59 protein-coding genes (1 of these 59 running past the window's edge) are annotated in these 54481 nt (G+C 67.6%); 27 read left to right on the top strand and 32 right to left on the bottom strand.

The window, feature by feature from the left end:
- Nucleotides 1-21 precede the first annotated feature (21 nt).
- The 8 genes from gspL (at nt 22) to AC1DYS_RS24500 (ending at nt 9482) form a co-directional block, all read left to right on the top strand.
- Nucleotides 22-1278, top strand: a complete 1257-nt coding sequence (gspL, locus tag AC1DYS_RS24535; RefSeq protein ID WP_477904025.1) for a type II secretion system protein GspL — start codon at nt 22-24, stop codon at nt 1276-1278.
- Nucleotides 1275-1790 carry a type II secretion system protein M gene (locus tag AC1DYS_RS24530; RefSeq protein ID WP_477904023.1) on the top strand — a complete coding sequence of 172 codons (516 nt, stop codon included), beginning with the start codon at nt 1275-1277 and terminating at the stop codon, nt 1788-1790. The genes gspL and AC1DYS_RS24530 overlap by 4 nt, the downstream gene beginning before the upstream one ends.
- On the top strand, nt 1790-2686 hold the full coding sequence (gspN, locus tag AC1DYS_RS24525) for a type II secretion system protein N (protein WP_477904021.1): 897 nt from the start codon (nt 1790-1792) through the stop codon (nt 2684-2686). The genes AC1DYS_RS24530 and gspN overlap by 1 nt, the downstream gene beginning before the upstream one ends.
- 2 nt (nt 2687-2688) lie before the next feature.
- Nucleotides 2689-4947, top strand: a complete 2259-nt coding sequence (gene gspD / locus AC1DYS_RS24520) for a type II secretion system secretin GspD (protein WP_477904019.1) — start codon at nt 2689-2691, stop codon at nt 4945-4947.
- Nucleotides 4948-4949: 2 nt separating this feature from the next.
- A complete protein-coding gene (gspE, locus tag AC1DYS_RS24515; RefSeq protein ID WP_047490951.1) occupies nt 4950-6371 on the top strand; it encodes a type II secretion system ATPase GspE in 1422 nt (473 codons plus the stop codon).
- A 117-nt stretch (nt 6372-6488) separates the two neighbouring features.
- Complete coding sequence (gspF, locus tag AC1DYS_RS24510) at nt 6489-7706, top strand: type II secretion system inner membrane protein GspF (protein WP_477904017.1); 1218 nt, start codon at nt 6489-6491, stop codon at nt 7704-7706.
- A 233-nt stretch (nt 7707-7939) separates the two neighbouring features.
- Complete coding sequence (locus AC1DYS_RS24505) at nt 7940-8947, top strand: AAA family ATPase (protein WP_047490957.1); 1008 nt, start codon at nt 7940-7942, stop codon at nt 8945-8947.
- Between the two features lie 106 nt (nt 8948-9053).
- Nucleotides 9054-9482 carry a globin family protein gene (locus AC1DYS_RS24500; RefSeq protein ID WP_477904016.1) on the top strand — a complete coding sequence of 143 codons (429 nt, stop codon included), beginning with the start codon at nt 9054-9056 and terminating at the stop codon, nt 9480-9482.
- A 21-nt stretch (nt 9483-9503) separates the two neighbouring features.
- Here AC1DYS_RS24500 and AC1DYS_RS24495 read toward each other — a convergent pair whose 3' ends face one another.
- The 3 genes from AC1DYS_RS24495 to AC1DYS_RS24485 all read right to left on the bottom strand — a co-directional run bounded on the left by AC1DYS_RS24495 (nt 9504) and on the right by AC1DYS_RS24485 (nt 12646).
- Nucleotides 9504-11495 (bottom strand): hybrid sensor histidine kinase/response regulator, encoded by a 1992-nt coding sequence (locus AC1DYS_RS24495; RefSeq protein ID WP_477904014.1) that lies wholly within the window; start codon nt 11493-11495, stop codon nt 9504-9506.
- 10 nt (nt 11496-11505) lie between these two features.
- On the bottom strand, nt 11506-12252 hold the full coding sequence (locus AC1DYS_RS24490; protein ID WP_477904012.1) for a response regulator: 747 nt from the start codon (nt 12250-12252) through the stop codon (nt 11506-11508).
- A gap of 187 nt (nt 12253-12439) precedes the next feature.
- On the bottom strand, nt 12440-12646 hold the full coding sequence (locus AC1DYS_RS24485) for a hypothetical protein (protein ID WP_477904010.1): 207 nt from the start codon (nt 12644-12646) through the stop codon (nt 12440-12442).
- 136 nt (nt 12647-12782) lie between these two features.
- Here AC1DYS_RS24485 and AC1DYS_RS24480 point away from each other — a divergent pair, with 136 nt between their 5' ends.
- Nucleotides 12783-13676, top strand: a complete 894-nt coding sequence (locus AC1DYS_RS24480; RefSeq protein ID WP_477904008.1) for a 5'-nucleotidase — start codon at nt 12783-12785, stop codon at nt 13674-13676.
- On the opposite strand, the gene otnI is transcribed toward AC1DYS_RS24480, so the two are convergent.
- Complete coding sequence (gene otnI / locus AC1DYS_RS24475) at nt 13666-14451, bottom strand: 2-oxo-tetronate isomerase (RefSeq protein ID WP_477904006.1); 786 nt, start codon at nt 14449-14451, stop codon at nt 13666-13668. The two genes, AC1DYS_RS24480 and otnI, sit on opposite strands and share 11 nt — an antisense overlap.
- A gap of 114 nt (nt 14452-14565) precedes the next feature.
- On the opposite strand from otnI, the gene AC1DYS_RS24470 reads away from it, so the two are divergent.
- Complete coding sequence (locus tag AC1DYS_RS24470; RefSeq protein WP_477904004.1) at nt 14566-15459, top strand: Tim44 domain-containing protein; 894 nt, start codon at nt 14566-14568, stop codon at nt 15457-15459.
- 4 nt (nt 15460-15463) lie between these two features.
- On the opposite strand, the gene AC1DYS_RS24465 is transcribed toward AC1DYS_RS24470, so the two are convergent.
- Nucleotides 15464-15787, bottom strand: a complete 324-nt coding sequence (locus AC1DYS_RS24465; RefSeq protein ID WP_477904002.1) for an ATPase with chaperone activity — start codon at nt 15785-15787, stop codon at nt 15464-15466.
- A 128-nt stretch (nt 15788-15915) separates the two neighbouring features.
- On the opposite strand from AC1DYS_RS24465, the gene AC1DYS_RS24460 reads away from it, so the two are divergent.
- The 4 genes from AC1DYS_RS24460 (at nt 15916) to AC1DYS_RS24445 (ending at nt 19625) form a co-directional block, all read left to right on the top strand.
- The gene (locus AC1DYS_RS24460) at nt 15916-17274 is read left to right on the top strand and encodes a TIGR03118 family protein (RefSeq protein ID WP_477904000.1); all 1359 of its coding nucleotides are present in this window, start codon (nt 15916-15918) and stop codon (nt 17272-17274) included.
- Between the two features lie 63 nt (nt 17275-17337).
- The gene (locus AC1DYS_RS24455) at nt 17338-17904 is read left to right on the top strand and encodes a hypothetical protein (RefSeq protein WP_477903998.1); all 567 of its coding nucleotides are present in this window, start codon (nt 17338-17340) and stop codon (nt 17902-17904) included.
- Nucleotides 17905-18011: 107 nt separating this feature from the next.
- Nucleotides 18012-18620, top strand: a complete 609-nt coding sequence (gene gstA, locus AC1DYS_RS24450) for a glutathione transferase GstA (RefSeq protein ID WP_477903996.1) — start codon at nt 18012-18014, stop codon at nt 18618-18620.
- A gap of 156 nt (nt 18621-18776) precedes the next feature.
- Nucleotides 18777-19625, top strand: a complete 849-nt coding sequence (locus AC1DYS_RS24445) for an alpha/beta fold hydrolase (RefSeq protein ID WP_477903994.1) — start codon at nt 18777-18779, stop codon at nt 19623-19625.
- Between the two features lie 8 nt (nt 19626-19633).
- Here the strand turns inward: AC1DYS_RS24445 and AC1DYS_RS24440 are convergent, their stop codons facing one another.
- Nucleotides 19634-20221 carry an alpha-ketoglutarate-dependent dioxygenase AlkB gene (locus AC1DYS_RS24440; protein WP_477903992.1) on the bottom strand — a complete coding sequence of 196 codons (588 nt, stop codon included), beginning with the start codon at nt 20219-20221 and terminating at the stop codon, nt 19634-19636.
- A 417-nt stretch (nt 20222-20638) separates the two neighbouring features.
- On the opposite strand from AC1DYS_RS24440, the gene AC1DYS_RS24435 reads away from it, so the two are divergent.
- From AC1DYS_RS24435 to AC1DYS_RS24405, 7 genes are all read left to right on the top strand, one after another.
- Nucleotides 20639-21103, top strand: a complete 465-nt coding sequence (locus AC1DYS_RS24435; protein ID WP_477903990.1) for a RidA family protein — start codon at nt 20639-20641, stop codon at nt 21101-21103.
- A 60-nt stretch (nt 21104-21163) separates the two neighbouring features.
- The gene (locus tag AC1DYS_RS24430) at nt 21164-21553 is read left to right on the top strand and encodes a GFA family protein (protein WP_477903988.1); all 390 of its coding nucleotides are present in this window, start codon (nt 21164-21166) and stop codon (nt 21551-21553) included.
- A gap of 89 nt (nt 21554-21642) precedes the next feature.
- Nucleotides 21643-21858, top strand: a complete 216-nt coding sequence (locus AC1DYS_RS24425; protein ID WP_477903986.1) for a DUF3565 domain-containing protein — start codon at nt 21643-21645, stop codon at nt 21856-21858.
- A gap of 50 nt (nt 21859-21908) precedes the next feature.
- Entirely contained in the window at nt 21909-22289 is a 381-nt protein-coding gene (locus AC1DYS_RS24420; protein ID WP_477903984.1) for a RidA family protein, read from the top strand.
- 42 nt (nt 22290-22331) lie between these two features.
- Nucleotides 22332-22955, top strand: a complete 624-nt coding sequence (locus tag AC1DYS_RS24415; protein ID WP_477903982.1) for a hypothetical protein — start codon at nt 22332-22334, stop codon at nt 22953-22955.
- A gap of 3 nt (nt 22956-22958) precedes the next feature.
- Nucleotides 22959-23363 (top strand): GFA family protein, encoded by a 405-nt coding sequence (locus AC1DYS_RS24410; RefSeq protein WP_477903980.1) that lies wholly within the window; start codon nt 22959-22961, stop codon nt 23361-23363.
- On the top strand, nt 23360-23836 hold the full coding sequence (locus tag AC1DYS_RS24405; protein WP_477903979.1) for a GNAT family N-acetyltransferase: 477 nt from the start codon (nt 23360-23362) through the stop codon (nt 23834-23836). Before AC1DYS_RS24410 ends, AC1DYS_RS24405 begins: the two co-directional genes overlap by 4 nt.
- On the opposite strand, the gene AC1DYS_RS24400 is transcribed toward AC1DYS_RS24405, so the two are convergent.
- The 26 genes from AC1DYS_RS24400 to AC1DYS_RS24275 all read right to left on the bottom strand — a co-directional run bounded on the left by AC1DYS_RS24400 (nt 23806) and on the right by AC1DYS_RS24275 (nt 49789).
- Nucleotides 23806-25899, bottom strand: a complete 2094-nt coding sequence (locus tag AC1DYS_RS24400) for a secretin GspD/PilQ domain-containing protein (protein WP_477903977.1) — start codon at nt 25897-25899, stop codon at nt 23806-23808. The genes AC1DYS_RS24405 and AC1DYS_RS24400 overlap by 31 nt on opposite strands.
- A 172-nt stretch (nt 25900-26071) precedes the next feature.
- On the bottom strand, nt 26072-27451 hold the full coding sequence (locus tag AC1DYS_RS24395; RefSeq protein WP_477903975.1) for a sensor histidine kinase: 1380 nt from the start codon (nt 27449-27451) through the stop codon (nt 26072-26074).
- 7 nt (nt 27452-27458) lie between these two features.
- Complete coding sequence (locus tag AC1DYS_RS24390; protein ID WP_477903973.1) at nt 27459-28916, bottom strand: nickel-dependent hydrogenase large subunit; 1458 nt, start codon at nt 28914-28916, stop codon at nt 27459-27461.
- A gap of 3 nt (nt 28917-28919) precedes the next feature.
- Nucleotides 28920-29918, bottom strand: a complete 999-nt coding sequence (locus tag AC1DYS_RS24385) for an NADH-quinone oxidoreductase subunit B family protein (protein ID WP_477903971.1) — start codon at nt 29916-29918, stop codon at nt 28920-28922.
- Nucleotides 29919-29920: 2 nt separating this feature from the next.
- Nucleotides 29921-31369 (bottom strand): sigma-54-dependent transcriptional regulator, encoded by a 1449-nt coding sequence (locus tag AC1DYS_RS24380; RefSeq protein WP_477903969.1) that lies wholly within the window; start codon nt 31367-31369, stop codon nt 29921-29923.
- On the bottom strand, nt 31366-33138 hold the full coding sequence (locus AC1DYS_RS24375; protein WP_477903968.1) for an enoyl-CoA hydratase-related protein: 1773 nt from the start codon (nt 33136-33138) through the stop codon (nt 31366-31368). Before AC1DYS_RS24375 ends, AC1DYS_RS24380 begins: the two co-directional genes overlap by 4 nt.
- A 1-nt stretch (nt 33139) precedes the next feature.
- Nucleotides 33140-33598, bottom strand: a complete 459-nt coding sequence (locus AC1DYS_RS24370; RefSeq protein WP_477903967.1) for a hypothetical protein — start codon at nt 33596-33598, stop codon at nt 33140-33142.
- A 27-nt stretch (nt 33599-33625) separates the two neighbouring features.
- Nucleotides 33626-34672 (bottom strand): hydrogenase expression/formation protein HypE, encoded by a 1047-nt coding sequence (hypE, locus tag AC1DYS_RS24365; RefSeq protein WP_477903966.1) that lies wholly within the window; start codon nt 34670-34672, stop codon nt 33626-33628.
- Complete coding sequence (hypD, locus tag AC1DYS_RS24360) at nt 34669-35829, bottom strand: hydrogenase formation protein HypD (protein ID WP_477903964.1); 1161 nt, start codon at nt 35827-35829, stop codon at nt 34669-34671. Before hypD ends, hypE begins: the two co-directional genes overlap by 4 nt.
- Nucleotide 35830: 1 nt before the next feature.
- Nucleotides 35831-36073, bottom strand: a complete 243-nt coding sequence (locus AC1DYS_RS24355) for a HypC/HybG/HupF family hydrogenase formation chaperone (protein WP_477903962.1) — start codon at nt 36071-36073, stop codon at nt 35831-35833.
- Nucleotides 36046-37212: a Kae1-like domain-containing protein gene (locus AC1DYS_RS24350; protein WP_477903960.1), complete on the bottom strand. Its 1167-nt coding sequence runs from the start codon at nt 37210-37212 to the stop codon at nt 36046-36048. Before AC1DYS_RS24350 ends, AC1DYS_RS24355 begins: the two co-directional genes overlap by 28 nt.
- A gap of 3 nt (nt 37213-37215) precedes the next feature.
- On the bottom strand, nt 37216-38178 hold the full coding sequence (gene hypB / locus AC1DYS_RS24345; protein WP_477903958.1) for a hydrogenase nickel incorporation protein HypB: 963 nt from the start codon (nt 38176-38178) through the stop codon (nt 37216-37218).
- Nucleotides 38179-38211: 33 nt separating this feature from the next.
- Nucleotides 38212-38559, bottom strand: a complete 348-nt coding sequence (locus tag AC1DYS_RS24340; protein WP_477903956.1) for a hydrogenase maturation nickel metallochaperone HypA/HybF — start codon at nt 38557-38559, stop codon at nt 38212-38214.
- Nucleotides 38552-39682 carry a hydrogenase maturation factor HoxV/HupK gene (locus AC1DYS_RS24335; protein ID WP_477903954.1) on the bottom strand — a complete coding sequence of 377 codons (1131 nt, stop codon included), beginning with the start codon at nt 39680-39682 and terminating at the stop codon, nt 38552-38554. The genes AC1DYS_RS24340 and AC1DYS_RS24335 overlap by 8 nt, the downstream gene beginning before the upstream one ends.
- Nucleotides 39679-40167 carry a [NiFe]-hydrogenase assembly chaperone HybE gene (gene hybE / locus AC1DYS_RS24330; protein WP_477903952.1) on the bottom strand — a complete coding sequence of 163 codons (489 nt, stop codon included), beginning with the start codon at nt 40165-40167 and terminating at the stop codon, nt 39679-39681. The genes AC1DYS_RS24335 and hybE overlap by 4 nt, the downstream gene beginning before the upstream one ends.
- The gene (locus AC1DYS_RS24325) at nt 40164-40406 is read right to left on the bottom strand and encodes a rubredoxin (RefSeq protein ID WP_477903950.1); all 243 of its coding nucleotides are present in this window, start codon (nt 40404-40406) and stop codon (nt 40164-40166) included. The genes hybE and AC1DYS_RS24325 overlap by 4 nt, the downstream gene beginning before the upstream one ends.
- Nucleotides 40403-41269: a hydrogenase expression/formation protein gene (locus tag AC1DYS_RS24320; RefSeq protein WP_477903948.1), complete on the bottom strand. Its 867-nt coding sequence runs from the start codon at nt 41267-41269 to the stop codon at nt 40403-40405. Before AC1DYS_RS24320 ends, AC1DYS_RS24325 begins: the two co-directional genes overlap by 4 nt.
- Before the next feature lie 19 nt (nt 41270-41288).
- Nucleotides 41289-41795 carry a thioredoxin domain-containing protein gene (locus AC1DYS_RS24315; RefSeq protein WP_477903946.1) on the bottom strand — a complete coding sequence of 169 codons (507 nt, stop codon included), beginning with the start codon at nt 41793-41795 and terminating at the stop codon, nt 41289-41291.
- The gene (locus tag AC1DYS_RS24310; RefSeq protein WP_477903944.1) at nt 41792-42124 is read right to left on the bottom strand and encodes a HypC/HybG/HupF family hydrogenase formation chaperone; all 333 of its coding nucleotides are present in this window, start codon (nt 42122-42124) and stop codon (nt 41792-41794) included. The genes AC1DYS_RS24315 and AC1DYS_RS24310 overlap by 4 nt, the downstream gene beginning before the upstream one ends.
- Nucleotides 42125-42126: 2 nt before the next feature.
- Nucleotides 42127-42738, bottom strand: coding sequence for a HyaD/HybD family hydrogenase maturation endopeptidase (locus AC1DYS_RS24305; RefSeq protein ID WP_477904177.1), 612 nt, complete (start codon nt 42736-42738; stop codon nt 42127-42129).
- A gap of 113 nt (nt 42739-42851) precedes the next feature.
- Complete coding sequence (gene cybH, locus AC1DYS_RS24300; protein WP_477903942.1) at nt 42852-43586, bottom strand: Ni/Fe-hydrogenase, b-type cytochrome subunit; 735 nt, start codon at nt 43584-43586, stop codon at nt 42852-42854.
- Between the two features lie 25 nt (nt 43587-43611).
- Entirely contained in the window at nt 43612-44205 is a 594-nt protein-coding gene (locus AC1DYS_RS24295; RefSeq protein WP_477903940.1) for a HupE/UreJ family protein, read from the bottom strand.
- Nucleotides 44206-44231: 26 nt separating this feature from the next.
- On the bottom strand, nt 44232-46088 hold the full coding sequence (locus AC1DYS_RS24290; RefSeq protein WP_477903938.1) for a nickel-dependent hydrogenase large subunit: 1857 nt from the start codon (nt 46086-46088) through the stop codon (nt 44232-44234).
- Nucleotides 46089-46100: 12 nt separating this feature from the next.
- Nucleotides 46101-47189: a hydrogenase small subunit gene (locus AC1DYS_RS24285; protein ID WP_477903936.1), complete on the bottom strand. Its 1089-nt coding sequence runs from the start codon at nt 47187-47189 to the stop codon at nt 46101-46103.
- A gap of 297 nt (nt 47190-47486) precedes the next feature.
- The gene (locus AC1DYS_RS24280; protein WP_477903934.1) at nt 47487-48788 is read right to left on the bottom strand and encodes a DUF3422 family protein; all 1302 of its coding nucleotides are present in this window, start codon (nt 48786-48788) and stop codon (nt 47487-47489) included.
- On the bottom strand, nt 48785-49789 hold the full coding sequence (locus AC1DYS_RS24275) for a LysR family transcriptional regulator (RefSeq protein ID WP_477903932.1): 1005 nt from the start codon (nt 49787-49789) through the stop codon (nt 48785-48787). Before AC1DYS_RS24275 ends, AC1DYS_RS24280 begins: the two co-directional genes overlap by 4 nt.
- Before the next feature lie 165 nt (nt 49790-49954).
- On the opposite strand from AC1DYS_RS24275, the gene AC1DYS_RS24270 reads away from it, so the two are divergent.
- From AC1DYS_RS24270 to AC1DYS_RS24245, 6 genes are all read left to right on the top strand, one after another.
- Complete coding sequence (locus AC1DYS_RS24270) at nt 49955-51412, top strand: form I ribulose bisphosphate carboxylase large subunit (protein ID WP_477904175.1); 1458 nt, start codon at nt 49955-49957, stop codon at nt 51410-51412.
- Nucleotides 51413-51499: 87 nt separating this feature from the next.
- Nucleotides 51500-51919, top strand: a complete 420-nt coding sequence (locus tag AC1DYS_RS24265; RefSeq protein WP_047491754.1) for a ribulose bisphosphate carboxylase small subunit — start codon at nt 51500-51502, stop codon at nt 51917-51919.
- A gap of 105 nt (nt 51920-52024) precedes the next feature.
- Complete coding sequence (gene cbbX, locus AC1DYS_RS24260) at nt 52025-52879, top strand: CbbX protein (protein WP_477904174.1); 855 nt, start codon at nt 52025-52027, stop codon at nt 52877-52879.
- A 1-nt stretch (nt 52880) separates the two neighbouring features.
- Nucleotides 52881-53687: an HAD-IA family hydrolase gene (locus AC1DYS_RS24255; protein WP_477903930.1), complete on the top strand. Its 807-nt coding sequence runs from the start codon at nt 52881-52883 to the stop codon at nt 53685-53687.
- Nucleotides 53684-54400: a ribulose-phosphate 3-epimerase gene (rpe, locus tag AC1DYS_RS24250; RefSeq protein ID WP_477903928.1), complete on the top strand. Its 717-nt coding sequence runs from the start codon at nt 53684-53686 to the stop codon at nt 54398-54400. Before AC1DYS_RS24255 ends, rpe begins: the two co-directional genes overlap by 4 nt.
- A protein-coding gene (locus AC1DYS_RS24245; RefSeq protein ID WP_477903926.1) for an HAD-IA family hydrolase crosses the window boundary here: on the top strand, nt 54400-54481 show its 5' portion. It continues 599 nt past the right edge of the window; 82 of the gene's 681 nt are visible here — the first part of the coding sequence; the start codon lies at nt 54400-54402; the stop codon falls past the right edge of the window. Before rpe ends, AC1DYS_RS24245 begins: the two co-directional genes overlap by 1 nt.

Below are 54481 nucleotides of genomic sequence, written 5' to 3'. Positions count from 1 at the left end.
TCCGCTACCCTCGCATCCTGTATGAGCACGCTCGTCGTCCAAATCCCATCACGCGCCAGGTTGCAGGCCCGCAACCCGGGCCAAGTTGCGTCCGAAAGCGGCCTCAGCACCGAGTACCCGTATGCCCTGAGCCCCGACGGCTTGGCACTCTCGTCGCAGGGCCGCTGTTCCATTGCCTTGCTGCCCAAGGCCGCCGGTGCGGTGGCCGTGCTGGCAGATTCCGATGTGAGCTGGCACCGCATCACCCTCCCCAAGGCGCCAGCAGCGCGCCTGCCGGCCGCGCTCATCGGCGTGCTGGAAGAAGCCTTGCTGGAAGAAGCCGCGAGCGTGCACATCGCCGTCGCCCCCGACGCCACGGCTGGCGAGCCGACCTGGGTGGCCGTGGTCGACCGCGCCTGGTTGACCAGCGAACTCGCCATGCTCGAGAAGGCCCATGTGTTCATCGACCGCGTGGTGCCGATGTCGTGGCCCGACGAGCCGCCGACCGGCCACTTCGCAGAACTCGGTGACGCCTCGCAAGGCGCCACGCTGACCTGGGCTCATCCCGACGGCGTGGCCCAGATCAGCCTGCAGGGCACCCTGGCCCGCTCGCTGCTGCCCAACCCTTTGCCCGAAGGGGTGCGCTGGAGCGCGACACCAGCGACGGCCGCGGCGGCCGAGCGCTGGCTTGGCGTGCCGGTCACGGTGATGGACTGGCCGCAGCGCGCGCTGCAGGCCTCGCGCTCGCTGTGGAACCTGCGCCAATTCGGGCTGGCCCGGAAGAACCGCGGCACGCGGGCGCTGCGCGACGTGTGGCGGCAGTTCTTGAACCCCGCCTGGAAGCCCATGCGCTACGGGCTGGTGGCGCTGGTGGTGGTGCAGGTGCTGGGGCTCAACCTGTGGGCCGCCCATCAGCACCGCACCATCGAAACCAAGCGTGAAGCCATGGTCAAGCTGCTGCAAAGCGCGCACCCCCAGGTGCGCGGCGTGCTCGACGCGCCGCTGCAGATGCAGCGCGAGACCGACACCCTGCGCGCTGCCGCCGGCAAGCCCGGTGAAGCCGACCTCGAGCCCATGCTGCAGGCAGCTGCGTCGGCCTGGCCCGGCGACCGGCCCGCCGTCGACGGGTTGAGCTACGAGCCCGGCAAGCTGACGCTCTCAGCCGCCGGCTGGGACCCATCGCAGATCGATCAATTCCGCAATCAGCTGCAGCCTCGCGGCTGGCAGATCGAAGCCGTCAACGGAAATGTCGTCATGAGCCGCTCTACTTCCAACTCCAACGCGGGGCGCACACCATGATCGGCCGCAAGGTCAACCTGCCGACGCCGGTCAAGGCGTTGAGCACCGAAGCATCCGAGCGCTGGCGTGCCCTGCCCCCGCGCGAGCGCCTGGGCCTCACGCTGGCGGGCATCGCGATCGGCATCGCGGTACTGTGGATGATCGCCGTGGGACCGGCCCTGCGCACTCTGCGTGAAACGCCCGCCCAGATCGACGCGCTCGATGCACAGCTGCAATCCATGCAGCGCCTGGCCGCCGAAGCGCGCGACCTGCGCGGGGCGGCGCCGGTGGCGGCCACACAGGCCGCACTGGCGCTGAAGTCAGCCACCGACCGCCTTGGCGACAAAGGCCGCATCAACATGCAAGGCGATCGCGCCACGCTCACACTCAACGGCGTCACCGGCGACGGACTGCGCGCCTGGCTGACGGAAGCACGCAGCGGCGCCCGCGCCCGCCCGATCGAGGCGCGGCTCACGCGCGGCCCGCAAGGCTACGCCGGCACGCTGGTGGTCAGCATCGGCGGAGGTCAGTGATGGCACGTGCCCTGCCACGCCGCGGCCTCAAGCGCCGTTTTGCCTCCAGCGCCGTCTCCACGCAGTGGCAGGAGTCGTCATTCGCCGAATTGGCCTGGGAGAAATCTCGCAATGCGGCATCGCGCTGGGCTCTTACGGGCGCCTTGCTGGGTCTCCTGATCGGCCTCATCGTCTTTGCGCCGGCCACCTGGTTGGCCGGTGCGGTGTCGAGCGCCACCGGCCAGCGTGTGCAGCTTGCCGACGCGCGCGGAACCATCTGGTCCGGCAGTGCCGTGGCCGTGCTCACCGGCGGGCCGGGCAGCCGGGACGCGAGCGCGCTGCCGGGCCGGATTGAATGGTCGCTCGGGTTCAAGGGCCTGGGCTTCGAGTTGCGCCTGCGGCAGGCTTGCTGCCTCAACAGCTCGGTGAACCTGCTGGTGAAGCCCGGCCTGGGTCGTTTCTCGATCACGCTGGCGCCCAAGCCTGACTGGATCGGCCAGTGGCCAGGCTCCTTCCTCGGCGGCATGGGCACGCCCTGGAACACGCTGCAATTGGGCGGCTCGCTGCGTCTCGTCTCCACCACCGGCTTGAAGATGGAATGGGTGCAAGGCCGCTGGATCATCGACGGCCAGGCCGATATCGAGATGATCGGCGCCTCGTCCCGCGTGTCCACCCTCGAGCCGCTGGGCAGCTACCGCTTCAGCGTCTCGGGCAGCCCGGCGGCGCCGACCCAGCTGCGCCTGAGCACGCTCGATGGCGCCCTGCAGTTGACAGGTGAGGGCACTGCCGGCCCCAATGGAGTGCGGTTCCGCGGCGAAGCCCGCGCCGCCACCGAAGCCGATGAGGCCGCCCTGAACAACCTGCTCAACATCATCGGGCGGCGCAACGGCGCCGTGTCTGTTATTTCGATCGGATAAGCATGAACAAAAGTTCCACCCTTCGAACACCGCGACGGCCGCTCACCGCCGCGTTCGCCGCCGCGATGCTGGTCACCTCGCTCGCCCCGACCCCGATGGCTTTCGCGCAGCAACCGAAGGAATCACGCTTCAAAGGCGAGCCCGTCACACTGAACTTCGTCAACGCCGAGATCGAGGGCGTGACCCGCGCCATGGGCGCCATCCTGAACCAGCAGTTCGTCGTCGACCCGCGCGTCAAGGGCAACATCACGCTCTTCAGCGAACAGCCGCTGTCACCGCGCGAGGCCTACCTCAACTTCCTCGCGGCGCTGCGCGGCCTGGGTTTCACCGTCGTCGAATCGGGTGGTCTGTTCAAGGTGGTGCCTGAGGCAGACGCCAAGCTGCAGTCGAGCACGGTGACGGTGGGTTCATCGGTCACGCGCCAGGGCGACCAGGTGCTGACGCAGATCTTCAAGCTCAGCCACGAGAACGCCAACAACCTGGTGCCGGTGCTGCGCCCGCTGATCAGCCCCAATAACACCATCAACGCCAACACTGGCAACAACACGCTGGTCGTCACCGACTACGCCGACAACCTCGCGCGCATCGGCAAGATCATCGCGGCGATGGACACGCCGAGTTCGGGCGACGTCGAGATCATTCCGCTCAAGTACGCCGTGGCCACCGATCTGGCCACGATGGTGCAGCGCCTGAGCGATGGCGGTTCCACAGCAGCGCCGGTACCAGGCGTCGGTGCCACCTCGTCGATCCTGGTCGACGCGCGCAGCAACGCGCTCATCGTGCGCGCCTCGACACCGGCCCGCATGGCGAGCATCAAGGCCATCGTCGAGAAGCTGGACCAGCCGACCCAGGGCAGCAACCCGATGGGCAACATCTACGTCGTCTATCTGAAGAACGCCGACGCAGCCAAGCTCGCCACGGTGCTGCGTGCCGCCTATGGCGCCGGCTCGGGTTCGAGCGGAGGCAGCGGTGGCGGTGGAACGAGCAGCACGCCAACGGCATCACCCACGGCGCAGACCAATACGTCGAACAGCGGCGGTGCCTCGGCCCAGGCCACGGCACCGCTCAGCGCCTCTGCCTCGCCATCGACGGGCGGCTTCGTGCAAGCCGACCCGGCGACCAATTCGCTGATCATCACGGCCCCGGAGCCGATGTACCGCCAGCTGCGCGCCGTGATTGACCAGCTCGACTCGCGCCGTGCGCAGGTATATGTGGAGTCGCTGATCGTCGAGGTCGATCCCAGCACGACGGCGAGCTTTGGCATCCAGTGGCAAGGCATCCTGGGCAAGAACGGCGACACCAATGTCGTCGGCGTAGGCACAAATTACGGCAGCGGGCTCAACAACATCCTGAACGGGTCGGTCGCGGTTGCCCAGGGCACCAAGGCCGTCGGCACTGCACTGGCGGCTGGCCTACCGAGCGCCGGCTTCAACATCGGTTTGGCCCACAAGATCGGCAACATCTACACGCTCGGTGCACTGGCCCAGGCGCTGAGTTCGACCTCGGGTACCAACATCCTGTCGACACCGAATCTCGTCACGCTCGACAACGAAGAGGCCAAGATCGTCGTCGGCCAGAACGTTCCCTTCATCACCGGTTCGTTCACCAGCACGGGCACCGGCACCACCAATCCGTTCCAGACCATCGAGCGCAAGGACGTCGGCATCACGCTGCGCATCAAACCGCAGATCGGCGAGAACGGCACCGTGCGCATGACGATCTTCCAGGAGTCGTCATCCGTCGCCACCACCACGGCGGCAGGCACCGACAACGCCGGCCCGACGACCAACAAGCGCTCGATCGACTCGACCATCGTCGTCGATGACGGCCAGATCGTCGTGCTCGGCGGCCTGATCGAAGACACCTACAACACGACGCGTTCCAAGGTCCCCCTGCTCGGCGACATCCCGTTCCTTGGCGCGCTGTTCCGCAGCGAAACCCGCGAGCGCAAGAAGACCAACCTGATGGTGTTCCTGCGCCCGGTGGTCATGCGCGACCAGGCCGCGGCCAACCGCGTGTCGCTCGATCGCTACGACTACATCCGCGGCGAGCAGCAGGCAGCCCAGCCACCGTACAACGGCGTGCTCGGGATCAACCAGTCGCCGCAATTGCCTCCCATCCGCCCTGACGTCGCCACCCCCACGGGCGTGCCGCGCCCGCTGGGTGATAGCCCGCCGCAACCACCGGTGGCCGTGCCGTCGGTGCCGCCGCCCGCATCCGCACCTGCCAGCGGCGCCACGCCAGCCCCAGTGAGCAACTGACCATGGGCGCACGACATCCCCTGCCCTACGCCTACGCCAAGGCGCACAACCTGCTGCTCGAGGACGATGGCGAGCGCCTGGTGCTGTGGGCGCCCGAGACGGTGTCGCTGCCGGCGCTGAGCGAGGTGCTGCGCTTGTACCAGATCGACTCGCTGGAGCGCGAGGCGGCGTCGACGCTCGGCAACCGCATTGCGGCCGCCTATGCGGGCGGTGAGTCGAGCGCCGCCACGGTGATCGGCGAGGTCGAAAGCAAGGTCGACCTGAGCCGCATGATGCAAGACCTGCCGGCCGTCGAAGACCTGCTGGAAGCCGCGAACGACGCGCCCATCATCCGCATGCTCAACGCCCTGCTCACGCAGGCGGCCAAAGACGGCGCGAGCGACATCCACATCGAGCCCTACGAGCGTTCGAGCTCCGTGCGCTTCCGTGTCGACGGCACGCTGCGCGAGGTGGTGCAGCCCAACAAGGCGCTGCACGCCGCGCTGATCTCGCGCCTGAAGATCATGGCCGAGCTCGACATCTCCGAGAAGCGCCTGCCGCAAGACGGCCGCATCTCGCTGCGCATCGGCGGCCGCGCGGTCGACGTGCGGGTGTCGACGCTGGCCTCCTCGCACGGCGAGCGTGCCGTGCTGCGTCTGCTCGACAAGGGCGAGTCCAAGTTCACGCTCGAAGGCCTGGGCATGGGTGGCGACACGCTGAAGAACTTCGACAAGCTGGTGCAGCAGCCGCACGGCATCGTGCTCGTCACAGGCCCGACCGGCTCCGGCAAGACCACCACGCTGTACGCATCGCTCGGCCGCATCGACACCGGCACGACCAATGTGCTGACGGTGGAAGACCCGGTCGAATACGAACTCGGTGGCATCGGCCAGACCCAGGTCAATTCGAAGATTGACCTCACCTTCGCCAAGGCACTGCGCGCCATCCTCCGGCAAGACCCGGACGTCATCATGATCGGCGAAATCCGCGACTACGAAACCGCGCAGATCGCGGTGCAGGCGTCGCTCACGGGCCACCTGGTGCTCGCCACGCTGCACACCAACGACGCGCCCAGCGCTGTCACCCGACTCACCGACATGGGCATCGAGCCCTTCCTGCTCAGCTCCAGCCTCTTGGGCGTGCTGGCCCAGCGCTTGGTGCGCAAGCTATGCCCGCATTGCAAGAAGCAAGACGCGAAAGGCCGCTGGCACCCCGTGGGCTGCAGCGAATGCGGCCAGAGCGGCTACAAGGGCCGCACGGGCGTCTACGAGCTGATGGTGGCCGACGACAAGGTGCGCGGCCTGATCCACGCACGTGCTGCCGAGTCGCAGATCTTCGTCGCAGCCGAAGCCAACGGCATGCGCTCCATGCGCGAAGACGGCGAACGGCTCGTCGCCGAAGGCATCACATCGCCTGAAGAAGTGATGCGGGTCACGAGGGAATGATGAAGGCTCTGCCACGGCCCAATACTCGCCGCGCGGGCATCGAGCCCGCAGGACTCGCCGGCCGTTGCGCTGGTCGATCCCCGTAAACGGGGCCTCTCGCCCTTCGCTTCACGTCCTATGCCCGCCTACAAATTCGAAGCGCTGAACGCCGCCGGCAAGACCAGCACCGGCCTGCTCGAAGCCGACAACATGAAGGCCGCTCGCGCGCAGCTGCGCGCGCAAGCCCTTGTGCCGCTGGACGTAACCCAGGTTGCGTCGGCCGGCACCCAGGCCACCGGCGGATTGCGCCTCACGCGCCGCGTCTTCAATTCCACCGGCCTGGCGGTGTGGACACGCCAGCTTGCCGGCCTGGTCGGCTCCGGCTTGCCGTTGGAACGCGCCCTCACTGCCCTGAGCGAAGAGGCCGAAGACCAGCGCCAGCGCGAACTGGTGGCGCATCTGCGCAGCGAGGTGAATGCCGGTTCGCCATTTGCGCGCGCCCTCGCGAGCGCCCCGCGGGAGTTCGACGACGTCTACCGCGCCGTGGTCGCCGCCGGCGAGCAGAGCGGTGCGCTCGGCACGGTGCTCGAACGCCTGGCAGACGACCTGGAAGAGCGCCAGGCCCTGCAGGCGAAGCTGATCGGCGCCACGCTCTACCCCGCCATCGTCTCGTTGATCGCGGTGGTGATCGTGATCTTTCTCGTCACCTATGTGGTGCCGCAGGTGGCCTCGGTGTTCACCAACTCCAAGCGCGCCCTGCCCGGCCTCACCGTGGCCATGCTGGCGCTCAGCGCCTTCATCCGCAGCTACGGCTGGCTGCTGCTGCTGGGGATCATTGCAGCGGTGGTGGCACTCAGGCTGATGCTTCGCAACGAGGTCTTCCGCGAGCAGTTCGACGCCAGCTGGCTCACGCTGCCACTGATTGGCAAACTGGCCCGCGGCTACAACGCAGCGCGCTTCTCCGGCACGCTGGCCATGCTGGCCGGCGCCGGCGTGCCCATCCTGAAAGCGCTGCAGGCGGCGGCGGAAACGCTCTCCAACCGCGCGATGCGCGCCGACGCCATGGACGCGCTGGTGCAGGTGCGCGAAGGCGCGCCGCTTGCCTCGGCCTTGGCCGGCAAGAAGCGCTTCCCCGGGCTGTTGTCCATGTTCGCCCGCCTGGGCGAACAAACCGGCCAGCTGCCGCAGATGCTCGACCGCGCCGCCCGCCAGACCGGCATGGAAGTGCAGCGCCGCGCCATGGCCATCGCCACCATCCTCGAGCCCTTGCTCATCGTCGCCATGGGTGGCATCGTGATGTTGATCGTGCTGGCGGTGCTGTTGCCGATCATTCAGCTCAATACCTGGGTGAAGTAGGCCCCCCAGTCGCTTTGCTCCTGCCCCCGAGGGGCGCCGCCTGGCGGACCGGCGAAGCCGGCTCCGCTGGCGTTGCTTGATCGATGCCTGCGTTGCTCGACATTGTCGTGATTGGCATGGGTCGTGCATGCCCTTCGATTGCAAAGTGGGTGGCATTTCGGGTTGTTATCGATGGCTGCGCAGCCGCGTTGTTTGCTTCAATGAATCCGCGGTCTGCGTTTTCTGGAGGTCACATGAGCGCATCCAAGGGCTTGGTCACCGTGTCTTCGGGCACACATCGCGGCAGCATTCCAATTGCTCGCATGCGCAGCCTCTACCGCGTCGACGATGTCGGCCGCAAGCTCGACAAGCTTCCCGACAAGGAGCACGAAGGCCTGCGCTCCACCTACGAGCGCATGATCGAGAAGGGCCCCGAGCGCTTCCAGGTCAAGCCTTCCGGCCTGCCGGCCATGGACCACCTCTACGACGACCTGCCCAACTTCTCGGACGTGCTCGACGACGTGAAGCGCCAGATCGCGCTCTGTGAAGACAGCCGCGACGCACTCGAGATCACGCCCCTGCTGCTGCTCGGCCCGCCGGGCGTCGGCAAGACGCATTTCGCCCGCGAGCTCTCGATGCTGCTGGGCACCGGCATGGGCTTCATCTCGATGAGTTCGCTGACGGCCGGCTGGGTGCTCTCCGGCGCCTCGAGCCAGTGGAAAGGCGCGCGCCCCGGCAAAGTCTTCGAGACCCTGGTCGACGGCCAGTACGCCAACCCGGTGATGGTGGTCGACGAGATCGACAAGGCCGGTGGCGAGCACGCCTATGACCCGCTCGGCGCGCTGTACAGCCTGCTGGAACACGACACCGCAGGCAGTTTTACCGACGAATTTGCCGAAGTGCCCATCGACGCGAGCCAGGTGATCTGGGTCGCCACCGCCAACGACGGCCGCAGCATCCCCGAACCCATCCTCAACCGGATGAACGTGTATGAGGTGCTGGCACCCGACCGCGACGCCGCACGGCACATCGCCGCCAAGCTCTACCGCAGCATCCGCGCCGACCACGACTGGGGCAGCCGCTTCGCGCCAGAGCCCGGCAACGACGTGCTTGACTGCATGAGCGAGATGGCCCCGCGCGAGATGCGCCGCGCCTGGATGACGGCCTTCGGCAATGCCAAGCTGGCTCGCCGCGACCGCATCGAACCTTGCGACCTCCCCGAGGCCGGGTTCAAGAAGTCGAGCATCGGCTTCGTGCAGTAAACCGCCGCCAACGCAACCAACGAAACGAAGTGCCCGCACCGGCGAAACACCGGTGAATCGGGCCGGCGCGATGCTGTGGGCTCCTGATACCCGGAGCCTTTTCACCATGACCCCTGTCCAGATCGGACACGTGCGCCGCAGCTTCGCGCTGATCGAACCGATTGCGCCCCAAGCCGCAGCCTTGTTCTACGAGAACCTTTTCACCGCCGACCCGAGCCTGCGCAAGCTGTTCGAAGGCAACATGCATCAGCAGGGCGACCGCCTGATGACGATGATCGGCGCCGCCGTCGACCTGCTCGACCAGCCCGACAACCTGATCCCGGTGCTGCGCAAGCTGGGTGCGCGCCACGTGAACTACGGCGTGCGCGACGAGCACTACACCACCGTCGGTGGTGCGCTGCTGAAGACGCTGGGGCAAGGCCTGGGTGCCGCCTACACCGACGACGTGCACGCCGCGTGGGTAGCGCTCTACCGCGTGGTCAGCCACACGATGATGGATGCGGCGCAAGGCGTCTCGTCGGCCCGCGCAGCCTGAGGCGACTGCGGCCGTGCAAGCTCAGACGACGAGCTTTGCCACGGCCGCCAGCAGGTCGCTCTTGGAGAAGGGCTTGTCGAGCCCGATGCAATGCGCTTTGCGCAAGAACTCGCTCGCACCCGGAGACAAGGTGTCGCCGGTGACGAACAGCATGCGCCGCGCGAGGGTCGGGTACTTCTGCGAGACTTCGCGCCACAGCGTGGCGCCGTCCATGTCGGGCATGCGCAGGTCGGAAACGATGGCATCGAAGCGCGCCGTCTCCAGCAACGCGAGTGCCACGGCGCCCGATTCGGCCGTCGCCACTTCGTAGCCCGCGCCTTCCAGCATGTCGCGCATCAGGCCGGCGATCTCGAGTTCGTCGTCGACGACCAGCACGCGCGATTGCGGCAAGGCCTCGGCACCGTGCAGCGGCATCGGCTCCGAATCCTGCACACGTTCACCGCTGATCGGCAGGTTGAGCCGGAAGGTCGCGCCGCCTTCGTAGGCCGTGGGCTCCAGCGTCAGGTCGCCGCCGTGGTCGCGCGCCAGCGAGCGTGACACAGCCAGGCCCAGGCCGGTGCCGATGCCTTCGGGCTTGGTGGTGAAGAAAGGCTCGAACAGCTTGTCGCGCAACTCGGGCAACACGCCCGGCCCGTTGTCGGACACACGCAGCCACACGCGCGGCTCACGGTTCTCGCGCCGCACCTCGACACCGGTTTCGATGTGCACGCGGCGCTCACCCGTGGTGGCGGACAGCGCCTGCTGCGCATTCACCAGCAGGTTGAGCACGATCTGGCCGATCTGGTCGCCGTCGGCCTTCACGCTCGGCAGGCCGTCGATCAACTGCAGCCGCATCTCGACTCCGTGGCTGCGGTAGCTGTAGCTCAGCATCTCGGCCGCGGCGCGCGTCAGGTCGTTGAGCGACACGCTTTCGCGCGTGGCGGGCTTGCTGCGCGCCATGTTGAGGAAGGTGCGCACGATGCGCCCGCAGCGCTCGGCCGCTTCGCGGATGCGCTGCACATCGCCGCGCAGGTCGGGGTCGTTGCACTTCTCTTCGAGCAGGCTGGCGCGGCCCATCACGATCGCCAGCGGGTTGTTCAACTCGTGCGCCACGCCGGCCAGCAGGCTGCCCATGGCCGAGAGCTTTTCGCTCTGGCGCAGCGCGTCGCGCTGGCGCTCGATCTGCTGTGTGGCGTTGGAGCGCTCGGTCACGTCGACGAGCGACGCGGTGTAGTAGGCCGTGCCACCGACGTTCGTGCGCCACAGCACCATCTCGATCGGGAATTCGGTGCCGTCGGCCCGCAGCGCATGCAGCTCCATGCGCTTGCCGAGCACGCGGCCCTCGCCGCCGGTTTCCAGGCGGCGAATGCCGGCTTCATGCGGTGCGCGGTAACGCTCGGGCATGATGACTTCGCTCACCGGCCGGCCCACCACCTCGGCGCGCTTGCGGCCGAACATGGCCTCCGCCGCCGGGTTGAATTCGACGATCACGCCGTGGCCATCGGTCGAGATGAGCGCTGCCAAAGCGTGGTCGACGATCGCCGCCTTCAACGCCTCGCTCGCCTGCAATTGGCCCAGCTGTTCGGCGAGCTGCTCCTCGCGCATCTTGAGCTCGGTGTGGTCGCGGCCGAACACCACGATGCCTTGCACCTCGGCACCGGCGGGCGCAAACGGCACCATGGTTTCCTGCAGGAAGCGGCGCCCGCGGTGCGGGTACTCGACCCAGCCCTGCCAGCGCAGCGTGTCGCCGGCGAACAGGCGCTCTGCCCACGGCAGGTAACCGGCATACGTGGCCTCGCCGAGCACGGTCGACAGGTGCTTGCCGATCACCTGCTCGGCTGGGCGGCCGTAGAACTCAAGCGCCTCGCGGTTCGCGTAGATGAAGCAGTGGTCGCGCCCCACCACCGCCACGCGGGCGGTGATGTTGTCGAGCAGCGCGCTCATCAACTCGGGCGCAAGCGCCGGCAGAGGCGATTTGTCTTTGCCCCACTGCGCAGGGCCGGTCCAGACGAATTCGCGCTCCAGACTTTTCATCGGGTGCCCGTCACGTCGCTACAGGCGTGGCGGGCACGAACACATAACCCACGTTGCGCACGGTCTTCAGCACCTCGGGCTTGTCGGGGTTGGTTTCTATCTTGCGGCGCAGCCGCATCACGCGCAGGTCGATGGAGCGGTCGAACACGTCCCAGCCGCGGTTGTGCGCCTGCTCCATGATCTGGTCGCGGTTGAGTGGGCGGTTGGGGTTGCGGGCGAAGAGCGCCAGCAGGTCGAACTCGGCGGCGCTGATCTCGATCTCGTTGCTGTCGACACCGAACAGGCGGCGTTCGTCCAAGTCGAGCTGGCAGACGCCGAACTGCACGCGCCGGGATTCGACCGCCTGCGCCGCCGCGGCAGGTTGCGACGCCTTCAGCCGCCGCAGCACGGCGCGCGCTCGCGCCAGCAGCTCGCGCATCTCGAAGGGCTTGGGGATGTAGTCGTCGGCACCCAGCTCGAGGCCGACCACACGGTCGACCGACTCGCCGGCGGTGGTGAGCATCATCAGGCCGACGCGCGGGTGGGCGTCGCGCAGCCAGCGCGCGAGCGACAAGCCGTTTTCGCCGGGCATGTTGATGTCGAGGATGGCCAGGTCAGGCAGGGATTCGGCGATGGCTGCGCGCGCCGCCAGCGCGTCGGGCGCGGTGCGGACTGCAAAACCGTGGCGGCCGAAGTACTCGCTCAGCAGTGAGCGCAGCTCGGGTTCATCGTCCACCACCAGAACGGTGATGCCGGTGCTGGCGTCGCCCTGTGGCATGGCTTGCGCTCCCGTGTGCAGTGTTGGCTGGAGCGGATCATATCGGTCTGCCGACGGAGCGCAGCGTGCCCGGTCCGCGCGGCTCAGCACGGCGCTGAGCCAATCGCGCGAAGGCGAGCCGGACTGCGGATGCGAAGCGACGGCGTTCACAGCCACACCCGCCACATCGTCGACAACCGTCCCACGATCAAGCGGCACCGTGGGTCAGCGCCAGGTCTTCGGCGAAGGCTTCGCTGCGAAACACCAGCGGGCGGGTCTCGGCGAAGTCGGGGCGGTGCTGGCGCACGTCACGCGAGCCCGCTGCGGCTCGACGGCCAGAGCGGGCCGATCGGCCAGACGTCGATGCCTGGCGGGCGAAGATGCGTTGCAGCGTGAGGGTGACAAGCTCGGTCATGAAAGGCTCCGGGATCGGGCAGCGCGGGGTTGCTTCTGCCTATCTCGCCACTGTCGCGCTGCCCGGTATCGGTGCCGTTTCGAGTCCAGCCTCGGCGTGTTTCGTTTGTTTCACAGCGGCTCTTATCATCTGCCGCATGCCTGTCACCCTTGCCGGCCAACTGGTCGTGGCCATCTCCTCGCGTGCCTTGTTCGACTTCGAAGAAGAGAACCGCCTCTTCGAGGCCGGCGACGACCGCGCCTACATGCAGCTGCAGCTGCAGCGTGTGGCCGAGCCCGCCAAGCCGGGCGTGGCCTTTTCGCTGGTCAACAAGCTGCTGGCCTTCAACGCCAAATCGCCTGCCGTCGAGGTGGTGATCCTGTCGCGCAACGACCCGGTCTCCGGCATGCGGGTGTTCCGCTCGGCCAAGCACTACGGCCTGCCGATCCAGCGCGGTGTGTTCACACGCGGCGAGTCGCCGTGGCGCTACCTCAAGCCGCTGAACGCGCACCTTTTCCTGTCGACCAATGAACCTGACGTGCGCTCGGCGCTTCACGCTGGTGTGCCCGCTGCCCGCGTTTACCCGCATTCGGCGCGTGCGTCCGACGCGCACCCGAACGAGGTGCGCATCGCCTTCGACGGCGACGCCGTGCTCTTCTCCGACGAAGCCGAGCGCGTGTTCCAGCTTGCGGGGCTCGACGCCTTCCAGGCCCACGAACTCGACCGCGCCGCACTGCCACTCGCAGCCGGCCCCTTCAAGCCGCTGCTGGAGGCGCTGAAGACGCTGCAAAACCAGGAGTCGCCTGCGATGCGGCTGCGCACCGCGCTCGTCACTGCACGCAGCGCGCCAGCGCATGAGCGGGCCATCCGCACGCTGATGGAGTGGGACATCGAGATCGACGAAGCCATGTTCCTCGGCGGCCTGCCCAAGGGCGCCTTCCTGCGCGAGTTCGAGCCCGATTTCTTCTTCGACGACCAGACCGGCCACGTCGAGAACGCCTTGCTGCATGTGCCATCGGGGCACGTGGCGGCGGGGGTGTCTAACCCCTGAGCTTCGCCAGCCAGCCCAGGCCCGCCGACGTGCCGCCGCGCGGCCGGTACTCACAGCCGATGTGGCCGGTGTAGTCCAGCGAGTCGATCAACTCGAAGAGGTAGGGGTAGTTCAGCTCGCCGCCATCGGGCTCGTGCCGCTCGGGCACACCAGCCACCTGGATGTGGCCCACGCGGCCGGTCGGCAGGTACTGCCGCAGCTTCATCGCAACGTCACCTTCGACGATCTGGCAGTGGTACAGGTCCATCTGCACCTTGAGGTTGGCAGCGCCTATCTCGGTCACGACTGCGTGCGCCTCGTCTTGCCGGTTGAGAAAGTAGCCCGGCATGTCGCGAAGGTTGATGGGCTCGATCAACAGGTCGACGCCCACATCGGCCGCCTGCTGCGCGGCCCATGCCAGGTTGTGCAGGTACGTGGCCCGCAGCGCACTGCGATCGGCTCTTGGCGAGGCGATGCCCGCCATCACATGCAGGCGTGGGCAGGCCAGCACGTGTGCGTAGTCGAGCGCTTGCCGCACTGCGCTCTTGAACGTCTCTTCGCGCCCCGGCACGCAGGCCAGGCCACGCTCCCCCGCCGCCCAGTCGCCCGGCGGCACGTTGAACAGCACCTGTTGTAGGCCATGTGCTTTCAGCAGGCTCGCGACCAGCTGCGGCGCGTGCTCGTAGGGGAACAGAAACTCCACGGCGCGGAACCCATCCCGCGCAGCGGCCTCAAAGCGATCGAGGAACGGGTTTTCCCCGTACATGAAACCCAGGTTGGCGGCAAAGCGTGGCATGGTCGGGGACGATAGCCGATCGACCGCAGGCAAGCCCTCTCTTGAATTCGTTCAGCTTGGCCTCATACTTCTTCCACGTAAGGTGGGGTGTTCCCACCATTCCCGAGAAACCGCATGAAACGCATTCTGCTGAGCCTGCTCGTTGCTGGTCTGAGCCTGGGCTTCGTCGCCACGCAAGTCGAGGCCAAGCGCCTGGGCGGCGGCACCACCTCGGGCATGAAGCGCCAAACACCGCCCCCTCAGCCGGCGCAGCCGCTTCCGGCCAAGCCTGCTGCCACCCCGGGTGCCACCGCTCCGGCCGCGGCACCCGCAGCTGCCGCCGCGCCCAAGCGCTCGTGGATGGGTCCGATCGCCGGCATTGCCGCCGGCCTGGGCATCGCTGCGCTGATGAGCCATTTCGGCATGGGCGAAGGCATGGGCAACATCCTCACGATGGTGTTGATGGCCGCAGCCGCCTTTTTCCTGATTCGTTTCTTGCTGGCCCGCTTCGGGCCGGGCGCCGCCGCGCGCAACCAGCCCATGCAGCTGGCAGGCGCCGGCCCGCTGGGCAATGCACCGGCTTTCGGCTCGGGCGCCGGGATCCAGAACCCCACCGAACCGAGCTTCGCGGCAGCTCCCGTGAGCAACCTGCCAGCGGGCTTCGACGCGCCGGCTTTCGAACGCATCGCCAAGCTGATCTTCATCCGCATGCAGGCAGCCAATGACGCCGGCAACCTGGAAGACCTGCGCCAGTTCGCTACACCTGAGATGTTCGCCACCTTCCGGCTCGAGCTGCAAGACCGCAAGGTCTCAGGCCAGCAGACCGACGTGGTGCAGCTCAATGCACAGGTGCTCGACTTCGCGCAAGAAGCCGACCGCCAGATCGTCAGCGTGCGCTTCCACGGCTTGATCCGTGAAGAGACCGACGGCCCCACCACCACCTTCGACGAGGTGTGGCACCTGGTCAAGCCGACCGACGGCCACAGCGACTGGGCCATCGCCGGCATCGCTCAAAGCGAAGCGGCTTGATCGCTTAGTCTGATGAATCGGGTTGGGTCGGGATGGCCCAACCCAGCAACTCGGCCAGCCGCCGGGTGACCCACTCAGCCTCGGCGGCATTCACGCCCGCCTCTCCGGCGAGCAGCCCGCCGCGAATGCGCGCCAGCACATCGCTCTCGGTGATGCCCAGCTCCCACAAGCGGCTCTGCGCCGTCTCGGTCAGCATGCTCGCGAGGTCTTCACAGAACTCGTAGCGCTGCTGTATCTCTGCGCGGGATGCGTTCGGCTTGATGCGTCCCGGCTCGACGAACAGCGCGATGAACGACGGTGGGATCTCGATCTGGCTTTCGTCTGACATGGCCGCGATTGTCGCAGTGCGTTCGCATGTCGACGGCTTGTCTGCAGCATGTCGCAGATGTCCAAGACCGCCGCTTCTCGCATCAAGACACTGGGTGCTCCTTCACTCTTTGCTTGATCGAGGCCGACATGCATCACCTTCCCTTTGCACTCCGTACCCTCACCGCGGTGGCCGCTGCCGCCGCACTGCTCGCTGCCTGCGGCGGTGGCTCCGATGACCCGGCCGCCGCCGCGCCACCCACCGCCGTTGCCGACAACGACGATGCCGACGCCGCCACGCTGGAACAGGTGGCGCAGGTTCGCGCTGAGGTTGAAACACAGCTGCGCGCGGTCAACATCCCACCCGCCGGCGACCAGCCGGTCAATGGCCCCGGCGGTGGTGAAACAGCCGCCCAGTCGCTCGGCTGGTTTCCCGGCGTGAAGCAGACCAACCTCATCGCCAACAAGCCCGAGTTCGGCGCGCTGATCGTCGACCCCGACCTGAAGAACCCATGGGGCATCGCCATCCGCCCGGCCGGTCTGGGCGGCCACTTCTGGTTTGCCTCGGCGGGCAGCGGCAAGTCGCTGCAGTACGTGGGCGATGTGGGCGGCACCCCGCTGTTTCAGGATGACCTGAAGGTCGTCGACACGCTCGGCCCGGCCACCGGCACCGCGTTCAACCCGGGCTCCAACTTCGTCATCACCCAGCCGCATGAGAACGGCGCGATCACCAACGCGACCAAGTTCTTCTTTGCCAACGCAAGTGGCACCGTCACCGCATGGACCGAGCGCGCCCGGCCTGAAGGCGGCTTCGATCGGCCGGCCGATTCCAAGGTCGTGGTCGACGGCAGCGCCAAGCACGCGAACTACCTGGGCGTGACCGTGACGCCCGACGCCAGTCGCATGCTGGTGGCCGACTTCGGTGCCGACGCCGCGCTGCGCGTCTTCGACGGCAGCTTCGTCGAGCAGGCGCCATTGAAGAACCCTTACCAACCTGCCGGCCAGCCGAAACCCGGTGGTTTCGAGGCCTTCAACGTGCAGACCCTGGGCCAGAGTGTGTTCGCCACCTACGGCCGGCACGTGGCACCCGACCCCACGAAGCCGCCTCCTGCAGAAGGCCGCCTCGCCGAGTTCGACACCCAGGGCAAGCTCATCGCCAAGTGGGCCGGCCGCGGCTACCTGAACTACCCGTGGGGCGTGGCCATCGCGCCGAAGAACTACGGCCTCTACTCCGGCTGCCTGCTGGTCGGCAACTTCGGCGACGGCACCATCGTCGCCTTCCACCCGCGCTACAAGGTCGCACTCGACTACGTGCGCGACGACCACGGCAAGCGTGTCGTGGTCGACGGCTTGTGGGGCCTGCAGTTCGGCAACGGCGCCAGCCTCGGCGAAGCCAACCACATGTACTTCGCGTCGGGCCCGAACCAGGAAGCCGACGGCCTGGTCGGCAAGCTGGAAGCCAACCCGAAGACGCTGCCCTACATCGGTGGCATCTCCATGTGCAAGTAAGAAAGAAGGCCTGCCGCGTCGACCCCGATCCGACGGGCGACGCGGCGCCACTGGAGGCGACTCATGGACACCCTCACCTTGCTTCATCAGGGCGTGCTCTACCTGCACGCCCTCGCGTTCGCGGTGGCGTTCTCGACCGTCGCGCGTGAAGACCTGGCGCTGCTGCGCGAGCGCCGCATCGACCTGCAGCGGCTGAGCCGCACGGCGCACACGCTGAGCATCGCGCTGGCGGTGCTGTGGCTCAGCGGCATTGCGCTGCTGCTGTTCGACGTCGGCCTGGATCTGCAGCGGCTGCTAGCGAGCCCCAAACCGATGGCCAAGCTCTTGGTCGTGTCGGCACTCACGGCCAACGGCTTCGGGCTGCACACGCTGGCCTTCCCGATGCTGCGAGACGCCCAAGAAGGGCGCGAAGCAACCGCCGTGCTGCCCGTGGTGCTCGGCGCCACCAGCAGTGCAAGCTGGCTGTATGCCTCGTTCATGGGCGTGTCGCGCGTCATTGCGCCAGCCATGTCCCTGGTCGACTTCATGGCGCTCTACCTCGCGCTGCTGGCGATGAGCATTGCAGCAGCGATGGTGTTCGTGCGGCCGCGCGTCGCGCGGTGGCTGGCGGCAAACGCCCACCTGCGCTGAGTCGTCGCAAATGTTCAAGACCCGCGCCATGTGACCTGTCGAAATGGTCGCCTTCGCAGACACCCCTATCGAAGCTTGTTTCACAACCCACATCACCCAACATCATCATGAAGCTCTACTACTCTCCCGGCGCCTGCTCGCTGTCCCCTCACATTGCCCTGCGTGAAGCGGGCCTTGAGGTGGAACTGATCAAGGTCGACCCCGCCACCCGCCGGCTCGAAGACGGCACCGACTTCCTCACCATCAACCCACGCGGCTACGTGCCCATCCTCGTGCTCGATGACGGGCAGCAGCTCTCCGAAGGGCCGGCCATCGTCCAGTACATCGCCGACCGCGCGCCGGCTGCACAGCTGGCACCCGCAGCAGGCAGCTTCGAGCGCACACGGCTGCAGGAGTGGCTCGGCTTCATCAACTCCGAGCTGCACCAGAACTTCGGCCTGCTGTTCAACCCGGCCCTGCATGCCAGCACGCGCGACACCGTGGTCCGCAAGCTGCGCGCACGTCTTGACTGGGTGAGCCAGCAAATCCAGGGCAAGCGCTTTGCGCTCGGGGAGCAGTTCAGCGTTGCCGACGGCTACCTCTTCGCCGTGCTGGGCTGGACGCGGTTCTTCGGCATGAACCTGGCCGACTGGCCCGTGCTCGCGGAGCACTCTGGTCGTGTGGCCAGCCGGCCCGCGGTGCAGGCTGCGTTGCGTGCGGAAGGCTTGACGGCATGAGTGCCACTGCGAGGCAGCTCGTCCCATGAACGCGCTCCGCATCCGCCTGCGAGGAGCACTCGCCGCAGTGACAACGTAAAGCCCGGGCGGTCGACGCCAGCGCGAACGAGGTGGCGCCACAATCGGCCCCACCTCCACGCCCCCTCGCCACCGCCCATGCACGTCACCATTGCCCCCGGGGTTCGTCTCTTCGTCGACATCCAGGGGCCGTCACTCGTTCCAGATGGGCCGGTGATGCGCGAGAAGCCCACGCTCGTGCTGCTGCATGGCGGCCCGGGTTACGACCACTCGGGGTTCAAGCCCGCGTTCTCGCGCCTGGCCGACATTGCCCAGATCGTCTACTACGACCACCGCGGCCACGGCCGCAGCGACCGCCGCCCCGCTGCCGAGTGGACGCTCGACACCTTCGCCGACGACGTGGTGCGGCTGTGCGACGCGCTGGGCATCGTCAAGCCCATCGTGCTCGGCCAGTCGTTCGGTGGCTTCGTTGCGCAGCGCTACATCGAGCGCCACCCGGCCCATGCGGCCAAGATCGTGCTGTCGAGCACCTCGCCCCACATGGGCCTGCCGCGCAAGCTGGCGATGTTCGAGCAGCTCGGCGGCCGTGAGGCGCGAGACGTGGCCGAGCGCTTCTGGACCCAGCCCAACGAGACCACCTGGGCCGAGTACGAACGCGTCTGCAAGCAGCACTACAACACCGTGTCGCCGACGAACGACGATGCGTCGCGCCGCATCGTGTTCAACACCGACATCCTCTTCACCTCGGCGAGCGGCGAACAGCAAACCATGAACCTGCTGCCTGGCCTGAGCCGCGCCCAATGCCCGGTGCTGGTGATGGCAGGCGAGCTCGACCCCGTCTGCCCGCTGGACGACGCGCGAGACATCGCCGCGGCGCTGCCGGCGCAGTGGGTGCAGTTCGCAAGCTTTGCCAACTCCGGTCACGGTGCCTGGCGCGACGAACCCGACGCGGCCTTCGCACGGCTGCGCGAGTTTGTGCTTCAGTAGGCAGATAGCTACCGCGGCATCACGCCGCGCGGCGTGCGAAAGGTGATGGAGTACCGCAGCGTCTCGACCTCCGGCACGCTGTGCTGCCAGGCCCAGCGCGCCGGCCCCGTCAGCTGGTAGACCGACCGCGGCTGGACCTCGAGCGTGACGATGTCCTTGCGCTGCGGCTTGTCAGGCGGATAAGGGCGAAAGCGCAACCGCGCCGATGTGCCGAGCGAGATCCCAACCACGCATTCGAACTCCGGCACATCGCGGTGCCAGCCGAGCGGCGTGCCGGGCTGGTATTCGGCAACAAGCGCATGCGTGATGTCGTCGGGTGACACACCAAGCCAGGTCGCCGCGCGGTCGCGTAGCCACTCCAACTCATGCGGCAAGGCACCGGCCGGCTTCAGCGTCAACGCGTCGTAGTCGAACACACCGCCATAGCTCACGACCCGGCGACGAGCGGTGTACTGCTTGTATTGCGCCTGCTGCAACGGCAGGTCCGCGATGAACGCCAGCAGGCGAGCCTCTTCGTCGCGGCTGATGAACTCGGTGGCGTACACGCAGCCTTCAGGCAAGGCCGAAGGCAGGTCGGAGAAAAGAGAGGCTTGCACGTTCACTTCGAACCCTGAAGCACAGCGAGGTTCCTTCGGTCAGATGTGATCGAGCGGGCTCCGATGCCGAGCCCGAGCGGTTAAGCACAGGGGTATAGATCACCGTTGTCTTCACATCCGAATGACCCAGCCACGCACTCGGTCTAGGAGACGAGGCGGACCTTGATCCGCTGGACTGGCCGGGGGTCCACTGCCAGGTCACGACCTTGCTCTCACAATGGGTCTCGACATCGAAAGCACCGACATTCCGTTCATGCCGGAGCTYGAGCGGAATGCGCGGGCCTAACCTTCGATTGGGTGAACGCCCTCATGAGGATCAGAATCAAGGCCAGGCGTCCATGAGACGTTGCCATGAATAATCGTTTGGGCCTGGCGCGAGCGGGCGCCTAAAGAGTGCCGCAGCAGGAGTAGCACGACATGAATGCAGATCAACGAATCAAGGACCTTGGCATACAACTTCCGACCGGAAGCGGCCCAGCCGGAAACTACGCGACGGCCGTTCAATCAGGAAATTTGCTTTATCTGTCGGGCAAGGCCCCGCTTCCGATCGACGGCAAGATGCCCAAAGGGCGCCTGGGAAGCGAATATTCAACGGCTGAAGGCTATGCGTTTGCGCGCTCTGCGTGCATCGACCTGCTTGCCACGATGAAGAGTGCGATTGGTTCTTTGGACAAGGTTGCTCAAGTAGTTGAACTTCATGGTTCGCTCTGTACCACTTCAGAGTTCGAAGATCACGCGAGAGTCTTGGATGGTGCATCCGATCTTCTGGCGGAGATCTTTGGCCCTTCAGGCTTGCACGCTCGTTCGGTCATAGGGGTTTACTCCCTACGCAACGGCGTACCGCTTACTCTCAAGGCGACGGTAGAGATCAAGGGCAAGTAGCCCCCGGAACGCAACCATGCTGAATGTTGGCCGGAAATTCTCACGGTCTGGCAGGCACCAATGAGTACACGACTCACCCACCAAGGCTCCTGTCACTGCGGCCGAGTTGCCTTTGAGCTCGACGCAACGCTGGACTACGTCATGGCGTGCAGCTGCTCTCTGTGCCGGCGCGTGGGGGCTCTGTGGCACGGCGCTTCAGACGGGAGCTTTCGCATCACCGCAGGAGAGAGTGAACTGACGCTGTACCAGTTCAACACGATGACGGCCAAGCACTACGCTTGCCGGGTCTGTGGCGTTCATCCCTTCTGCAGGCCACGCCTTGACCCGAGCCGGTGGGCGGTCAACATTCGTTGCATCGATGGCGTGGACCTTTCTTCCATCCCATTGCGTCAGTTCGATGGTGCGAATTGGGAGCAAGCGGCAAAGGCACTGCATGCACAGCGCAGGTAGCAGAGTGCTGCACGAACACTGGCCTGAGGCGGCGTGCTCGGCACGCCAGATGCGCGCGCATGACGTGAGCAACGTCAGGACCTGACCCAATGAATCAGCGCATCGTCGGCTTTCACCTGGACGACCAGCAGGATTGGGTCGCCGAGCTGGAGTGCGGTCACAACCAGCACGTTCGCCACAACCCACCCTGGACCAACCGCCCCTGGGTGACGACACCTGAAGGGCGGCAGGCCACACTCGGGCGCACGCTGGCATGCAAGAAGTGCGATGAGCACGCGCCACGCGATTGGCCGTTGCCGCCCTGAGTGGCTGTGACCTCATTCGATTCACCTCGCCAACATTCCAAGGAATCAACATGGCCCGTCAAATCGTCTTCACGTCCAAGGCGGCCAAGCCGCCACCTGCGTACAGCCAAGCGGTCAAAGCCGCTGGCCTGGTGTTCGTCTCCGGCACCGCTCCCGCGGACCCGGCCACCGGAGCCATCAAGGGCACGACCATTCAAGAGCAGACCCGGCAGTGCCTGACCAACATCCAGGCCATCCTCGAAGAGGCGGGCAGCTCGCTGGACAAGCTCGTCAGCGTCACCGTCGTGCTGGCGGACGAAGACGATTTCGCCGGCATGAACGAGGAATGGCTCCGCTGGTTCCCTGCCAACCCCCCAGCGCGACAGGGCGCCAAGCTGCCTGCGCGCATCCCGGGTCTCAAGGTCTCCATTGCGGGCATCGCCGAGGCGTAACCTTTCGGGTCTTCAGCCGCCAAGAAACTTCCGAATCGAACCATGCGTGCAGCGACCTTCTACGCCCTTCCCGCCCTCTCGGCCCTCCTCGCCTTCCTCACGGCCTGCTCAACGCCCACCGGTGGGCCAGCCGCCGCACCAAGCCCGGAAAAGGGCAACACGACGGCCTACCTCACGGCAGCCACCGGCTGTGCGGTGGTCGCTGGTGGTGCCATCGGCAGCAAGTTCGACGACCCGAAGATTGCCGCCTTCTGGGACAAGGTGAATGCCTCGGTGACCACCGAGCTTCATGACCGGCTGGTGCTCGGCCAATACAAGACCGTCAAACTGCTCGTGCCCACCGTGGACGCCGCCAGCAACCAACAGGTCGTGCTCGCGGCGCTTGCACAGAACCGATGCAATCGTCTGCTACAGGTGTCTCACACGGTCGACGAAGACAGCGCCGGAAAGTACTTCCGCTTCGATGTCGCGGTGATGCGCCTCGAACCCAAAGGCGACCGCCAGCCCGGCGCCAGCGGCACGAGCGTCAATACCGTCGGCGAGTTTGCGCGTGCGTACCGCTTCCCGCGCACCGCCGCGAGTTTCGATTCTTTCTACACCGGCACCTTCGCCGAGACGGTGCTCGCGGACCTGAAGCAAAGCGGCGCACTTGAAAAACTTCGATAGGCCATGAGCACACGCACCGCCTCTTGCACCTGCGGCCAGCTGCGCATTGAAGTGCAGGGCGAACCGCGCGGCGTCGGCATCTGCCACTGCCTCGCCTGCCAGCAGAGAACCGGCAGCGTGTTCGCGGCGCTGGCCAGCTTTGCCGCGCCCTACAAGGTCACGGGCACTGCCACCGAATACATCCGCACCGGGGACCAGGGCGCGAGGTTCATCTTCCGGTTCTGCCCCGTCTGCGGCACCAACCTCTTCCACACCGAAGAGGGGGAATCAGGCGGCGTGGGCGTGGCCGTGGGCGCATTCGCAGACCCGAGCTTCCCGGCACCGAAGCTTTCCATCTACGACTGCCGCAGGCACCCGTGGGTCCAGTTGCCGCCGGGCACGGTGGCATTCGACAAGGACCCCACGTGAGCGGCACGGCGAAGCCTTCTCGCCAGGTGACGGTGTCGTTGACGCCGGCGGAGGCGAACGACGCCGAAGCGCTCGTGCAACTCCGCATCGAAGCGATGCGAGACAGCCTGGAGCGCATCGGCCGGTTCAACCCGCTTCGTGCACGCGAGCGGTTCCTGTCGGGCTTCTCGCCTGAGCACACACGCCACATCGAAGTCGAGGGACGAAGAGCCGGGTTCGTGGTGGTCAAGCCCCAGGCCGATTGCCTGCTTCTAGACCACCTCTACATCCATCCGACGAGCCAAGGCCTGGGCATCGGTGCCGCGGTTCTCGCCGATGTCATCGAGCAGGCAACCGCCAAAGGGCTCGCCATCCGGGTGGGTGCGCTGCGCGAAAGCGATTCCAATCGCTTCTACGCGCGCCATGGCTTTCGGCTGGTCGAGCAGACCGAGTTCGACAACCACTACGTTCGCCTGAGTTCAAGCGCAGCCTGACCGGTCTGCTGGATCAACAGCGCGCTAACCGGCTGAACGACCACCGACTCGGCGCTGCCCTCCCGTTCGCTCAAGGGTGACAGCCGCGGCGGCAGCTGCGGCGTGTCGTTCTCCGGGAGCACCTGGCGCACATCACGCGGCAACTCGCGCTGGCGTGCACGGATGTAGTCGTAGCGGTCGAGCGAGAGTTCGTCCGCCGCCGCTTCGTCGCGCATCACGAGCGGCCGCAAGAACACCACCAGATTGGTCTTCTTGCGTTCGCGCTGCAGGCTGCGAAACAGGCCTCCGATGTAGGGCAGCTGGCCGAGCCACGGAATCTGGTTCGCTTCGCTCGCGTACTTGTTTTCGATCAGGCCGCCGAGCACGATGATCTTGCCGTCGTTGACCATCACGGTGGACTCGATCGAGCGCTTGTTGGTGGTCGGCCCCGAACTCGTGCTGATGCTGTCGACCGACGACGACTCCTGCTGGATCGTCATGCGGATGGCGCCGTTCTTGCCGATCTGCGGCCGGATGCGCAGCGTGAGGCCCACGTCCTTGCGCTCGATGGTCTGGAACGGGCTGGTCGAACTGCTGCTCGTGCTGGTGTAGGAGCCTGTCACGAAGGGCACGTTCTGGCCCACCACGATCTTCGCCTCTTCGTTGTCGAGCGTCACGATGTTGGCGGTGGACAGGATGTTGGTGCCCGTCATCGTCTCCAGCGCCGTGGCCACCGTGCCGAGCGTGAGTTCGGTGGAGCTGCTGATGTTGAAGATCTGCTTCCACTGCAGGCCCACGTCGAGCGACTTGCTGGCGTCGACCTCGACCACGAGCGACTCGACGTAGAGCTGCGCACGCCGTGTGTCGAGCTGGTCGACGATCGCGCGCAGGTCGCGGAACAGCGCATCCGGCGCCGTGATGATCAGCGAGTTGCTGGCCGGGTCGGCCTGGATGTAGCCGCCCGTCGACGGCTGCGCGGCGCCGGACACCGATGCCGTCGCCTGCCCGCTGCCCGCACCACTGCTGCTGGCGCTGCCGAGATTCGATGAGACCGCCGAGCCGCCGCCCACGGAGCTGCCAGCGCTCGACCCACCCGCGCGTGCCGCGTCGGAGGCCGGCACCGCGGCCCTGAGCACTGCGGCCAGCCGCGTCGCTTCGGCATGCTGCAGGTAGATCACGTGGATGCTGCTGCCGCCAGCCCCGCTGGCACCGGCCTGGTCAAGCTGCGCCACCAACGCGCGGATGGCGGCCAGCCGCGCCCGGTTGGGCGCACGCACCAGCAGCGCGTTGAGCTTGGTGTCGGCCAGGATCGAGGTCGAGCTGCCGCTGGACGCAGCCGTGGCGGTGGCTGCGGTTGCACCGCCCGCTGCTGCGCCCGCCGTGCCCGCTGTCGACGACTGCGCCGCGCCCTCGCTCAGGCGCTGCACCGTCACGGCCAGGTCGGACGCGAGCGCGTACCGCAGCGGCATCACTTCCACATCGGTGGCACTCGGTGTGTCCAGCGCACTGATGATCGTGCCGAGCCGCGCGAGGTTGCTGGCGTAGTCGGTGATGACCAGCGTGTTGTTGCCGGGGTTGGCGTTGATGATGTTGTTCGGGCTGATGAGCGGGCGCAGCACCACAATCAGGTTGGTCGCGTTCTCGTGAACGATGTGGATCACCTGCGTGATGACCGGGTCGCCCTGGGCCCCCGCCGGCCCCACCGTCACCGGGCCTGTCTGCAGCTTGGCATCGGCCTCGGGCACAACCTTGAGCAGCCCGTTCGATTCAACGATCGCGCAACCCAGGCCGCGCAAGGCTGCAGTGAACAACGCGTAGGCCTGCGCAGGCGTCACCGGCTGCTCGGCGTACAGCGTCATCTTTCCTTTTGCACGCGGATCGACGGCGATCTGGCGCCCGAGGATGGAGGCCATTGCGCGCGCCACAGCATCCAACTCGGTGTCAGGAAAATTCAGCGTCAAGGTCGCGGGCTTCGACGTGGCCTGCACTGCGTGCGCCGGTTGAAACGCGCCCGCCACAACCAGCGATAGGCACAGCGCCAGGAAAGGGGCCACGGCCTGGCGGGCCGAGGCGGTTCGGTTCAAGCGCGGCAGCGATGACAAGGCCGGCGCACTGCCCGCGGTACTGAGTAGGGGCACGATGAAGCACATGGGAGATGAGGGCACGCGATGGTGGCAAGCGCGTGTCACCGCGGTGTGAAGAAGCGTGCCGCGTGTGTAATGAAGCATGAAGCGCGAGGAGTGCGCTGCAGCCCCGTCAAGCCAGCGGCAGTTCGACAAGAAACTCCGCGCCGCCCTCTGGACGGTTGAGCGCGTACAACCGCCCGCCGTGCTGCTCGACGATGCCATAGCTGATCGACAGGCCCAGGCCCGTGCCCTTGCCCACCGGCTTGGTGGTGAAGAAGGGGTCGAAGATGCGAGACAGGTTCTCGGGTGCGATGCCGGGGCCGTTGTCCTGCAAGCGCAGCACGGCCTGGCCATCGCGCACATCGATGGCGATGGCCAGCGCCGGCTCGCGGCCCGGCTCGGCCGTGACGGCGTCGAGGGCGTTCTGCACCAGGTTCATCACCACCTGCTGCAACTGGCCGGCGCTGCCATTGACGATGCAGGGCGTGCCGGGCTGCCAGTCGAGCTTGAGGGGCTGGGCGGCACCCTTCGTGACCCACAGCACTGCGCGTTCGACCACCTGGTTCAGATCGACGGGCTTGCGCTCCTCCGAGTCCACCGCCGAGAAACGCTTCAGGCCATGAACGATGTTGGCCGTGCGCTGAGCCCCTTCCAGCGTGCCTTCGATCAGCGACGGCAGGTCGTCCAGCAGGTGCTCGATGCGCAGCTTGGCCCGCAGGCTCACTACCTCGTCCGCCGTCTGCCCCGCATGGATGGCGGCCAGGTAGGTGCGAAGGCGTTCGCTGTAGCGGCTGAGCGCATGCACGTTGCCCAGCACGAAGCTGATCGGGTTGTTGAGTTCGTGCGCCACGCCGGCCACCAGGCGGCCCAGCGAGGCCATCTTCTCGGAGTGCAGCAGTTGCTGCTGCGTCTTCTTCAGCGCCTCGTGTGCGGCGCGCAAGTCCTGGTAAGCCCGCTTCAGCTCCGCCGTGGGCCGGGCCACGAACACCGTGCCCACGCGCCGCTGTGACGCAGCGATGCGCGGCGTGCAGTTGGCATCGACCGGCACGCTCTCGCCACGGGCACCGCGCAGGTTCAGTTCGACGGCCTCGCCGCGGCGCGTTGGGCTGGCGTTGTTCACCACCGCTTGTGCACGCGCGATGCTGCTCTCGTCGGCTAGCAGGTCGAACAGCGAGGTGCCGCGCAGCTCGTTGTCGCTGCGGCCCACCAATTCGCACAGCGCTGCGTTGGTCTCCTCGATCGCTCCGCGTTCGTTGCAGACCACGAGCACGTCCGACATGGCCGACAGCACGCTGAAGATGAACTGCTGCGACTGCTCCAGTTCGGAGTTCTTGGCCTCCAGCTCGATCTCGTCCTGCACCAGCTGCGAGTAGACCTCGTCCATCTTCTGGATAACGTCCATCCAGGTGGAGTCGTCGATGCCGGCCAGCGGCGCGCCGGCGCCTTGCTCACTCGTGAGCACACTCAGCTCCGGCGGGCGGGTCGGCAGCGATCGGTTCGGCACGGCCATGTCTCCTTCAATGCACCGTGCAGACCATGCACGGGTCGAAGGAGCGCACGATGTGCTGTACCGCCACGGGCGTGGTCTCGCCCTCGCGCACCGGCGCGTCGACGAGCGCCTGCTCGAGCGCGCCGGGCGTGCCGGCGGCGTCTCGTGGCGAGAAGTTCCAGGTGGTGGGCGCCACGATCTGGTAGTTGGCAATGCGGCCGCGCTGTGCGATCACCCAGTGGCCCAGGCTGCCGCGCGCGGCTTCGCTCAGGCCCACGCCCAGGCCTTCGTCGGGCAGCGGGCTCTCGACGCAGTAGGCCTCGTTGGGCCGCAGCGCCTGCAGCCACTGCTCCATCATCGGCACCACACGCGCGAGTTCGAGCACGCGGGCGAGCACGCGCGTGTAGACCGTGCCGCCATGCCGGCCGACGGCATCGCGCACCAGCGGGTGGGCCGAGGCGAGCTGGCGCGCGATGGCGCCCGTTTCGACCACGCGCCCCGCCAGGCGCGGCGCCTTGTTCCAGGTGTAGGCGCCGGGCTTGTCGATGTCGGGCACGGTGAGGCCGGTGCGTGGGTGCTGCGGGCCGCCGGCATCGGCCAGCCAGGCGTGGGTGGCGTCCTCGCGGATCGCGCTTTCATCGACTTCGCGCAAGACGTTCTCTGCCGCATGCCACACGCCGCGGCCGAGCGCGAAGCCGCCTTCGGGCTGCGGATAGGCACCGTAGCTGAGGTAGCGCCCAGGCCCGGGGCCGAGGGCCGCCAGCGACACGTCACCGACCATGCTCAGGAACAGCCGGAAGTCGCCACGCCACGGGTCCTGCGCATGCCAGGCCCACAGCTCGGCCTCGCTCACCAGTGCGCCGACCTCTTCCAGCTTCGCGGCGAACAGCTGCCGCTCCAGGAAGCCGCGGAACTCGCGCACCCGTGCCAGCAGGCGCGTGCGCTCGGCGGGTTCCACCGCACGCGTCGAGCCGCCCGGCTCGATGCTCTGCGTGTGTGGCCATTTGCCGGCGAGCGTCCCCAGCAATTCGAACCAGCGCTGGCGGGCAGCGATGGCACCGCGCACCTGTTCGCCGGCCTGCGGGTCGAAGCGGCGCACGGCCTCGGCATGCCAGGGTTGCGCGGCGTACACCGCGCGGCTGAAGTCGGGCATGAAGAACAGGTAGAAGTGCGTCAGGTGGTCGGCCAGGTTCTCGGTGGCGAGGATCACGTTGGTCACGTGCTGGCCGTTGGGTGGCATGACGATGCCGCCCAGGTCGGCCAGCGCACGCGCGGAGGCCACCGACTGCGACACCGAGCAGATGCCGCAGATGCGCGGCACGAACACCAGCGCGTCGTGCGGCTTCTTGCCCTGCAGGATCTGCTCGAAGCCGCGGTACATCGGCGAATTCACGTGCGCCGACGTGACCCGCCCGCCGTCGATGTCGAGTGTGACTTCGAGGTCACCCTCGACGCGGTTGAACGGGCCGACCAGCAAGCGGGCCATGCGCTACTTCAGCCGCGTCTTGCGCGCGGCCGGCGTCACCACCAGGTGGTCGGCCGTGGCGTTGAGCTTGACGCGCCGCGGCGTCGCCGACTTCGACAGCGAGGCCAGCGCCACGAACCAGGCCTTGGGCATGTCGGTGGGCAGGCCGATGGGAATGCCGGCGATCTTGGGCGTCTCGTGGAAGGGGTGACCGGGCTCCTGGAAGCCGGGCTCGGTGCAGGCGATGCAGGCATAGCCGCCGCGGGTGCACGAGCCCTCGCCGTTCCACAGCCGGGTGTTGCAGTCGGCGTGCACCTGCGTGCCCTTGCAGCCCATGTGCTCCATCATGCAGCCCAGGTCCGAGGGCTTCTCGGCGCTGGCCTTGAACTCGTAGTACTCGTTGCGCGTGCAGCCATGGTGCACCAGCTGGTCGGCGTAGAAGCGCGGGCGGCCCAGCGTGTCGAGGTCTGCGGCGGCCAGCGTGTCGGCGGCCAGCGCCATCAGGCTGTCGATGACCCAGCCAGGGTGCGTGGGGCAGCCGGCGATGTTGATGACCGGCAGGCCGCTGCCAGAGCGGAAGTCGGCGCCCAGCAGGCCGCCCTTGCGGTCGTCTTCGTACTGCAAACCACAGGCGTCGGTCGGGTTGCTGCCGCCGGCCGTCACGCCGCCCCAGGCGGCGCAGCTGCCCACGGCCACCACGTGGCGTGCCTTGGCGGCGAGTTGCGACACCCAATGGATCATCGGGATGCCGGTGCCGGCCAGCACGTGGAATCGGCCGGTGTTGTTCGGGCCGCGCAGCAGCGAGCCCTCGATGCACAGCGCGTCGACCCGCAGCGCGCCGTCGCACACGGCCTCGAGCATCGCGGTCACGTCGGTGCCGCTCTCCAGCGACAGCGAGGGATGCCACAGCAGGTTGATGCCGGCATCGCGCAGCTGGCCGTGGAAGTCGGTGGTGTCGGCACAGAGCAGCGACATGCTGCAGCCACCGCAGCCACCGGATTGGAGCCAGAGAACGTTGAACATGGTCAGCCTTCCAATCCGAAGCGCAACATCTTGCCGCGCAGTCCCACGCGAGACAGCCCGAGTTCCTTCGCCGCCCGCGTCTTGTTCCACCGATGCCGCAACAGCGTCTCGCGCAGCACCATGGCCTCGATGGAGTCGAGCCGCTCGGCCAGGGTTCCACTGGCCGGCAGGGCCAGCGACTGTGCGCTGGCGCTGCGGCCGGCCTGGCCCTGCAGCACGCGCGTGGAGAAGGCCTGCCCTTCGATCTCGGCGCCGAGGCTCAGCGCCACAGCGCGCGAGATCTCGTTGCGCAGCTCGCGGATGTTGCCGGGCCACGGGTAGGCCATCAGGCAGGCCAGGGCCTCGTCGCCGAGCATGGCTTCGGGCCGGCCCAGTGCCGCACCCACCTCGCTGACCAGGCGGCGGGCGATGGGCTCGATGTCGCCGCCGCGCTCACGCAGCGGGGGCACGGTGATCGTCACGCAGGCAATGCGGTAGTACAGGTCTTCGCGGAACGCGCCCTCGGCGACGCGCTGCTCCAGGTCGCGGTGAGTGGCGGCGATCACCCGCACGTCCACCGGAACGGCGCGCGTGGCACCCACCGGCCGAACCTCGCCCTCCTGCAGCACGCGCAGCAGGCGCAGCTGGAAGGCCGGCGAGGTCTCGCCGATCTCGTCGAGAAAGACGGTGCCGCCATCGGCGCGCTGGAACAGGCCCACGTGGTCTTCGTAGGCGCCGGTGAACGAGCCGCGCTTGTGGCCGAACAGCTCGGACTCGAGCAGCGTGTCGGTCAGCGCCGCGCAGTTCTCCACGACGAACGCGCCCGAGGCGCGCGGACTCGCGTAGTGCATGGCCCGCGCCAGCAGCTCCTTGCCCGTGCCCGACTCGCCCAGCACCAGCACGCTCAGGTCGTAGCGCGACACCCGCGCGGCCAGCTCGCAGATGGCGTCGAGCGGGCTGCCGGGCGCGCGCTCGATGCGGTCGAAGTCGAACACGCTGCGAGCGCGCTCCAGCTTGTGCGCCGCACGCTGGCGCAACACCGGCGTGCTGGTGCGCAGCTCGAGGTCGAGCCGGTGCATGTCGCGCTGCAGGGTGCGCGCCTCGGCGGCGTTGCGCACGGTGCCCAGCAGGTGGTCGGGCACCCAGGGCTTGAGCACGTACTGGTAGATGCCGGCGTCGTTGATGCCCGCGATGATGTCTTCCGAATCGGTGTAGCCCGAGATCACGATGCGCACGGTGTCGGGCCAGCGCTCGCGCACCTCCTTCAGGAAGGCCACGCCGGTGAGGCCGGGCATGCGCTGGTCGCACAGGATCACGCTCACGTCGTGGCGCTCCAGGTGCACGCGGGCCTCGTCGGCGTCGGTCGCGGTGAGCACGGTGAAGTCTTCGTCGAGGGTACGGCGCATCGCGTCCTGCGAGCGCACCTCGTCGTCGACCACGAGCACTGCCGGCAGCGCGAGCGCGGGGCTCATGGCGTGGCCTTCCGTTGGCCGGCGGGCTCGCGGTGCAGGGCCAGGTGGCGCGGCGTCCAGGCGTGGGGCAGCTTGTGGACGAAGTGATAGCGGGCCACGTGGTAGCTGGGGTCGAAGCCGTAGAAATTGCGGTGCATGCGGGAGAGTTCGTCCTGGCGGTAGTCGGCCAGCGGCCGCACCGCTTCGTCGGTGGCACGCTGGCGCTGCTTCAGCGCGATCCGGTCACCCACATTGTGAGACGCCGCCAGGGCCAGCGCATGGGTAATTGCAGCAGGCTCGAAGGCCAGGGCCGGCAGGTCGAAGCACCGGTCGATCAGCCCCAGTGCCTCAGCCTCCACCGCACCCACCGGCAGGCGCCGCTGCATCAGCGCCGCTGCGCCCTGCTCGCCGAGGCGGCGCGGCAGCAGGTAGGTCCAGTATTCCGACCCATAGAGGTTGCCCATGTTCTTGTAGTGCGGATTCAGCACCACACCGCGGTGCGCCCACACCTCGTCGGCCGCCAGCGCCAGGAAGGCGCCGCCCGCACCGGCGTTGCCACGCAGCACCGACACGGTGAGACGGTCGGTGGTGGTTATCCAGGCCAGGGCGAGGTCGTCCATGGCCTCGATGTTGCGCAGCGATTCGTCGGCCGCGCTGTCGCCGGCGCGATGGGCCGCGGCCTCGATGCAGTTCAGGTGGATGCCGTTGCTGAAGAAGTCCGCGCCGCCCATCATCAACAGCACACGGGTGTCGCGTCGCCTCGCCTCGTGCAAAGCCGCCAGCAGACGCCGGCATTGGCCGGTGGACATGGCGCCGTTGCAGAAGTCGAAGGACAGGCAGCCCACGCGGGCACCGGGCGGGCCGAGCTCGCGGTAGCGAATTTCACTCCATTCATCGCTCCATTCGTCATCCAGGCGCTCCAGCGGCACAGGCAATTCGGGCAGGGCCGCGGCCTGTTCCGGGAATGCCAATGTGCAAGGCAGCTTGAAGGCCGGCGCATCGCCACAAACGCCTGGGTGACGGGCCTGGCCGATCCACACCGCGCCGTCGACGGTGCGGCGCAACAGCGCGCCATCGCGGTGGCCCAGCAGCGTTCCGGGTGCCGAGGGCGGCAGGCCGGCGAGCAGGCGCGCGCTGGCAGGGTGTGGGTCGTGCAGGTGGCAGTCGATTCCAAAGAGGCGGTCCGGCACACCGGGCTGGCCATCGGCGCTGTTCAGCTTGGCAAGCACCGTGGCGGTCGTGTCCAGCATCCAGTCGATGCGGCGCTCGTCCGACTGCACCAGCGGCCTCCAGCCACGCGAGGCTTCGCTTTGCGTCGGCAGCGGCCCCTGCCCTTGCGCGAAACGCTCCACCGCGCGCAGGGTGCAGGCCACCGCGGCCTCGGCCACCTCGCGTCGGTAGAGGCTGCCCTTGGCCGCCTTGCGAAGCAAAAACGACTCATGCGCCCACACCGGGCCGGCATCGAAGTCGCCGGTGGCCTGCAGCACGGTCACGCCCCATTCCCGCTGCCCTTCGAGCACGGCGCGATCGAGCGCTGAAGGGCCGCGGTCGCCCGGCGGACCTGGGTGCACGACCAGGCACGGCACGCGCTCCCACACCGAGGCTGGGATCTTCCGTTTCAGGAACGGCGCGACCACGAGATCGGGTCGGAACAGTTCGACGGCCTCTTCGGTGACACGATCGCCAACGTCGAGTTCGACCGACACCTCGTGGCCGGCCGCCCGCAGCTCGCCGAAGACACGCTGGCTCAGGCTGTTGAAGCCGTGGCACAGCAGCAGGATGCGGCTCACGTCACAGCCTCAGGTCGGCCACGGTGCGCGCCGCCTGCGCCTTGCCCATGTAGACGGCGAGCTTGCGCTCGATATGGGTCAGCCCCTCGTTGAAGGCCTGGCGGTCGGTGGCCTCGAGCAGCGGCTTGGCGACGATCGCCACGTCGGGCCCAAAGTGCGGCGTGAGCCGGGCGATGACCGCACGACGGATCGGCGCCAGGTCTTCGGCAGGCGCCGAGGGCCGAGCGACACGCTGCTCCTTCGCCGGCTCCGCCAACGCCACATGCCCGGACTTGAGCAAGCCGTCGAGCGCGGTCGAAGCATCGAAACCCAGCAGCGCATTCAGCGCCCGCACGCTGCTGTGCCCATCGACCACGATCAGCACCGTGCGCGCCGCGCCAAGCAAGCGCCGCGCGCGCGATTCGAGCTCGGCGCGCCCGCGTTCCGTCTTGCCATAGACGCGGTCCAAGGGGTCGCCCACGGGTCTGCTCCTGGCGGGAAGCCGCCCTCAACAGATGCGCGGCAGTTGCTCGCCGCTGAGCCAGTCGACCACGCGGCGGCCGCCGAACCGGGTGTCCATCTGCACGAAGCGGTGTGGGTCTTCAGTCACGGTGCCGATGCGAACGGCCTCCGCGCCGCGCGGGTGTGCGCGCATCGCGGCCAGCACCGCATCAGCCGCCTCCGGTGCGCAGATGGCGACGAGCTTGCCTTCGTTCGCGACATAGAGCGGGTCCAGCCCCAGCAGCTCGCAGGCCGCGTCGACCTGCGGCTTCACGGGGATGGCCGCTTCGTCGAGCAGCATGCCTGCCTTCGACTGCCCCGCGATCTCGTTCAGGGTGGTCGCCAGCCCGCCGCGCGTCGGGTCGCGCAGCACGCGCACACCGCCGGGCGCGGCGTCGAGCATCGCGGCCACCAGCCCGTGCAGCGCGGCAGAGTCGGACTGCAGCGTGGTCTCGAACTCCAGCGACTCTCGCTGGGACAGCACCGCCACGCCGTGATCGCCGATCGTGCCCGACAACAGGATCACGTCGCCCGGCCGGGCGTTCGATCCCGATACGTCCACGCCCATCGGCACCACGCCGATGCCGGTGGTGCTGATGAACACGCCGTCGCCCTTGCCCTGCTCCACCACCTTGGTGTCGCCGGTGACCACCGGCACGCCGGCCTCACGGGCAGCGGCGGCCATCGAGTCGACGATGCGCTTCAGGTCGGCGAGTGGGAAGCCCTCTTCCAGGATGAAACTCGCCGACAGGTAGAGAGGCTTCGCCCCGCACATCGCGACGTCGTTGACGGTCCCATGGACGCTGAGGCTGCCGATGTCGCCACCTGGGAAGAACAGCGGCGAGATGACGTGCGCATCGGTGGCCATCACCATCTTGCCGCCTTGAGGGATGGGCAGTGCGGCGCCGTCGTTGCCCTGCGCCAGCCATTCGTTGGCGAACGCGGGCTTGAACAACTCGTCGATGAGCTGCGCGGACGCGCGCCCACCGGCGCCGTGGTTCATGTCGATGCGGCCGTGCTTGATGTCCAGCGGGCGGATGTAGTCTTTCTTCATGGGAGCACTGGGCAAGCCGCCTCCACCCGCACCGGGATGTCGCGGAACCTGCCGTACGAGTAATGCGCTGCGCAAGCTCCTTCCGAAGACACCATGCAGGACCCCACCGGGTTCTCCGGCGTGCACACCGTCCCGAAGATCTTGCAGTCGGTTGGCTTCTTCACACCGCGAAGGATGGCACCGCACTCGCAGGCCTTGTTGTCCGGCACGGCCCGATACCCCAGCCCGAAGCGCCGCTCCGCATCGAACTCGGCGAACGCCGCGCGGATCTTGAGCGCGCTGTAGGGCACCTCTCCCAGCCCTCGCCACTCGAAGCTCGGCCGCAGCTCGAACACCTCGGACACCAGCGCCTGCGCATGCAGGTTGCCATCGCGGCTCACCGCCCGGGTGAACTCGTTCTCCACCTCCGCCCGCCCCTCGTTGACCTGCCTCACCAGCATCAGCACCGCCTGCATCACGTCCAGCGGCTCGAACCCCGCGATGACGACCGGCTTGCGGTACTCCTGCGAGAAATGCTCGTACGGCGCCGACCCGATGACGATGCTCACGTGCGCCGGCCCCACGAAGCCGTCGAGCGGCACTGTGCCGAACTGCCGCACCTCGGGCGATTCGAGAATGTGCGTGATGGCCGAGGGCGTGAGCACGTGGCAGCACAGCACGCTGAAGTTCTTCAGCCCCTCGTCCTTCGCAAGGCGGATCGTCAGCGCCGTCGGCGGCGTGGTGGTCTCGAAGCCGATGGCGAAGAACACCACCTCGCGGTCTGGCTCGCGGCGCGCGATCTCCAGCGCGTCGGCACCGGAATACACCATGCGGATGTCGCCGCCGCGCGCCTTGGCCCGCACCAGCGACAGGTTGTCTGACGCGGGCACGCGCATGGTGTCGCCATAGGTGCAGACGATGGCGCCGCGCTCGAGCGCGAGCTGGATGGCCAGGTCGATGCGGCCGATGGGCAGCACGCAGACGGGGCAGCCGGGGCCATGCACCATGCGCACGTTCGCGGGCAGCAGCTCGGCGATGCCGTAGCGCGAGATCGCATGCGTGTGGCCGCCGCAGAACTCCATGAAGCTGTACTGGCGCTCTGGCAACGCCTCCTCGCGCAGGCGTGCGCCGATCTTGCGGGCGATGTCGCCGTCGCGGAATTCGTCGATGTACTTCATGTCAGTGCAGCCTTCCGGGCGGTGTCGCGAGCTGCGCCAGCTCGCCGAACATCTGCAAGGTGCGCTCGGCCTCCTCCGGGTCGATCTGGCCGATGGCGTGGCCCACGTGCACGATCACGTAGTCACCGACCACCGCATCGGGCACCAGCGCGATGGAGATCTGCTTGCGGATGCCGCCGAGTTCGACGATGGCCTGCGCACCGGGCCGGATCTCGATCAGTCGCGTGGGGATGGCAAGGCACATGAAGCGCTTTCGGTGAAGGTGGAAGAACGAGTCGCCGCCAGCCCGCGCGCGGCGACCCAGGCCTGGCCGAGTGCCAGCCCGCCGTCGCCGCAGTTCGTGGACCGCGGCGCCAGCACGCGCAAGCCATGCGCGACCAGGTGGCCGACGACGTGGGCGGTGAGCACCGCATTGAAGAAGCAGCCGCCGCCCAGGCAGACCGTTCGCACGCCGGTTTCGCGCGCAGCCCTCGCAGCCCAGTCGGCCAGCGAACGGGCCAGCGACACATGGAACCAGGCCGCCGCCTCGGCCACGGCGCGGCCGGTCGGCGGTGTGTCCAGCAGGCGCGCCAGCAGCGGCCGAAGGTCGAGCCGGTGCAGTGACCGCGAGTCGACAAGGCTGTCGGCCGGCTCCACCGCGCAGGCATCCAGATGCCGCGCGGCCAAGCCCTGCAACGCGATCGCGGCCTCGGCCTCGTGCGCTTGCCGCACGCTCAGGCCCAGCGCCCCGGCGGCCGCATCGAACCAGCGGCCCGCGCTGCTGGTGATGGCGCAATGGAGCTGCGTGGCCAGCATGCGCTGCACGCCCTTCGCGTGCGCCGCACCCACTACCGGACTGAAGCGCGACTCGATCTGCGCGCCCTGCCCCAGCGCATGCATCGCCGCCGCGGCCATTCGCCAGGGTTCGCGTGCCGCCACGTCGCCGCCCGGCAGGCCGAGCGGCCACAGGCCGCCGAGGCGAGTCCATTCCGTGGGGGCGACCCACAGCAGTTCGCCGCCCCAGGCGGTGCCGTCGGTGCCCAACCCCACGCCGTCGAGTGCAAGGCCGATCACCGGTTCGTCGAGGCCATGGTCGGCCATCACGACGGCGATGTGCGCGTGGTGGTGCTGCACGCCGAGGGCGGGCACGCCCCACTCGGCGGCCAGCGTCTGCGCGAGCCGCGTGCTGAAGAAGTCGGGGTGCAGGTCATGCGCCAGCGCAGCGACAGGCCGGCGCGACTCGCGGGCCAGCCGCCGCAGCGACGCGTCGAGATCGCGGCAGGCCTGGGGGTCGCCCAGGTCACCGTGCAGCGCGGACCACGTCGCGTCGTGCCCCTCCAGCAGGCAGGCGGCGTTCTTCAGCCAGGCGCCGCAGGCGAGGACCGGAGGCAACGAAGCGGGCACGCCTCAGGCCTTCAGGCTGGCGCGGGCATCGGCCAGCGCGGCTTCGAGTTCGGCGACGCGGGCGCGCAGTGCGGCTTGTGCGTCCTCGGGCTTGCTGCGCTCCAGCAGCCACGAAAGCCACGCATCCATGCCCTCGCCGGTGGTGGCCGACAGCTGGATCACTTCCAGCGCCGGGTTCACGCGCCGCGCGCCGGCGATGCAGCGCTGCACGTCGAAGCTCAGGTGCGGCAGCAGGTCGATCTTGTTGAGCACCATCAGCTCGGCAGCAGCGAACATGTCGGGGTACTTCAGCGGCTTGTCTTCACCCTCGGTAACCGACAGCACGACGACCTTGGCAGCCTCGCCCAGGTCCCACAGCGCCGGACACACGAGATTGCCGACGTTCTCGATGAACAGGATGTCGGCCCTCTGCCCTCCGTGACCATCACGATGGTGATGGTGATGTGTGTGGTCGTGCAGCTGCGCGAAAGCCTCCGCCACCATCGGTGCATCGAGGTGGCAGCCCTTGCCGGTGTTGACCTGGATGGCAGGTGCGCCCGTGGCGCGAATGCGGTCGGCGTCGAAGCTCGTCTGCTGGTCGCCCTCGATCACGCTCGTGCTCACCTCGGGCGCGCGGCGCTTCAGCGCCTCGATGGTGGCGCACAGCAAGGTGGTCTTTCCCGAGCCGGGGCTGGACAAGAGGTTCAGCGCCATCACGCCATGCGACTCGAAGTGGCGGCGGTTCTGCTGCGCGATGCGGCTGTTTTCGCCCAGGATGTCGGCCTCGATCTTGACCGTGCGTGCCTGGCTCATGCCGGGCACCGAGACGCGCGCAGCGCCGGCACCGAAGTGCAGGTCGCCGTGCTGCGGGTCCACGTGCACGTGGTCGTGCGCGTGTGAATGACCACCATGAACATGCCCGTCATCGTGGCCGTGGGCCTTCGTCGTTCCGTCGCCTGCATCGGCGCATCCGCACACCACACACATGCTCGTCTCCTTCAATGGCGTTTCAATCGCCTGTCAGTCATCTTCCACCAGCATGTCGACTACGCGCAGCTCGGTGCCGCCGGTGGGCTGCAGCTGGTAGCTTCCGCACAAGGGGCAGGCGTCGCCGCGCCGCGGCAAGGCGACGCTGGCGCTGCAGGGCAGGCACCAGGCCTGCCCTTCGGGTTCGTCGATGGCGATGCCGGCACCTTGCAGCACCGTGCCGGGCGCGATGGCCTCCAGCGCGAAGCGCAGGGCACGCACCTCCACGCCGGCCAGGTGCCCGGCCTCCAGCCGCAGCCCTGTGACGCGGCGAAAGCCTTCGCGGCGCGCGGCGTCCTCGACGAGCTTCAAGATCCCACCGGCCAGGCTGGCTTCATGCATGGACGCTCTCCGCAACAGACCGTGGCTCCACCTCGAAGCGCACGCAGGGATCGTACGCGGCCATCAGGGCTGCGACACGCTGTTGCGACTCTTCCGGGTCGAGGCCCTGCATCGCTTCGAGCGCACCGGCCACTGCGCCTTCTGCATGGAAATTCCACTCGGTGGGCGCTAGCACGCGGTAGGAGGCAACGCGCGGTTCGGGCGACGCGTGCTCCAGGCGCACGTGGTGCACGAGCAGGCCGCGCGCCGTCTCCGCCCACGACAGGCCTTCGTTCGGCGCGATGTGCAGGGCACCGCTGGCCAGCCAACCGCTGCCGCTGCGCGCCTGCACGTCAGGCAGGCTCAGGCGGGCCAGCTCGGCCACGCGCGCGCCCAGGCGCAACCACGGGTTGAGCGGCATGGGGCGATCGGAGTCGTGCAGGCGCGTCCAGCTGCCGGTCTCTGCGCAATCGCCCTGCCAGCGCGGTTGCCGCGTGTAGCCGGCGTCTTCGCGCAGTCGCCCCGCCAGCTGGCGCAGCGACGAGGCGCCCGCATGCACATGCAGCGGCTGGGCGGGCTCCAGGTGCCACGCTGCCGAGGCGCGGCACTGGCGCATCAGCCGCGGCAGCCATTCGTGGTGCGACTCGCACCACGCGGCCCACCAACCGGGCTCTCGTTCCCAACCGGCCAGCCAGGCCGAGGCGGGCATGCCGAGCAGGTGGCGTTCGAGCCAGAGCCGGGTGTCGAGCACACGATTGCCCGCGCGCTGCAATGCGGGACAAGCAAGCAGCGCCTCGTTGGCATCGGCGGCAAACGCATCGCGGTCGTCGGACAGCTGTGCCGGCCAGTCGAGGCCGATGCGCCGCACATGCTCGATTACCGTCTCGCATTGCAGGGCGCGCTCCATTCCCGGCAAGCGCGACTCGGTGCGGCCGGCGGCTGCGCGCAACGCCATCTCGGCGCACAGGCGATGGGCGTGGCCGCACAGGTTGTACAGGCTGGACAGCAAGCCCGGCACCACGCTGGCGGGCTTGCCGCGCACCAGCGTCTCGGCCCAGTCGGGTCGGTGGCTGGCCAGGTTGTGCGGGCGCGGCTGGCCCGGGCGCACCCGCAGCACACCGGCCAGGGTGTCGAGCGTCTTCATGCAGCGTGCTCCGCAGCGGCGCGGCCGAACAGGAACGCGCGGCGGGCAGGCGGCTTTTCAACCGGCGTGACAACCTTCACCGCGCGCAACTCCGCCAGCACGGCCAACGCGGTTGCACGCGCCTGGAGGTGGTCCGCAAACTCGAACACCGGTGACATCAGCGAACACGCCTCGAAGGACCCGATGCGCTCCTCGTGCGACGCGATGAACTCGAAGCTGGTGTCACCCACCGCACGCGAGCGATGCAAGCCCACCCGCGCCGGCGCGTCCTCGCGCTTCAGCGGCAGCCACACCAGGTTCATGAACCATGGCGTGAGCAGCACGCCGAACGCGGCCGGCACGCCCTCCTCGCCCGCCACCGCCTCGAAACCGAGCGCCTCGACACGCAGCACGCGGTTCATCACCGGCACGCTCGCCATGCGGGTCTGCGCGATGTCGGCGAACAGCGCTTCGAGAGCCTGTGTGCGAGAAGCCAGCTCGTTCACGAGGCCGCACCTCCAGCCAACACCATGAACTGCTCTGCATCGCCATCGCATTGCGGACAGCGCCAGTGGACCGGCAGCTCGCTGAAGGCCGTGCCGGCCGGGACCTGCCAGACCTCATCGCCCAGCGCGGGGTCGTAGACCCACCAGCAGATCTTGCATTCCAGGCGGGCGTCCGCCGGCAACTTGGCCGAATTGCCAAGATAGCTGCCTTCAAATCTGGCGCCACTGCTGGACTTCATGCGCCCTCCACCCACTCCAGCACCTCCTTCAGGCGCTCGTGCGAATCCTCCAGGTCCTCCTTCGCAGCGAGCGCCACCTCGGGCAGCTCGCTGACCTCGACCGTGTTGAGGATCACCACGTCCTGAGAGTTGTAGTACACGACACGCCAGGTGTTCGGCCGGCAGGTGTTGGTGATGCGGCAGTTGCCGTAGCCGCGCGACAGGATCAACACGCGGCCGGTGCCCAGGTGGTGGTCCAGGAAACCGATGTCTTCCACCGACATCGGCAGCAGCGTCAGGTTCACCACGTGCGCCGGCTGGCCCACACGCCACACGCGCCACTGGTCCTCGATCTCCGACAGCAACGTCGGCGCGTTCTGCACGTTGGGCGGCAACTCACCCTGCCAACGCGGCACGTCGGGCTCGACGTCGTTCCGGGCCGCTTCCTTCAGGCCCTCGGGCACGTGGCCGAGCTCGATCGTGTCGGCCACCACCTGGCCATCGACCGAGCTCACCACCCGCCACACGCCGGCGAACACCGCCTCCTGCACGCGAATCTCAAGCTTGCGGTCGCCCAAAGGCCGCACCACGGCGCTGACTTCGCCCTCGCCCAGCACTTGGTTGACGAGCTTCAGGTCGTCCTCCGGCAGGCCGAGCAGGTCGACGGTGCGGTTGCCGCCGCCGTGGCACACCACTTCCAGCTGGGCGAGCGTGTCGCGCAACGCCCGGTGGGCGCGGTGGCGCACCGCCATCTCCTCGGGCTCGGGCAGTACCGGCGCGCGGAATGTCTCCATGCCCTGCGGCATAGGCATGTACTCGAGTGTCTCGTCCTCGACCTGGCTGCCGGGGCCGATGGTGCGCACGGGAATGGGAAAGTCCTTCATGGGGTCAGCGTCCTTCGGTTCAGTGGCATGAGCTGTCGGTGGCATTCGCATTCACGACGGGGATGCCGATGGTCGGCGCGCGCGACTTGGGTGCCGCGAGCGCCTCTTCGGTCTTCTGCAGGAAGACGTCCCAGTCGTGCATGCCCGACAGCGTGGTCACGTAGTCGCCGTCGCGCAGGAAGAGCAGCGTGGGCCAGCGCTGGGAGCCGTAGCGCCGCGCCAGCGCCTCCTCGAGATGGCGCTGCACCACACCGATCTCGAAGCGGCCCGACAGGCAGCGCCGCAGCTCGGGCAGCACCACCGCCACGTCCTGGCCCTCGGGGAAACGCACCGCATCGCCGGCGAAAAGCACCACGCGGTGACCGCCTTGCGCGGCCCAGTCGGCAATGGTGTCGGCGTCGACCCAGGTGGCGCCGAACGAATCCACCAGGCGGCTGATCAGGGGCGAGGTGTCGGGCAGCGCCTTGGGGGCCTGCACGGGCAGGTTGACCACAGCGTCGGTGCTGGTCGAAATGTCGAGGCTCATGGGGTGTTCTCCAGCGGTTCGGGATGAGAGGGCGTGCGCTGGCCGGACAGCGCCAGCAGTTCGTCGCGGTTCATGCGCGAAGGCAGCGCGAATGCGGCCTCCGCGTCGCCTGCATGGACGGAGCCCAGCAGATCCAGCGTGGCATCGACTTCGAGGGCTCGCTCGGCGCTGATGCGCTCCTGCGCGCTGTCGATGAACACCAGCAGCCAGTCGCCGGGCAGCACCTCGCCGACCAGCGCCGTGCGCACGCGGCGGCGCTCGCCGCGGCCATCGCACTGCGCATGGTCGGGTTCCACTGCCATCACTTGCATGGGGATGCCGATGCACATGGTCAGGCGGGGTCGGCCACGGGAAAGAAACGCTCGTCGCCCAGGCGGCAGGCAATTTCTTCCGGCGGGCGCTGCGACTCGTAGCAGCCGAGCGAGAGCTCCGAGAAGGTGACGGTCTCGACCTCGCTCAGCGGCCGCTGGCGCGCCATAGGCCGCGCACCCCAGCGGCGCAGCGCATCGATGCCGAGCGCGAGCGCATCTTCCATCGCCTGCTTGACCACGGGCCGCAGGCTGCCGCCGTAGTCGTCGATCTCCTCGGGCTGGCAGCCGACGAGCAGCACCTCTTTCGGGTACTGCTCGGTCAGCACGGCCAGCATCAGCACCTCTTGAAAGCCGGTCTGATGCAAGCTCATCTTCTTGGCGCCCATGAAGCGTGGCACCTCGTCGTTTTCGACCAGCTTGAGTTCGCCGGGAGCAAGGCCGTAGTCGATGGCATCGAAGATCAGCAGCCGCGTGGCCTGCTGCACGTGCTGGATCAGGTACAGCCCCTGCGTGCCGCCATCGACCAGCTGGACATGCGGCGCAAACTCGTAGCGCTGCTGCAGCGCTTCGATGCAGCGCACGCCGAAGCCCTCGTCGGCCCACAGCAGGTTGCCGATGCCGAGCACCACGATGCTCTCGGCCGTGTGAGTCCCATCAAGCGGCCGCCGCGGATCCGGCTCTGCCGGGCCGCTGGCGGCGCCCCCTCGAGGGGGTGCGCCGAAGGCGCTACGAGGGTGGTCCACGTTCAGTCCTTGAACGTCCGGTGGCCGGAGATCATGGTGCTGACCACGCTGGAGCGGCCCATGATGTCCTCACGGACTGCGGCGTACACGTGCACGATCACGAAGACGATCAGCCCCCACATGCCCAGGTGGTGCCAGGTGTGCACGTCCTGCGACTGGCCGAAGAGCGGGATCACCCAGCCGAACAGCCGCTCCTGCCACGAGCCCATCTGTGCGCCTTCGCCGTACAGCGCGAAGCCGGTGACGATCATGAACAGGCACAGCAGCAGGAAGCCGAAAAACATCGCGAAGCGCGCCAGCGGGTTGTGGCCCACGTAGCGCCCGGGTCGCGTGCTGACGAAGGCATACCACTTCACCATGCCCCACAGCTCGGCCCAGTAAGCGCGCTGGAAGATGGGCACCCAGAACAGCTCACGCGCATGGTGGTTGCCCACCAGCGCCCAGTACATGCGGCCGAGGATGCCCACGGCCAGCAGGTAGCCGGCCGCAAAGTGGGCGAAGCGGATGTAGCCCATCAGGAAGTTCGCGCTGGCCTCGCCCGGCTGGGTGGGCAGTGGCGAGCCGATGAAGTAGCCGGTGACCGCCAGCACAGTGATGGCGGTCGCGTTGATCCAGTGCCAGATGCGCACCGGGGCTTCGTAGACATAGACCGACTTGATCGACTGGCCTTCGGCAACGGTGTGGTCGTCCGCGGCCGCCGCGACCTCGGCGACGCTTCGGGGAGTGGTGGTGGACATGGTGGTCTCCTGCGAGGGTGCGCGCTCAGAGCCGCGTGGCCAGCATCAGCACGCCGCTGCCACCGACCAGCGCGGCCGCGGCTCGCCACAGCCAGGCGCGCCGTGCCTGCAACCAGCTGCCCGCCATCAACCCGGCGAGGTGCAGCAGCGCCGAGGCCAGCATGAAACCTGCCGCGTAGCCGGCGAACGACTGGCCGGCAGCCATCTCGCCGCCGTGGGCCACACCGTGCAGCAACGCGGCCACGCCGATGAGGGCGAGGCCTGCGGCGGCCGACATCTGCCGCGCGCCGAACATCAACGCGCCAAGCACCACGACGCTGAGCGCGACGCCGGCCTCGATGCCCGACAAGGCCATGCCGAACTGCGGCAACGCCGCACCCAGCAGCAGCATCGCCAGGAACACCGCCGGGCCCGCCAGCCGGCGCGAGGCCGGCAGCGCGGCGGCCGACCACACGCCCACCACCGCCATCGCCAGCAGGTGATCGAGGCCGAGGAAAGGATGGCTGAAACCACTGGCGAAACCGTCGGCACCATGGCCGGGGTGCGCCTGGGCCGCCGACGCGGCAAGCAGCATCAGGGCGGTAGCGCCCGTGGTGCGGACAAGGGTCTTGGGATGCATGTCGTCTCCTGTTCTTGTGGGTGTGTTCAGCGCACCTTGACGGTGGTGAGTTCCTGGCCGTCCGGGCTCATGACGTGGGTCGAGCAGGCCAGGCAGGGGTCGAACGAGTGCAGCGTGCGCAAGATTTCCACCGGCTGCTCGGGGTTGGCCATGGGCGTGTTCATCAGGCTGGCCTCGAAGGCGCCGATCTGGCCCTTGTTGTCACGCGGGCTGCCGTTCCAGGTGGTGGGCACCACGCACTGGTAGTTCTCGATGCGGCCGTCCTTGATGCGGATCCAGTGGCCCAGCGCGCCACGTGGCGCGGCCACCGTGCCCACGCCCTTGGCCTCCTTGGGCCAGGTCGACGGGTCCCACTTGTCGACGTTGGCGGTCGAGGTGTCGCCTGCCTTGAGGTTGGCGACGAGTTCCTTGAAATCGTCGTACATCATCTCGGCGCAGTACTGCGACTCGAGCGCGCGCCCGAGCGTGCGGCCGATGGTGCTCGGCAGCAGCTGCTTCAGCGTGTACTGCGTCTCGGGCATCCCCAGTGCCTTGGGGAAGGTCTTGTTGATGATGGTGGCCGAGGTGTCGACCTGCTCCTTCACCCGCTGGCAATGCTTGTGGCCCTTGAGCGCATGCGCATAGCCGAGGATGTAGCGCGACAGCGGCCCCACCTCCACCGCGTTGCCGCGCCAGCGCGGCGACTTGATCCAGGAGTACTTGGCGCTCTCGTCGAGCTCCTCGATGTTCGTGCGCGTGCCCTTGGTCTTGGCGCCCAGCACGTAGTTCGCGTCGGTGACGCCGTCCCAAGGGTGCAGGCCCTTGGTTTCGTCGGCGTACTTGTACCAGCTGTGCGGCACGAACTCCTGCACCTGCTCGGGGTCGCGTGGATCGATGGGGAATATCTCGTCCCAGTTGCCGTTGAGAATGACCCCGCCCGGCAGCTGCTGGGTGTCGTGGTGGCCCATCACCTTGTCGTAGGTGCCGTAGTCCATCACGTTGGTGGCCGACAGGCCGCCGCCGTACAGCCAGCCCGCCTGCTTGTAGATCGTGCCGATGGCCAGCACGTCAGGCACGTAGACGTTGTTGTTGAAGTCGATCATCTCCTTGATGCGCGCCTCGACGAAGTTCAGCCGCTCCATGTTGATGGGCGCGCCGGCTGCGCCGTTGCCGTCGATGTTGATGGCGCAGGGCACGCCGCCCACCAGGTAGTTGGGGTGCGGGTTCTTGCCGCCGAAGATGGTGTGCACCTTCACCCACTCCTTCTGCAGGTCCAGCGCCTCAAGATAGTGGGTCACCGCCATCAGGTTGGCCTCGGGCGGCAGCACGTAGGCCTTGCTGCCCCAGTAGCCGTTCATGAAGGGCCCCAGCTGGCCGCTCTCGACGAACTTCTTCAGCCGGTTCTGGATGTCGCGGAAGTAGCCCGGCGACGACATCGGATGCGAGGGCGACACCGTCTGCTGCAGCTCCGACGTCTTCTTGGGGTCGGCCTTCAGTGCCGACACCACGTCGACCCAGTCGAGCGCGTGCAGGTGATAGAAGTGCACCGCGTGGTCGTGCACCTGCAGTGTCTTGGCCATGATCTCGCGGATGAGATAGGCGTTCTTCGGGATGACGATGCCCAGCGCGTCTTCCACCGCGCGCACCGAGGCGAGCGCGTGGCAACCGGTGCACACGCCGCAGATGCGTTCCACGAACGCCCAGGCATCGCGCGGGTCGCGGCCCTTCAGGATCACCTCGAGTCCGCGCCACATGGTGCCGGTCGACACCGCGTTGCGGATCACGTTGTTGCTGTCGACGTTGACCTCGCAGCGCATGTGGCCCTCGATGCGCGTCACCGGGTCCACCACGATGCGGCGGCCGGTGTTGTCCATCTTGAAACCTTGAGTTTCGTAAGCACCCATCTTTTGTCGTCCTCAGGCCTTGGTGGTCGTGTCGTTGTTCTGTTCGCGCTTCTGGGCAGCGCGCTTGATGGCAGACGCAGCCGCATGCGCCACCGCCGCAGCGCCCACCACCCCAGCCGCCACGCCGCCGACCTTGTCGGCGTTGGCCTCGATGCCGAACTGATGAATGTCGGTGAGCCGGTTGTAGAACGAGCCCTTGTCCCAGAAGCCGTCTTCCGAGCAGCCGATGCAGCCGTGGCCGGCCTTGATGGGGAAGCTCGTCCCCTCGTTCCACTGCACGGTGGAGCAGGCGTTGTAGGTGGTCGGGCCCTTGCAGCCGACCTTGTAGAGGCAGTAGCCCTTGCGTGCGGACTCGTCGTCCCAGGCCTCGACGAACTGGCCGGCGTCGAAGTGCGGCCGGCGGTAGCACTTGTCGTGGATGCGCTGGCTGTAGAACATCTTCGGGCGGCCCTGGCGGTCGAGCTCGGGGATGCGATCGAAGGTCAGCATGTAGGTGATGACGCCGGTCATCACCTCGGCGATGGGCGGGCAGCCCGGCACCTTGATGATGGGCTTGTCAAAGATCACCTTGTGCACCGGCGTGGCCTGCGTCGGGTTCGGCTTGGCCGCCTGCACGCAGCCCCAGCTCGCGCACGAGCCCCAGCTGATGATGGCCTTGGCGTCTTTCGCCACGTGCTTGAGTTGGTCGATGAAGGGCTTGCCGCCGATGATGCAGCTCATGCCGTCCTGGTTCAGCGGCGGGTTGCCCTCCACGGCCAAGATGTAGTTGCCCTTGTACTTGACCATGATCTCTTCGAGGATCGCTTCGGCCTGGTGGCCGGCGGCAGCCATCAGCGTGTCGTCGTAGTCGAGCGAGATCATCGAGAGAACGACGTCTTTTGCTAACGGGTGTGCCGAGCGGATGAACGACTCCGAGCAGCAGGTGCATTCCAGGCCGTGCAGCCAGAGCACCGGCGTGCGCGGCTTGTTCTCCATCGCGTGGGCGATCTGCGGCACGAAGGCCGGGCCGAGGCCGAGCGACGTGGCGGTGAGCGAGCAGTACTTCAGAAAGCTGCGACGCGAGATGCCTTGTCGGCGCATGACCTCATAGAAGGTTTCCATCTGGGCGTGTCTCCTTGCCTCGTTGTGGCGATTGCTGGGGCCGCTCGTCGGCGGGTGCCGTACTTCTTACAAGTCGCGCGCCAGTTCGGCAGCCTCGCGGGAAAACCCCGTGCAGCGCATGCAAGCCCTTGTTTCCGTTGGAGAAAAAAAGCAGCATGCGCGATTCAGGTCGGGCCTCCTGGCGCGACCTGCAAGCAGTGCTTCCATTGACCCGCGCGCAATGGAAGCGCTGCTTGCGCCCCAATGGATGTTCCCGGTCAGCCCGTCACGCTGACGGAAGGCGCACTTCCAGTGGCATCACCCCTCGGAGCTCAGGTGCCTGCGCAACCGCCTCAGGTTGAGCATGACCAGCAGCGCCACCACCGGCACGGCGGCCACCACCAACCAAGACTCGTTGATGTTCAGTGCCTTGGCCACCGGCTTCAGTGCATAGGCTGCCAGGCTCACGCCGTAGTAGGTCATGGCGATCACCGACAGGCCTTCGACCATCTCCTGCAGCCGCAGCTGCATGCCCTGGCGCCTGTCGAGCGAGGCCAGCAGCGCCTGGTTCTGCCGCTCGCGCTCGACCTCTGAGCGCGTCTGCAGCAGCTGCGCGGCACGTGAAATGCGCTCGGAGAGCTGCTCCTGCCGAGCCGCGGTGGCGGCGCAGCTATCAACTGCCGGCCTGAAGCGGCGCTCGAGAAATTCCGACAGCGGCTGCAGCCCCGGCACCACCGCCTCGCGCAGCTCGGCCATGCGCCGGTCGACGATGCCGCTGTAGGCCCGTGTGGCCGAGAAGCGCGCGCCATGGTCGGCCAGCGCATGCTCGACACGCGCGGCCAGGCCCACCAGTTCGGCCAACAGTTGCTCGTCGCCATCGGCCGAGCTGCGGAAGCGCTCCATCAGCGAAGCGAGCTGCGCCTCCTCGGCGCCCATTTCACCCATGCGGCGCGCGGCCAGCGGTAGGCTCAGCAGCGCCATCATCCGGTAGGTGTCGATCTCGACCAGGCGCTGCGCCGTGCGGCCAGCGCGCCGGCGATTCAGCGAATGATCGAACACCAGGAAGCGCGTGATGCCGTTCAGCGCGCGCAGGTCGGTGACCACCGTGGCGGCGCCATCGGCGATGCGGTTGCCCACCACCAACTCGCTGCCGAACAGCGGCGCCACCTCGCGCACGTGCGGCGGTTCGCCGGGGCAGGCGACCAACGCCACCTGCGTGGCCGCGACCATCTCGCCCGGCAGCCGCGCGAGCCAGCCGGCGGGCAGCACGCCGAGCCAGTCGGTGTCGAAGGCCGACGCCAGGCCGGCGGGACCGTCTTCGGCGAAGAAGGTGAAGCTGAAGAACTCGGTGTGCCGCTCCCACTTGATGCGCAGGCCGCGCCACGCAAAGAGCAGGTGCGTGACACCGCCCAGGCCGACGGCAGCGGCATCGAGCTCGGCGAGGTGGGCCAGGCACAGCGCGTCTTGCTCGGCACCGGTGCGCAGCGTGGCCACCGACAGCACCCGGCCCGGCGTGGCAAGCGACTCGAAGGGTCGGGCATGAAGTTCGTCGGCCAGGCGCTGGCGTTGCGGCAGCTCGCGAGGGAGAGAGAGCGGAGCGGACACGGCTTGCAGAGTCATGTTTTTTCTTTTCGGATGCCACGGGTTGATGGCTTCTTGGCACCACTCGCGGCGCCGGTGTTGCGGGGCGCTGCAGACAACGGTGTGCGCAACTGCTGGTGGATCAGCCGCTGGCCTTCGTCAGCCAGGAACTGCTTGAACGCCGAGGCCACCTGCGGCAGCCGGCGCGAGGCCAGGTGCATCGCGTACCAGTCGCGCTGCAATGGGTTGCCGGCCATGGGCAGCAGCGCGAGCAGGTTGGCCTCGAGTTCCAGCGCGCAGGTGTGCAGCGAGAGAAACGCCACGCCGAAGCCGGCCGCGCACATGTGCTTGATGGCCTCGTTGCTCGACATCTCGGAGCCGATGCGCAGCGGCACGCCGGCGTCCTTGTAGAGCCGCTCGAGCGTCGTGCGCGTGCCGGAGCCGCGCTCGCGCACCAGCAGGTTGGCCGCCACCAGGTCGGGCAGCGCCGGCTTGCGCTGTGCCATCAACGTGTGCTTGGGCGATGCGAGAAAAGCCATCGGGTGCTTGGCGAAGGCCACCGAGGTGGTCTTCAGCTCGGCAGGCGGGCGGCCCATGATGGCGATGTCGACCTCTTGACCAGCGAGCATGCGCACGATCTCGTCGCGGTTGCCGACCTGCAGCTTGACCTTCACGCCGGGCTGATGGCCGGCAAAGGCCACCAGCAGCGGCGGCAGCAGGTACTCGGCCGTGGTGACGGCGCCCACCCGCAAGGTGCCCGAGAACACGCCGCGCTGCGCCGCCATTTCGTCGCCGGCTTCGCGCCAGAGGTCGAGGATGCGCGCCGCGTAGTCGGCCATCAGCTCGCCCGCCGCCGTGAGGCGCACGCCCCGGCCTTCTTTCTCGAGCAGCGGCGCACCCGCGCTTTCTTCGAGCAGCTTGAGCTGGATCGACACCGCCGGTTGCGTCAGGTGAAGCTCGCTTGCGGCACGTGAAACGCTGCCGAGCCGCGACACGGCGTGGAAGGCGGCGAGCTGTCTGAAAGTGGCGTTCTTAAGCATCAGTTGGAGCTTATGAGTCAGGCAAAAGAATTAACTATTACGAATGCAATGCGCTTCGTACATTGAACCTCATCGGTGGTTCTGAAGGCAATTCGAGAAACAGGACCGAGACAACCGAGCCGCATTCCGAAGACCACACCAGCAAGGAGAGTGCCCATGGGCCACATGTCAGAAGCAACGCAGATCACCGATGCCAAGAAGCGCTATTCGGCCGGTGTCTTGAAGTACGCCCAGATGGGCTACTGGAACGCCGATTACGTGCCGAAGGAGACCGACATCCTGGCGCTCTTCCGCATCACACCGCAAGACGGTGTGGACCCGATCGAGGCTGCCGCCGCGGTGGCCGGCGAGTCGAGCACCGCCACCTGGACGGTGGTATGGACCGACCGCCTGACCGCCTGCGACATGTACCGCGCCAAGGCCTACCGCGTGGAGCCGGTGCCCAACAACCCGGGCCAGTACTTCTGCTACGTGGCCTACGACCTGAGCCTGTTCGAAGAAGGCTCGATCACCAACGTGGCGGCCTCGGTCATCGGCAACGTGTTCAGCTTCAAACCGCTGAAGGCAGCGCGGCTGGAGGACATGAAGTTCCCGGTCGCCTACGTGAAGACCTTCGCCGGCCCGCCCACCGGCATCGTGGTCGAACGCGAGCGGCTCGACAAGTTCGGCCGCCCGCTGCTGGGCGCCACCACCAAGCCCAAGCTCGGCCTGTCGGCGCGCAACTACGGCCGCGTGGTCTACGAAGGCCTGAAGGGTGGCCTCGACTTCATGAAGGACGACGAGAACATCAACTCGCAGCCGTTCATGCACTGGCGTGACCGCTTCCTCTTCGTGATGGACGCCGTCAACAAGGCGAGCGCCGCCACCGGCGAGGTGAAGGGCAGCTACCTCAACGTGACCGCGGGCACGATGGAAGAGATGTACCGCCGCGCGCAGTTCGCCAAAGACCTGGGCTCGGTGATCATCATGGTCGACCTGGTGGTGGGCTACACCGGCATCCAGTCGCTCAGCCACTGGTGCCGCCAGAACGACATGATCCTGCACCTGCACCGCGCAGGCCACGGCACCTACACACGCCAGAAGAACCACGGCGTGAGCTTCCGCGTGATCGCGAAGTGGATGCGCCTGGTGGGCGTGGACCACATCCACGCCGGCACGGCAGTCGGCAAGCTCGAAGGCGACCCGATGACGGTGCAGGGCTACTACAACGTCTGCCGCGACACGCACACCGTGGTCGACCTGCCGCGCGGGGTGTACTTCGACCAGGACTGGGGCGCCATCAAGAAGGTGATGCCGGTGGCTTCGGGCGGCATCCACGCCGGCCAGATGCACCAGCTGATCGACCTCTTCGGCGACGACGTGGTGCTGCAGTTCGGCGGCGGCACCATCGGCCACCCGCAAGGTATCCAGGCCGGGGCCACGGCCAACCGCGTCGCTCTCGAAGCCATGGTGCTGGCGCGCAACGAGGGCCGCGACATCAAGAACGAAGGCCCCGAGATCCTCGTCGAGGCCGCCAAGTGGTGCAGCCCGCTGCGCGCCGCCCTCGACACCTGGGGCGAGATCTCCTTCAACTACACCTCGACCGACAGCTCCGACTACGTGCCCACACCAGCAGTCGCCTGACTACCCCGTTCGCCCTGAGCTTGTCGAAGGGCTTCGACAGGCTCGGCCCGAACGGAGACAAGGCTTTCAACGTTTCAAGGAACCACCATGCGAATCACCCAAGGCACCTTCTCGTTCCTGCCCGAACTCAGCGACGAGCAGATCATCAAGCAGCTCGACTACGCGCTCGGCCAAGGCTGGGCCGTCGGCATCGAATACACCGACGACCCGCACCCGCGCAACACCTTCTGGGAGATGTTCGGCAACCCGATGTTCGACGTGTCGGACGCGGCCGGCGTGATGCTGGAGCTGCAGCAGTGCCGCAAGACCTTCCCCGACCACTACATCCGCGTGACCGCCTTCGACTCGTCGCACGGCACCGAGTCGGTCGTGCTCTCGTTCATCGTCAACCGGCCGAAGGTGGAGCCGGGCTTCCGGTTGATCCGCACCGAAGAGCCGGGACGAACCTTGCGATACAGCATCGAGAGCTACGCCGTGCAGCGCTCGCCCGAAGGCCAGCGGTACTGATTGCTCCAGTAACGAACAGTCTGTCCCATGAATGCCGCCCTGCCCCTTTCTGTTGCTGACCCTGCCACCGGACCCGCCAACGACTCGGCGGCCACCCCCAGTCAGATGCTGGAGGCGTCGGGTGCGCGCGCAATGCTCGACCAGCTCGACGCCGAGCTGATCGGCCTCGCGCCGGTGAAGGGCCGCATCCGCGACATCGCCGCACTGCTGCTCATCGACAAGCTGCGCGCCGAACAAGGCCTGCAATCGACGCCGCCTTCGCTGCACATGTGCTTCACCGGCAACCCCGGCACCGGCAAGACCACCGTGGCGATGCGCATGGCCGCCGTGCTCAAGCAGCTCGGCTACGTGCGCAAGGGCCACCTCGTGGCGGTGACGCGCGACGACCTCGTGGGCCAGTTCATCGGCCACACCGCGCCGAAGACGCGCGAGGTGGTCAAGAAGGCGATGGGCGGCGTTCTCTTCATTGACGAGGCCTACTACCTCTACAAGCCCGAGAACGAACGCGACTACGGCCAGGAGTCGATCGAGATCCTGCTTCAGGTGATGGAGAACAACCGCGACGACCTGGTCGTGATCCTCGCCGGCTACCGCGACCGCATGGACACCTTCTTCGGCAGCAACCCCGGCATGGCCTCGCGCATCGCGCACCACATCGACTTCCCCGACTACAGCGAAGCCGAGCTGATGCAGATCGCGCAGCTGATGCTGGGCCAGCTCAACTATCACTTCGACGACAGCGCCGAGCCGGCCTTTGCGCGCTACGTGAGCCTGCGCCGGCAGCAGCCGCATTTCGCGAACGCTCGCTCGATCCGCAACGCGCTCGACCGCATCCGCCTGCGGCATGCAACGCGTCTCTTCACCGCCGACCGCAGCCTCACACGCGAGCAGCTGTGCACCCTGCAGGCCGAAGACGTGCTCGCGAGCCGCGTGTTCGGCGGCTTCACCACGGAGCAATGACATGAGCATCGAGGCCCTGATCTTCGACGTGGACGGCACCCTGGCCGACACCGAAGAAGCCCACCGCATCTCCTTCAACATGGTGTTCGAAGAGCGGCACCTCGGCTGGTCGTGGAGCCGTGCCGAGTACCGGCACCTGCTCAACGTCACCGGTGGCAAGGAGCGCATCGCGTCGTACATCGCGTCGCTGCCGCTGGGTGCCGGCGAACGCCAGCGCCTGCTGACCCTGGTGCCCGAGCTGCATGCCGAGAAGACGCGCTTCTACGGCGAGGTGGTGACCGAAGGCGGCGTCACGCTGCGCGAAGGCGTGGAACGGCTGTTGAACGAAGCGCTGGACCAGGGCTGCCGCCTCGCCATCGCGAGCACCACCACCGCGGCCAACATCAACGCGCTGCTCACCTCCACGCTGGGTGCGCGCGGGCTCGACCTGTTCTCGGTGATCGCCTGCGGCGACCAGGTGCGCGCCAAGAAGCCGGCACCCGACATCTACAAGCTCGCACTCGAAACGCTGGGCCTGCCGCCCGAGCAGGCACTGGCGATCGAGGACTCGGCGAACGGCCTGCGTTCCGCCAACGGTGCCGGCCTGTGGACGCTGGTGACACCGACCTTCTGGACGCAAGACAGCGACTTCAGCGCCGCCGGCCTGGTGTTGCCGCGCCTGGGCGGCCCCGACCGGCCGCTGCCCGGCGAGCCCGGCGGTGTGTTGCGCGAGCAAGCCTGGCTCGGCTTCGACGACCTGATCCGCATCGCCCGCCCTGCCCGCCCTCTGTCGCCGGTGCAGGCGCTCTACCAAGGAGCCACCCGATGAACGCGCCCATCCGCATCGCCCCCAGCCTGTTGTCGGCCGACTTCGCGCGCCTGGGTGAAGAAGTCAGCGCTGTCATCGCTGCCGGCGCCGACCTGATCCATTTCGACGTGATGGACAACCACTACGTGCCCAACCTGACCATCGGGCCGATGGTGTGCCAGGCGATCGCGCCGTATTGCAAGCGCGGTGACAAGCCGGTGCCGATCGACGTGCACCTGATGGTCAAGCCGGTCGACGCACTGATCCCGATGTTTGCGCAGGCCGGCGCGTCGATCATCTCCTTTCATCCCGAGGCGAGCGAGCACGTCGACCGCACGATCCAGCTGATCAGCTCCTTCGGCGTGAAGGCCGGTCTGGTGCTGAACCCGGCCACACCGCTGAGCGTGCTCGACCACGTGCTCGACAAGCTCGACCTCGTGCTGCTGATGAGCGTGAACCCGGGCTTCGGCGGCCAGGCCTTCATCGAAAGCGTGCTGCCAAAGATCGCCGCCGTGCGCCGCCGCATCCAGGCCACGGGGCGCGACATCTGGCTCGAGATCGACGGGGGCGTCAACGCGAAGAACATCGCACGCGCCGTGGCCGCCGGTGCCGACACGCTGGTTGCTGGCTCGGCAGTGTTCAGCGGCGGCGACTACCCGAAGGCCATTGCGTCCCTGCGCGTGAACGCGCAGCTTCATGCGCACGCCGCCGAAGCCCTGGCGGAAAGCCCTTGATGAAGATTGCCGCGATCTTTTTCGACCTCGACGGCACGCTGGTCGACAGCGCCGCCGGCGTGGCGCTCGCGCTCAACACCG

The sequence above is a fragment of the Rhizobacter sp. P2_G4 genome, assembly GCF_056403575.1.
Note: the sequence above shows the minus strand (reverse complement) of the source record. Positions and strands in the feature narration are given on the sequence as shown.

What these genes read in the sequence shown, in the direction of transcription:
- gspL (WP_477904025.1), top strand. Translation starts at nt 22, where the DNA reads ATGAGCACGCTCGTCGTCCAAATCCCATCACGCGCCAGGTTGCAGGCC.
- AC1DYS_RS24530 (WP_477904023.1), top strand. Translation starts at nt 1,275, where the DNA reads ATGATCGGCCGCAAGGTCAACCTGCCGACGCCGGTCAAGGCGTTGAGC.
- gspN (WP_477904021.1), top strand. Translation starts at nt 1,790, where the DNA reads ATGGCACGTGCCCTGCCACGCCGCGGCCTCAAGCGCCGTTTTGCCTCC.
- gspD (WP_477904019.1), top strand. Translation starts at nt 2,689, where the DNA reads ATGAACAAAAGTTCCACCCTTCGAACACCGCGACGGCCGCTCACCGCC.
- gspE (WP_047490951.1), top strand. Translation starts at nt 4,950, where the DNA reads ATGGGCGCACGACATCCCCTGCCCTACGCCTACGCCAAGGCGCACAAC.
- gspF (WP_477904017.1), top strand. Translation starts at nt 6,489, where the DNA reads ATGCCCGCCTACAAATTCGAAGCGCTGAACGCCGCCGGCAAGACCAGC.
- AC1DYS_RS24505 (WP_047490957.1), top strand. Translation starts at nt 7,940, where the DNA reads ATGAGCGCATCCAAGGGCTTGGTCACCGTGTCTTCGGGCACACATCGC.
- AC1DYS_RS24500 (WP_477904016.1), top strand. Translation starts at nt 9,054, where the DNA reads ATGACCCCTGTCCAGATCGGACACGTGCGCCGCAGCTTCGCGCTGATC.
- AC1DYS_RS24495 (WP_477904014.1), bottom strand. Translation starts at nt 11,495, where the DNA reads ATGAAAAGTCTGGAGCGCGAATTCGTCTGGACCGGCCCTGCGCAGTGG.
- AC1DYS_RS24490 (WP_477904012.1), bottom strand. Translation starts at nt 12,252, where the DNA reads ATGCCACAGGGCGACGCCAGCACCGGCATCACCGTTCTGGTGGTGGAC.
- AC1DYS_RS24485 (WP_477904010.1), bottom strand. Translation starts at nt 12,646, where the DNA reads ATGACCGAGCTTGTCACCCTCACGCTGCAACGCATCTTCGCCCGCCAG.
- AC1DYS_RS24480 (WP_477904008.1), top strand. Translation starts at nt 12,783, where the DNA reads ATGCCTGTCACCCTTGCCGGCCAACTGGTCGTGGCCATCTCCTCGCGT.
- otnI (WP_477904006.1), bottom strand. Translation starts at nt 14,451, where the DNA reads ATGCCACGCTTTGCCGCCAACCTGGGTTTCATGTACGGGGAAAACCCG.
- AC1DYS_RS24470 (WP_477904004.1), top strand. Translation starts at nt 14,566, where the DNA reads ATGAAACGCATTCTGCTGAGCCTGCTCGTTGCTGGTCTGAGCCTGGGC.
- AC1DYS_RS24465 (WP_477904002.1), bottom strand. Translation starts at nt 15,787, where the DNA reads ATGTCAGACGAAAGCCAGATCGAGATCCCACCGTCGTTCATCGCGCTG.
- AC1DYS_RS24460 (WP_477904000.1), top strand. Translation starts at nt 15,916, where the DNA reads ATGCATCACCTTCCCTTTGCACTCCGTACCCTCACCGCGGTGGCCGCT.
- AC1DYS_RS24455 (WP_477903998.1), top strand. Translation starts at nt 17,338, where the DNA reads ATGGACACCCTCACCTTGCTTCATCAGGGCGTGCTCTACCTGCACGCC.
- gstA (WP_477903996.1), top strand. Translation starts at nt 18,012, where the DNA reads ATGAAGCTCTACTACTCTCCCGGCGCCTGCTCGCTGTCCCCTCACATT.
- AC1DYS_RS24445 (WP_477903994.1), top strand. Translation starts at nt 18,777, where the DNA reads ATGCACGTCACCATTGCCCCCGGGGTTCGTCTCTTCGTCGACATCCAG.
- AC1DYS_RS24435 (WP_477903990.1), top strand. Translation starts at nt 20,639, where the DNA reads ATGAATGCAGATCAACGAATCAAGGACCTTGGCATACAACTTCCGACC.
- AC1DYS_RS24430 (WP_477903988.1), top strand. Translation starts at nt 21,164, where the DNA reads ATGAGTACACGACTCACCCACCAAGGCTCCTGTCACTGCGGCCGAGTT.
- AC1DYS_RS24425 (WP_477903986.1), top strand. Translation starts at nt 21,643, where the DNA reads ATGAATCAGCGCATCGTCGGCTTTCACCTGGACGACCAGCAGGATTGG.
- AC1DYS_RS24420 (WP_477903984.1), top strand. Translation starts at nt 21,909, where the DNA reads ATGGCCCGTCAAATCGTCTTCACGTCCAAGGCGGCCAAGCCGCCACCT.
- AC1DYS_RS24415 (WP_477903982.1), top strand. Translation starts at nt 22,332, where the DNA reads ATGCGTGCAGCGACCTTCTACGCCCTTCCCGCCCTCTCGGCCCTCCTC.
- AC1DYS_RS24410 (WP_477903980.1), top strand. Translation starts at nt 22,959, where the DNA reads ATGAGCACACGCACCGCCTCTTGCACCTGCGGCCAGCTGCGCATTGAA.
- AC1DYS_RS24395 (WP_477903975.1), bottom strand. Translation starts at nt 27,451, where the DNA reads ATGGCCGTGCCGAACCGATCGCTGCCGACCCGCCCGCCGGAGCTGAGT.
- AC1DYS_RS24390 (WP_477903973.1), bottom strand. Translation starts at nt 28,916, where the DNA reads ATGGCCCGCTTGCTGGTCGGCCCGTTCAACCGCGTCGAGGGTGACCTC.
- AC1DYS_RS24385 (WP_477903971.1), bottom strand. Translation starts at nt 29,918, where the DNA reads ATGTTCAACGTTCTCTGGCTCCAATCCGGTGGCTGCGGTGGCTGCAGC.
- AC1DYS_RS24380 (WP_477903969.1), bottom strand. Translation starts at nt 31,369, where the DNA reads ATGAGCCCCGCGCTCGCGCTGCCGGCAGTGCTCGTGGTCGACGACGAG.
- hypE (WP_477903966.1), bottom strand. Translation starts at nt 34,672, where the DNA reads ATGAAGAAAGACTACATCCGCCCGCTGGACATCAAGCACGGCCGCATC.
- hypD (WP_477903964.1), bottom strand. Translation starts at nt 35,829, where the DNA reads ATGAAGTACATCGACGAATTCCGCGACGGCGACATCGCCCGCAAGATC.
- AC1DYS_RS24355 (WP_477903962.1), bottom strand. Translation starts at nt 36,073, where the DNA reads ATGTGCCTTGCCATCCCCACGCGACTGATCGAGATCCGGCCCGGTGCG.
- hypB (WP_477903958.1), bottom strand. Translation starts at nt 38,178, where the DNA reads ATGTGTGTGGTGTGCGGATGCGCCGATGCAGGCGACGGAACGACGAAG.
- AC1DYS_RS24340 (WP_477903956.1), bottom strand. Translation starts at nt 38,559, where the DNA reads ATGCATGAAGCCAGCCTGGCCGGTGGGATCTTGAAGCTCGTCGAGGAC.
- AC1DYS_RS24335 (WP_477903954.1), bottom strand. Translation starts at nt 39,682, where the DNA reads ATGAAGACGCTCGACACCCTGGCCGGTGTGCTGCGGGTGCGCCCGGGC.
- AC1DYS_RS24325 (WP_477903950.1), bottom strand. Translation starts at nt 40,406, where the DNA reads ATGAAGTCCAGCAGTGGCGCCAGATTTGAAGGCAGCTATCTTGGCAAT.
- AC1DYS_RS24320 (WP_477903948.1), bottom strand. Translation starts at nt 41,269, where the DNA reads ATGAAGGACTTTCCCATTCCCGTGCGCACCATCGGCCCCGGCAGCCAG.
- AC1DYS_RS24315 (WP_477903946.1), bottom strand. Translation starts at nt 41,795, where the DNA reads ATGAGCCTCGACATTTCGACCAGCACCGACGCTGTGGTCAACCTGCCC.
- AC1DYS_RS24310 (WP_477903944.1), bottom strand. Translation starts at nt 42,124, where the DNA reads ATGTGCATCGGCATCCCCATGCAAGTGATGGCAGTGGAACCCGACCAT.
- cybH (WP_477903942.1), bottom strand. Translation starts at nt 43,586, where the DNA reads ATGTCCACCACCACTCCCCGAAGCGTCGCCGAGGTCGCGGCGGCCGCG.
- AC1DYS_RS24295 (WP_477903940.1), bottom strand. Translation starts at nt 44,205, where the DNA reads ATGCATCCCAAGACCCTTGTCCGCACCACGGGCGCTACCGCCCTGATG.
- AC1DYS_RS24290 (WP_477903938.1), bottom strand. Translation starts at nt 46,088, where the DNA reads ATGGGTGCTTACGAAACTCAAGGTTTCAAGATGGACAACACCGGCCGC.
- AC1DYS_RS24285 (WP_477903936.1), bottom strand. Translation starts at nt 47,189, where the DNA reads ATGGAAACCTTCTATGAGGTCATGCGCCGACAAGGCATCTCGCGTCGC.
- AC1DYS_RS24280 (WP_477903934.1), bottom strand. Translation starts at nt 48,788, where the DNA reads ATGACTCTGCAAGCCGTGTCCGCTCCGCTCTCTCTCCCTCGCGAGCTG.
- AC1DYS_RS24275 (WP_477903932.1), bottom strand. Translation starts at nt 49,789, where the DNA reads ATGCTTAAGAACGCCACTTTCAGACAGCTCGCCGCCTTCCACGCCGTG.
- AC1DYS_RS24270 (WP_477904175.1), top strand. Translation starts at nt 49,955, where the DNA reads ATGTCAGAAGCAACGCAGATCACCGATGCCAAGAAGCGCTATTCGGCC.
- AC1DYS_RS24265 (WP_047491754.1), top strand. Translation starts at nt 51,500, where the DNA reads ATGCGAATCACCCAAGGCACCTTCTCGTTCCTGCCCGAACTCAGCGAC.
- cbbX (WP_477904174.1), top strand. Translation starts at nt 52,025, where the DNA reads ATGCTGGAGGCGTCGGGTGCGCGCGCAATGCTCGACCAGCTCGACGCC.
- AC1DYS_RS24255 (WP_477903930.1), top strand. Translation starts at nt 52,881, where the DNA reads ATGAGCATCGAGGCCCTGATCTTCGACGTGGACGGCACCCTGGCCGAC.
- rpe (WP_477903928.1), top strand. Translation starts at nt 53,684, where the DNA reads ATGAACGCGCCCATCCGCATCGCCCCCAGCCTGTTGTCGGCCGACTTC.